Below are 57,094 nucleotides of genomic sequence, written 5' to 3'. Positions count from 1 at the left end.
CCATTTCCTGGGAATAAAGATTACGCAGTCTATCAAAGCGAAACGGCTAAAATCACTGACCGGCTGTATCCCGATGATTCTTTGGATGCCGGAAAGATTCTACGCCTCAAGCAGCAGTATTTTCTTTGCAGTGCATCGCTCCAAAACATTTTGAACAACCGCAATTTTGCTGTAGAGACACTTCCGGACAATGTCGCCATCCAAATCAATGATACCCATCCGGCACTGGCCATTCCGGAGTTGATGCGTCTTCTGGTTGACGAGCATGCCTTGAGTTGGGAAGAGGCCTGGGGTATTACGACACGCACTATTTCCTATACCAATCATACAATTCTGGAAGAAGCCATGGAGAAATGGGACAGCCGATTGATTCAATCTTTGCTGCCCCGAATTTACTCCATCATCGAAGAAATTGACCGGCGCTTCAAAGAAAGCTTAGAACAGCAGCCAATGGATGAAGAATCCCTCCATAAACTTTCCATCATCGAAAACGGAATCATTAAAATGGCAGTGATGGCGGTAGTGGGAAGCTATAAAGTGAATGGCGTGGCAAAATTGCATACGGAAATTTTGAAGAAGCGTGAAATGAAAGAGCTGAATGAGCAATTCCCCGACAAGTTCCATAACAAAACCAATGGCATTACACATCGCCGGTGGTTGCTCAAAGCGAACCGGGAATTGTCCGGATTGATTTCGGAGACGATTGGGACGCAATGGATCAAAGAGCCTGAGCGATTGAAAGAATTACATTATTTTGCTCAAAATCATTCTTTTCTTCAAGACTTCCAAGCAATCAAAAGCTTGAAAAAAGACCATTTGATCCATCATCTCCAACGCGATCAGAATGTCATTGTGGATCCGGATTCTATTTTTGATATTCACATCAAACGATTCCATGGCTATAAACGCCAATTGATGAATATTCTTCATATCCAGATGCTGTATGACCGGATCAAACGGGATTCAACTTATCGTCCCTATCCGCGCACCTTCTTTTTTGGAGGAAAAGCGGCGCCAAGTTATCATTTTGCAAAGCAAGTCATCAAGATGATCAATACAGTTGCTGCGAAAGTAAACAGTGATCCTTTGGTGAGGAAACACCTCCATATCGTTTTTGTTGAGAACTACAACGTCACGCAAGCGGAATACCTGATACCGGCAGCGGATGTCAGCGAACAAATATCGACAGCGTCTAAAGAAGCTTCGGGTACAGGGAATATGAAGCTCATGATGAACGGTGCCTTGACCATTGGTACCTTTGATGGCGCGAATGTCGAAATATTCGATCAGGTCGGCAAAGAAAATGCTTTTGTCTTCGGAATGCGTGCAGAACAGGTGATGGAATATGAAAAAGAACAATCCTACAATCCGAAAGACATCATAGAAGCCGATCCGGAAATAGCCCAATTGATGGAAGAGTTGGTTAAAGGGGAATGGACAGAAGGAAAAACGAATGTTGACTTTATTGTAGAGCAGCTGTTGGAAGACGGGGATCCGTATTTCGTATTAAAGGACATCCGCAGCTATTCCAAAGCGCATGAGCAATTATTGGAGGTTTATGCCCAACCGGAAAAATGGGCGGAAATGTGCGTCAAGAACATTGCGGCATCGGGTATTTTCTCGAGCGACCGCACCATCCAGCAGTATTCAGATGATGTTTGGCATTTAACGAAGATCCCTAGTGTGCATTAGAACATGAAAGGGTGGAACTATGGCTGATAAAGGGTTTGATAATACCGATTTAAAAGATTATAAAGCCAGTGGAGCGCTGGCTGGAAAAGTGGCGATTGTCACGGGGGCAAGCAGCGGCATCGGTCAGGCTGTGGCAATTGCTTATGCCAAAGAAGGCGCAAAAGTGGTCATCGGTTACCTTGGTGACGACGAAGGCGCTCAAAAAACAATCGAGTTGATTGAGGGCTATGGAGGAAAAGCCAAAGCGCTAAGTGGCGATTTAGGGAAGTCGGAGAATTGTGACCGGTTGGTCCAATTCACATTAGCGGAATTTGGCCAAGTGGATATTCTGGTCAATAATGCCGGGTATCAGTATCCTCAGACATCTCCGCTTGATATTACAGATGAACAAATGCTGAAGACTTTTGAAATCAAGGCGTTCGCGATGTTTTATCTGACACGGGCGGCTCTTCCTCATTTGAAGAAAGGTTCACGCATCATCAACACGGCTTCGATCAATGCTTATCGGGGACATTCGGATTTGATTGATTATGCAGGGGCCAATGGTGCGATGGTGGCGATGACACGCTCACTGGCTCGCCGGCTGGTACGCGAGGAAATTGCAGTGAATGGCATTGCCCCGGGACCGATTTGGACGCCATTGATCACCAAAACCTTTGGTGACTTAAACCCCGATGTCGGTGATGATTTTGGTGAGGACGTGCCGGCTGGACGGCCGGGACAGCCCTATGAGCTTGTGAAAGCCTATGTATTTCTGGCTGATCCCCAAAATTCCTATATGACAGGCCAATTTCTTCATATGAATGGCGGAGACTATATGTCCACATAAATCAAAAAAGCAGGCCAAGGGTGAATCCCTTGGCCTGCTTTCTCATTTCTGCTTGCATATGGTAAAATTCACTGGAGAAAGAGGAGTGAGTTTTTGAAAAAGATGATATGGTCTTTACTGGCAGTTGTTGTTTTGGTCTTGTTGGCAGCTTGCGTTGAGGTTTCTGAAAAACCAAAAGACGAACGCGACCCTGCAGAAGCGAATCAGGAAAGTGAACCGGCAAAAGTGGAAGAGTCTAAAGACATTGAAGATTCAGGTGAAAATAAGAAACCTGTGGGAGAAGAAACGGCTTTGGAGGGGTTGACCGTGCATTATATCGATGTTGGACAAGGGGATTCCACATTGTTGGAATTTGATGGGTTTTCAATGTTGATTGATGCAGGAAATTGGAATTCCAAAGAAGCTGTGGATTACTTGAAGCAACAGGAAATCAAAGACATTGATATCGTGGTCGGAACGCATCCCGATGCTGACCATATTGGCCAATTGGCTCAGGTGATTGGGGAGTTTGAGGTCGGGGAAGTATGGATGTCCGGCAACACAAGCAGTTCCAATACATTCCTTAACGTGCTGCAAGCCATTGAAGCTAGCGGATCGGATTATGTGGAACCGAGAAGCGGTGATGTATTTGATGTGGGTTCCATGCAAATTGAAGTGCTCTATCCAGATGAAATTACCGGCTCGGCGAATGAAGAATCGGTTTCCTTGAAAATGACTTACGGCGATGTCCGATTTGTTTTCACAGGAGATGCAGGAATCAAGCAAGAGCAGGAAATGATCGATAGCGGCATGGAACTTGATGCGGAAATCCTGCACCTGGGACATCACGGATCCAATACATCGACAAGTCCTGCCTTCTTGGAAGCGGTAACGCCTGAAGTGGCGATTTACAGTGCTGGTGAAGACAATTCCTACGGGCATCCGCACGCAGAGGTGATTGCGGCGGTGGAAAATGCTGGAGCTAAAGTTTATGGAACAGACGTCAATGGGACCATTCTTGTTAAAACAGATGGCAAGTCCTATAACGTGGAGATCCAACAGGAAGGCGTGCCGACTGAAGGCGAGAACCGCTGCATTGATTTGAATGTCGCATCTTCCGCAGAACTACAGGAAATTTCCGGAATCGGAAAAACTTATGCGCAGGCGATTATCGACCAGCGGCCTTTTGAGAGCGTCGAAGAACTGCTGGACATTAAAGGGATTGGCCAAGGAACGCTGAGTGCTATTCAAGAGCAGGGCTTGGCATGCGTAGGAGGGTGATGGAATGAAAGGGATTTTGGATCGAATTGAAGACGGCAGACATGCGGTCATTTTGGTTGAAGAAGAAGGGGTCGAACTGGTCTTGCCTGCCAATCGCCTTCCTGAAGGAAGCCAAGTCAATTCCTGGTTTACCATCGATGCGGAAAATGGACAATTAGCTGTCACGTTGGATGAAGAAGCATCCATCGCCAAGACTGGACAAGCTGAAGAACTGATGACAAGGCTCCGAACGAAGAAAAAAAGAAGCCGCTTCAAGCGGAATTAAAAAGAAGCCTGTAACCTGTATCAGGTTATGGGCTTCTTCTCATGTTTAGACCTGTTCAATCAATTCCAAATAGTAATCGGCTACTTGCCCAGGTTGGTAAAGGTCAGTGATGGATGTTGAATAATTGGAAATGGAAGCATCAAATTCCAATTCTTGTTCGGGGACACGAATCCGGAAATACATTTGATAGAGAAGTACGGCGACGTCATGGTATTCTTCGCTGGTCACTTTAAAGTCAAAGCTGATTTTTCTTTTTTGCTGCCTGGAATTGGCATCGTTGGCTGTCTCTTCTTTAAAATTGTATGCGTTGATCTTTCTATCATTGATCCAAACGGTAGTATCCATATTTTATTTCACCTCTGACTTTGATGGTTGCGTAAAACTTTTGATTGCTTGTGTGGCCAATTGGCCCTTGACCATATCCTCCATTGGCGGGTTGTAGAGCCCTGCACGGACGTTTAGGTAATGGCGGTGCATTGGATTGTCTTCTGAAAGAGCGCGGGACCCAACGATTTTCATGGCTTTGTCTACGATGGCCATCGCTGCCTGAGTAACGGCAATTTTTGTGACGTTCAAAGCTTCATCCATCTCACTTTTATTGCGGGCAAGACCATAACGTTCTGCCGTGCCGTATAAAAGATGGCGGGCAGTCGCTAGTTCCAGTTCCATTTCACCGATGGTTTGCTGAATGGCAGGTGTTTCTGCAATGGGTTTGCCGAGAGACGCAGGTATGTAATTGGCTGCGAATTCAACTGCGTAGGCTCTTGCTGCAGCGGCGATTCCAATATAGCAAGCTGGAATATGCAGCAGCCAACCCTTAGCAGGGGCAATGCCCGTGGGTTTCAAGATATAGGTTTTGGGAATCCGGACATCGTTGAGGACCAGTGTATGGCTTGCTGTGCCCCGCATCGCCAGCATGTCCCAGGTTTCATCAATCCATACTCCCTCGGAGTGGCGAGGAATGATGACAGTAATGACTTCGTCATTTTCTGCAGCAGCTGTCACGAAAATGTAATCGAGTGCAGGCGCCATGGAAGTATAGGTTTTTTCTCCGTTAATAATATAATGGTCTCCGTCGGAAACAGCGGAAGTGCGCGGCAAAGCGCCACGGGCGGGGCTCCCGGCATTCGCTTCTGTAGCGGCCGTGTTGATGAGCGCGCCGTTTGCGATTTCAGCCATCAGCCATTCTGCTGACTCTGTGTGCCAATGGCGATTTTCTGCATATTCCAGAACGATTCCGGCATGCCAGCCGATGGAAAGAGCGGTCGCTCCTGAACCTTCCGCTATGGCTTCCTGTGCCAGTACGTATTCGTATAATCCGAATCCCTGGCCGCCGAATTCCTTCGGCAAGGTCAATGTATGATAATTCATGTTCTTCAGGTCTTTGATGTTTTCAAAAGGGAAGGAGCCGCGTGCATCCAGTTCCGGCTCACGCGCCTGGAAAACGGGCTGAAGGGCACGGAGTTGATCGACTAATGCTTGCTGTTCAGGTGTTTTGATAAATTGGTTCATAAAAAAGACTCCTTCTTCTTTTGTTATCGGGTTGCGGCACTCAGCTACATGGGTGCCTCCGCATTTCTTTGTCCAGACTCCAGAAGCCAGATTCTCGGGATCATAAGTCCACCCAGCTGTGTGGCAAAGAACGCCTCCACATTTCCTTTATTTACCGTACCATAAAAAAGCCGCCAAAGCTGTATTGCATGCTTAGGCGGTTTGGGTGTTATGGGCGGTTCAATTTTTTATGTGGTTTTCGGATGTCAGCAACGATTAAGACTACAACGAGGACCAGTCCAAGATAACCGACAATCGGATAAAACAGTCTGACGAGCTCAGTGAACCCGACAAAGCTTAAGATGTAAGCGACAATCCCAACGACGATAACGAAAATACGGAATTTTGCTGTACCCATCACGACAAAGCGTGCTGAAAATGAAAAAAGCATACTGACAGCCGTATTGTAAATCATGCCGAAGAGAATAAATGACATGAAGACACCGAGAACCGGTGAAATGTTGTCTGCGATTTGCAGCAATGGCATTTCTGCGCTGCCAACTACATCCACTTTAGAGAAAATCGCCAGATGGCTCAGGATGATCAAAGCTCCCAAAACCAGTCCACCGATCAAACCGCCGCGTGCTGCGATTTTTTCGTCTTTTTCCGTTCCACCCATGACGATGGCCATTGAAGCGCCAACGGCAATATTAAATGAAACATAATTGATGGCGGATCGGAACCAGTTCGGCAATGCTGAAACTTGTTCTTTGGCAATATCATCCAGTGATGCAAAGCTGGCATCCATTGTCAGCAAACTGTATGCAGACAAACCGACAACAGCGATAATTAGAAATGGCGTGATGCTGCCGATAATGGCAATGACTTTTTTGACGTTCAGCATAATGGTCAAAACGACCAGAACGGCCATAACAGTGCTTCCTAATGGAGCCGGCAATCCAAATTGCTGGGAGAAAATAGAGCCTGCCCCTGCAATCATGACAACGCCTACACCAAACAAAGTCAGAATGATGATGTAATCGATGATCGTACCGATAATTCTTCCGCTGACGCCAAAAATGGCTTCTTTATGCGATGTGGTTTTCATTCGGCTGCCGAGTCTTGTTAAACTCATACCCAAATATGCAAATAATGCTGTTGAGAGGATGGCGGCAACAGTCCCCATATAGCCGAAGCTTGTAAAATACTGAAGAATTTCCTGTCCGGAAGCAAATCCGGCCCCCACAATGATGCCAACAAAGGCACTTCCCATTTTTAAACTTTTCATGCTGCTCCCCCTTGGTGCAAACTATCGCGCTAGTAAGTTTTTTAAAAATTAAAAATCCCTATCTAAATATAGCAAAAAAAGCGTTTACACTCAATGGAAAATAAGGTGCATATGTATAGTTCACTCTATATACCTAGAAATGGATTTGGGTAAAAATAACATAGTAGAATAATAAAAAAATAGAATTTTTTATTGGTTAAAAAATCTCAACAGAAAAGCATCACCTAATGAATCGGTGATGCTTAGGGAAATGCCTTATTCTACGCTTTTATTCGCGACAATAACCAATTTTCCTTTGTCAAGTTCTTCTTCGTATTGTTCTGCTTCCTGATCGGATAATCCGGCAGCTGCCAATTTAGCGCGAAGTTCATCGCCGCGTGAACTCGTCATGTTTTTCATGCTGTCCAGGAAGCCTTGTTCTTTCAAACCGACTTCTTCTGTATCCAATGCTTTAGTAATGTCTTTCGTGCGTTTCTTATCATGTGCGAAAATGTAGATGTCATCAAGTGTATAGCCTTGCGTTTCTAGTTTTTCGATTTCTTTTTTGGCTTGCAATGCGTTTTCTACTGTCATTTTTAAAGTCAATGTAATCCCTCCAAGTAATTTCTATCTTATTACTATGCATACCACGACGAGCAGCAGGTTAAACAAGAGGATCTGTTGGCAATCGGGTATACTGTAGAAAATCAGAAACAGGGAGTGATTTTTTTGAATATTATACCGATTGGCATTTGGGGTGGCTACCCCAATAAAAATGAGGCGACCTCTGCGTTTTTAATCGAACAAGATGGGTTCCGTTGTTTAGTGGATTGCGGAAGCGGAGTTTTGGCAGCTGTTCAAAACTATACAAAGTTAAGTGATTTGGATGCGGTGATCATCAGCCATTACCATCCGGACCATGTGGCGGATATTGGCGTACTGCAACATGCTGCGATGGTGGGGATGCAGTTGAAGGAATGGGAAACGCCTTTGCTGATTTATGCCCATGACAGAGACCCGGAGGAATTCGAGAAACTGTCATATAAAGGCGTCACAGAAGGGCGGGCCATACAAGAAACGGAAACCTTGGAGCTGGGTCCATGGCAAGTATCGTTCTGTGAAACGATCCATCCGGTGTATTGTTTAGCCCTGAAATTCACTTCCAATGGCAAGAGTGTCGTATTTACGGCAGATACCAGCTGGAAAGAAGAGTTGATCGGGTTTTCAGAAGGGGCAGATCTTTTGGTTGCCGAATCCAACCTTTATGAAAAATACTTGGGCATCATCCAAGGGCATCTCAGCGGCAGCCAAGCAGGAGAATTGGCTGAACGTGCCGGTGCCAAACGCTTGCTGTTGACCCACTTACCGCAATATGGAGAACTCAATGAAATTTTGGATGCGGCAAAGTCCAGTTATTCAGGCAAAGTGGAGTTTGCAGCAATAGGCGAACGCTATGAAATTTAAACGGCCAGACATCTCTGCATGATTCAGCTGAAAGCAGGCAGATAGTTTGTATACCAGATATTTTCCTTTTATCCTTAAAGCATACGAAGGATGAAAGGAAGTTAAAAAATGCCACAACCCATAGATTCATTTCCGATTTCCGTTCTGGATTTGGTTCCAGTCCGTGAAGGAGGAACGACGAAAGAAGCATTGGACGAAATGGTCGCAATCGCTCAGCACGCAGAGAAGTTAGGTTACAACCGTTTCTGGTTGTCTGAGCATCATAATACAGCTACACTTGCCAGCTCCGCTACGGCAATTTTGATTTCCAAAGTTCTTGAACATACGGATTCCATTCAAGTGGGATCGGGCGGCATTATGTTGCCAAACCATACACCACTAGTGGTCGCGGAACAGTTCGGCACCTTGGAAACCATGCATCCAGGCCGCTTGAACTTGGGCCTTGGACGCGCTCCGGGTACGGATATGCAGACAGCGCATGCGCTCCGCAGAACAACGCAGGAAACGGCATTTGCTTTTCCGCAGGACGTGGTTGAATTACAGAATTACTTGAAGCCGCTTGAAAGTCAGGGGCCGGTTCAGGCGCATCCTGGTGTGGGAACGGCAGTGCCGGTTTATATCCTCGGCTCAAGCACCTCAAGTGCCCAGTTGGCCGCAAGTCTTGGCCTGCCTTATGTGTTTGCTGCACATTTTGCGCCGCAGCAGCTTGAACAGGCCCTGCAGATTTACCGCAACGGCTTCAAACCTTCTGAATACTTGGCGGAACCATATGTAATGGTCTGTGTAAACGTCGTTGCTGCCGACTCCAATGCAGAAGCGGAGAAATTGGCGACGTCCAGTGATCAGTTCTATTTGAATGTTGTGAGAGGCAGCAAGAACTTGCTTCAGCCGCCTTTGGATACGATGGACGGCCAATGGAGTTACCGTGAAGAAATGATGGTGCGTGGCATGTCACAATACACCTTCAAAGGCGATGAACAGACAATCAGTGAACAGCTGGGGAAATTCGTAGCTCAATTGCAGGTTGACGAAGTGATTGCAGTTTCCTATATCTACGATCAGGAAAAAAGAAAACGTTCATTTGAAGTGCTAAAGCAAGCAGCGAATCGTTTCAATGTGACGACTGCCTAAAATTTACTTGAACTGTTCAACGGCAGTTGCTCTTCATGATTCACTGGTTTCAGACCAGAACGAACGAAGCTGTTCGTTTGTATGTAGATCATAGAGACTGGAGGAGAAGTAAATGAAAATAGGGATAATTGGGGCGACAGGAAAAGCGGGTAATTTAATTTTAAAAGAAGCGTTAAAAAGGGGACATGAAGTAACGGCCATCGTCCGAAATTCACAAAAGGTCGAGAATCCGGATGTTCCGGTATTTGAGAAGGATGTTTTCAGTTTAACCGCAGAAGATTTGGCGCCTTTTGATGTGATCGTCAATGCATTTGGCGTACCGCCTGAAAAAGCAGAACAGCATATCGAAGCCGGCAGAATTCTGATTGACGCACTCAAAGAAGCTCCTGATACTCGTCTGATTGTAGTCGGAGGTGCTGGCAGCTTGTTTGTTGATGAAGCACGGACCACTCGTTTGGCCGAAACTCCCGAGTTTCCTGAAGCGTTTAAATCGATTGCCAATAGCCAAGCGCAAAACTTGTCCGATTTAGAAGCCTCGGAAGGAATCCAATGGACATTCTTGAGTCCTGCGGCATTCTTTGATCCGGAAGGCCGCCGAACAGGGCGCTACCAAAAAGGTGACGATGGTTTTATTGTCAACAGCAAAGGGAAAAGCTATATCAGCTATGCAGATTACGCACTGGCGTTAGTCGATGAAATCGAAAGCGGCGAACATAAAAACAGACGATTCACTGTCGTTTCTGAAAATCCTTAATCGTTTTGGAGAAAAGCCGATTTCACTGGAAGTCGGCTTTTCTAGTAGATCTGCATCAGCGTAACTTGCCATGAAATGTTCACGTTCCTTGAGAAAACAGAACCCTCAATCATGTATAATGAAATGAAACTTGAGGTTTAAAGGTGGGAATCGACACAATGGATTTTTTATATTTTCCTGAAGACAAATCAGAATACATCCCTGGAATTATTTCAGTCGTGATCATATTCATTTTATCCGTGCTGATTGTGCGGTTATTGGTTAAAGCTTCGCGCAAGCAAGTGAAGCAATTAGAAGAACAAGGTTATCCGGTTGTCTACAAGGACGGTTTTGACGCGGAGAAACCAAACGAAGACCGTATCGATCCGCAAGAAAAAGTATACAAAGTGAATAAAGAAAAAGCAGCTCGCGAGAAACCGAAGTCCTGACAACTGTCAGGGCTTTTTTTGAGCTTTTCAATAGGTGTATACTGTAAGCAAACGAGGCACTGAAGAAGTGGGGACAACGATTATGAAAAATATTTTTGGCGGTCTGCAATGGGCGGTCTTCCTGATTGCATCTTCCATTGCAGCACCGATCGCAATTGCCAGCATCTTTGGCATGGATACGGCAGATACGGCGTTATTTGTGCAACGGACCATGTTCGTGCTTGGCATCGCCTGTTTGGTGCAGGCATCCATCGGCCACCGGATGCCGATCAATGAAGGACCTGCTGGCTTATGGTGGGGAATCTTCATTGTTTATGCCGGCTTGGTCGGCATCATGTACGCCACCGTGGAAGAATCCCTGCAGGCATTGCAAAGCGGATTATTGTATAGCGGCGTCTTGTTCATTGTGTTCGCTTATACCGGTTTGGTCGATAAATTGAAGATCCTGTTTACGCCAACCATCACATTTGTTTACTTGCTGCTGTTGGTTCTCCAAATCAGCGAATCGATTTTAACGGGTTTATTGGGCATCGTCTCAGAAGGCGATCCGGTGGATGGTGTAATCCTGGTGGGGGGAATTGCGGTTATTTTGCTGACATTCTTTTTCATGGGCCACAAACGGGCTTGGGTCAGCCGCTATTCCATTCTGTTCGCGATTGCTGCAGGCTGGCTGATTTTCTGGATTCTTGGCAAAGCGCCGGAAGCGGAAGGTGCGGCGAGTGCTTTGGTTTCATTGCCGGAAATGCTGGTCTTTGGACCTTTGCTCTGGGACAGCGGAATGTTCGTTACGGCTCTGTTTTTGACCCTTCTGCTGATCGCCAATATGATGGCGTCTGTCCGAGTAATGGAAAGCGTTTTGAAAAATTCCTTCTCGATTGAAGCACCAGACCGCATCAAACAGGCTTCGACAGCTTCTGGCATCAATCACATCATTGCGGGCCTGTTTTCCTCCATCGGTCCTGTGCCGATTTCGGGAGCGGCAGGATTTGTCAGCGCCACCCGGACACCAGGTCTGAAGCCGTTCGTCTTCGGTGGAATCATCGTTGTGCTGATCAGTTTTTTTCCTGCGCTCATGGCTATTTTAGCTTCTTTGCCGGCATCGGTTGCCTATGCAGTCATTTTTGCAGTATTCACCAAAATGGTGGAAATGGCGTTCACGGAATTGGAAAATGAAAAGAATCGCCAGCATTCTTATAAAGTGGCGGCATTTGGGTTAATGAGCGGCGTCGGCATTATGTTTGTTCCGCCTGAAAGCATGGCGAACCTGCCTTCGGTTTTGGCTGCCACTTTGTCGAACGGCTTGATTACCGGTACCATCATCGCTATCTTAGTGGAACAGCTATTGTTGTGGCGCAATAAGAAATCGTGAGATGTTTTGTACTCCAATGAAAAGCGACGCTTAACAGAAGTGTCCCAACAATTTTAAAGGCCGTACGCATTAGGCGCACGGCTTTTTAAATTTATTCTTTTTCGATTTCTTCAGTCAAACGCTCCAATTCGTCCACCAGTTCGCCGATATAGGCGATGGTGTGACGCAATGGCTGTTCGGTTGTGATATCGACTCCCGCCATTTGTGCGAGCTCTACGGGTGTTTTAGTGCCTCCGGCTTTCAGGACCTCAAGCCATTCTTCCACAGCTGGTTGGCCTTCATTCAAAATCCGTTTGGACACTTGAGTCGAAATGGTCAATCCGGCACTGTATGTGTATGGATACAAGCCCATGTAATAATGCGGCTGGCGCATCCACGTCAATTCAGCACCATCTGTGATATCGACGGCATCTCCCCAGAATTCTTCCAGCACGCTGCGCTTGATGTCATTCAAAATTCCGGCATTGACGCTTTGTCCGGCATCAATCCGCTCGTACACTTTACGTTGATACGCTGCTTCAAGCAGATGGGTAACGAAGTTGTGGTAATAAGTTCTGGCCACAATCGAAGAAATCACCCAGCGTTTGAATTTCGGATCTTCCGAGCTTTTCAGCAGGTGGTTGGCTACCAGCATTTCATTCATCGTCGAAGGAGCCTCGATAAAGTAAAGGGATGGCCGTGCATTAAGAACGTTCTGTTCACGGTTTGCATTATAGAAATGTCCAGCATGCCCAAGCTCATGAGCCAGTACAAAAACTTCGTTCATACGGCCGGTCCACGAAATCAAAATATACGGATGATTGCCATACGGGCTGGAACAGAAAGCGCCGGTCGATTTGCCTTTGTTTTGCGCAAAGTCAATCCATCTTTCCGAATACGACCGATCGACCATTTCAATATAATCAGTCCCCATAATGGAAAGAGCGTCGTCGATATACTGTTTGGACTCTTCCACTGTAATTTCCGGTTCGTAGCTTGGATCCAGGGAAATCTTCAGATCGGCGAATGTCATGCGATCCAGTCCATGAGCTTTCTGCAGGAGCTTGGCGTACTTTTGCATATGCGGCGCCAGTTCCTCGGTGATCAAGTCAATTTGCCGATTGTATAGGGAACGGTCCACTTCCTGGTTAAAGAGAAGGTAATCGAAAATGCTGTCATAACCGCGCAGGTCTGCGGTTGTTTTTTCCATCTGCAGTTGCATGTCATAGGTTTTGGCAGTCGTGTGCTGGTAATCCTTCAGTTTGTTCGAGAACGCTTCAAATGCGGCGCGGCGAAGCTCTGTATTAGGTTCCGCTTCCCAGTCTCCTTCAAAGGATACATAGCTGAGCGGATAGGCTTGGCCATTTACTTCAAAATCCTCAAAGCTCATGTCGACCATTTTAGTAGTGTTGTAAAGGCCATAAGGCGCACTGAAAGTAGAGGAATAAGCGGCAAGGCTTTTTTCCACTTCCGGATGCAGCTGATGGGGTTTTCGGCGCAGCAATTTCTTCAAAAATACGTGAAATTCTTCAGACTCCTGCATCGCCTGTTCCAACGTTTCTTTCGGCAGCTCGAGAAGCTCGCTGTTGATGAAAGACAGCTTGCTGCTAATTTTAGCAGCGGCTGCGCCGAATTTGCTGGACTGCAGCTGAACCTCATTATTGGTTTGGTCTGTGCTGATCGTTAAACTGGCGTAAGTGCTCAGTGGCACTAACTTTTCCAAGAAAGCCATGTAATCCGTCAAAACCTGAATGGCAGAAGGGGCATCTACAATAGTGCCTTGTGCTTTTTGACTGAGAGCTGCTGCATCTTGCTCTAAACTTTCCAAGGCTTGATCAAATTCTTCAGAACTTGAAAATAAACTCGATAAATCCCAAGTCTCTTCAACCGGGACAGCTGAACGTGCAGGTAAACTTTTAACCATGTGATCTCTCCTCTATGTATTACGGAATTCGAACTAATTATCAGTATAGAGGCTGGGTAAGAAAAAGTAAAAATATTCTTCAGAATTTAATAAAAATTTTAGAAAAACAGGTTTATATTTATGAAGAAGGTGGGTACTATAAAAGTACAAGGCGGAATCACCGTCGGAAGAATACGACTGGATTCGATCCAGAATCGCCTTCAGACGAGAAACTGCACAGCCTTGGCGGAAAATTTGCTTTACTGACGATATTCACTCTTGTCAGGGACCATCGTTATTTGGGTTTCTATCCGGAAAGTGTTTCAAACAGTAAGCCGTAAGTTTTTTGTGGAAGTGCAATTGAAAGCCTGACTGCAGAACCAAAAAATTCACTGAGATGTATATGTGAACCTTATTGCCCTATCGGCAAATGACAGTCAGCGTAACTAGACTGCAATGACGAGAGTTTCGTATTCGTCAGAGATGTACAGTTTGTAGGAAGAATTTAATAGAATTTTCCGCGTGCAAAAAATCCCTCAGGATTTTCGAGGGATGGAAAAAGGAAAAGCATGATCTGATGAAAAGGATCATGCTTTTTCCTTTGTCTAATGGAAAGCGTTATTGTCTCGGGATTACATACTTCAATGAAATGAGGAAAAAACATGGAAAAACAGTTAGTAAATGCGATACAGGATGAATATGCAGAAGAATTTGCCTGGTGTTACGGCTGCGGTCGCCTCAATAAAGAAGGGCACCAGTTCCGCACCGCATGGGACGGTGAAGAAACAGTCACTTTATACGAACCAAAGCAAGCGCATACAGCGATTCCCGGTTTCGTATACGGTGGATTGATCGCTTCGCTGGTGGATTGCCACGGGACAGGTTCGGCTTCGTTGGCGCTTCACCGGAAAAATGGGTATGAGCCAGGGAGCGGGGAAGAACCTCCGCGTTTTGTCACGGCCAGTTTGCATGTCGATTACTTGAAACCGACGCCTCATGGAGTTGTCTTGAAGGCAGTGGGCAATGTGGAAGAAATTCATCCCAAAAAGTTTAAAGTGGCAGTGAAAGTATATGCAGATGAAGCGCTATGTGCGACAGGAGAAGTCGCGGCAGTGGTAATGCCCGCATCCTTCGCTAAATGATGGCAGAGCCCTTTATCCACTAGGGGAGATAAAGTTTAGTTTACTGGTAAGAATATCTGGGATTATTGTATACTGATTTTATTCGAAAAGATTGAATTTTGTGAGCAACACTATAAGAGAAAAGCGTTTAAAGCGCTGCACACCCAGGAGGATACAGCATGTCGGAGAAAATTTACGTTATACATGAAAACGAAGAATGGACTGCCCATCTTTTTAAACGGCTCGATGAATTGGGGTTGCCGTATGAAGACTGGTTTATTAACGAAACCTTGGTTGATTTGAATGAAGCACCGCCGGAAGGCGTTTTTTACAGCCGCATGAGCGCTTCTTCACATACAAGAGGGCATCGTTTTGCGCCTGAAATGACTGAATCTGTGCTGGCTTGGCTGGAACATCATGGCCGTACGGTTTTTAACGGCAGCCGTGCCCTGCGACTTGAAGTCAGCAAGGTCAACCAATACATGGCATTGAACGCAGCGGAAATCCGGACGCCGAAAACGATTGCGGCAAACGGCAAAGAGCAGATTTTGAAAGCTGCTGAAAAAATGGCTGTTCCGTCGTTCATCACCAAACACAACCGGGCGGGCAAAGGCTTAGGTGTGCGTTTGTTCCATTCACCTGAAGCGTTGAAGGAATATGTCGATGGCCCTGAATTTGAACCGTCCATTGATGGAATTACATTGATCCAGGAGTATATTCAGGCACCGCAACCTTTTATCACGCGCTGTGAATTTGTTGGCGGAAAATTTGTCTACGCGGTTCAAGTAGATACTTCAGAAGGATTTGAATTATGCCCAGCGGATGCCTGCCGCATTGACGACTTGTTCTGTCCGGTAGGAGAAGAAGTCGAAGAAAAACCGAAGTTCCAAGTGATTGATGGGTTTGATGATCCGATCTTGAAAAAATACGAAGCGTTCCTGAGCAGCAACGGAATTGATGTGGCCGGTATTGAATTTATCCGCAACGCTGACGGAGAAATCTTTACGTATGATGTCAATACCAATACGAATTACAATGCCGATGCAGAAGCAGTGGCTGGAAAATTTGGCATGCTCGAGCTTGCTGAATTTCTTGGGCGAGCATTAAAAGACGTGAAACTGCCTGTCTAACAAAGAATGGCGGCTGTCGATTCATTAGAGAAAGCCGCCTCTTTTGTTTACAAAGGGCTGAGCAAGGGAAAAATTCAGTTAAGGAAAATCACAAAGGGGTGTTTGATGATGGTGGAAGAGAGAAAAGAAGAAGAATTGGCAGAACGTCCAGAGCCTGTAGAAGCCGAAGAAGCGGAAGACGCTGAACCGGTCGAAGATGATTCGAAGTTCGATAAAATCTACAGCAATGTAGCATCCAACCGGTATGAGAACTTGCGCACGAGCTATATTGAAAACAAAGCCAAAGAACTGCGGAAACGCAAAAAATAAAAGATCGAGTGCTTGCGCACTTCGATCTTTTATTTTTTAGGGAGCTTGTCAATTTCTTCAGAAACGACAAAAGCCAGATCATCATTTCCAAACATTTGCAGGACATCGAGCAACGTTTCGTGGTCGATTTCCAGTTCTTCTGTACCTGCTTGCTCGATGGCAGCAGACAGAACGGGGCTTTGCAATTGTCCAGGATAGGCACGCTGGTATAGTTCAGCGGCGTCCAATTGATGGTTCGTGCACCATTGAACAAAAAGCTGGACCATCACTTCTTCATCCTGCTGGTATTTTTTTATGATGTATTCGTCTCTATTTTCGTTGTTCATGTACAGGAACCTCCATCACTAATCGTTTTGTGATAGTAGCATACCAAACAATTCAAGTGCTTGCATGGACTTCTACCCATTTTTCCTCTAGAATGAAGCCATGGCAATGACAGTATCGGAGGGCAAATTATGAAATTACTTCAAGTAAGAAAAGGACAATTCGTCTATTACCAAAATGAATTGCACAAAGTGTATTCTGTAAAACCGTTGGCTAAAAAGTCGGTGCTGATGTTCCGCATCAAGGATATGGAGCAAGTCGCCAGCAAGGCAGAAGAAGTCACGTTCTACAAACCGAAACATATGGATTCTTTCCTATTTTTTGGTGCTAGGTACACGTTGCATGAAGACCGTCCGGCAGAAGAAGGCGGCTATATCCTGATCACTAAACCGGATCCTGATTATATGGATCATTACTCATTGAATGAATTCGAAAAAGTGGAATCTGTTGAAGGCAAGAATGTCATCACCACTCGCCAAAACACAGTGAAATCGAGAGAATTTCTCGTTATGGTGTCTGGAGAAGAACAGGGCAGCAACGATATCGTCTACTTGGATAAGTCAAAAGTTTCAGTTGAACAGCTGGAGCAGGACGCTCAGCTAGAGGAAGTATTGCGTGAAAAGAATGCGGTCCGTCCGTCTATCGGGGATGTTTATTTGAACCTCGATAACACTGGGACAGCAATGGTAGTAGCAATTGCCGGAGAAGAAGTGACACTTGGAACCGGGGAACGCATTACGTTCCATGAATTGTATAAAGCAGATAACTGGAGTTATCTATACAATATCAACGATGGCGAATTCAGATAAAAATCAACAAAAGGCGATCCTCCAAGGATCGCCTTTTGTTCAGACTGTAGACAAAGTCTTTCCAAAATGAATAGCGGTGCATACCCCCAACCGGTCCGGCCACTTCGCGTTCCGTGGGCTCAGCTTCAGCCTCCTCGTCACTGCGTTCCTGCGGGGTCTTCAGCTTTCGCTGTCCCACAGGAGTCTCCGTGGCCAGCCCGGTCGGAGGCGTGTAGCTTCAATCAAAGAAAAGGGCTTGCTAGTCAGAATCCCGAAGACTTCGTCCAAACAAACTTGGTAAATCCATCAAAGGATCCGTAGCGCAAGGCGGCGAAGGGCAAAGATATGCTCCTGCATCGCTGCGCTAGCTTCGTCGCAAACGAGTCAGGCACAGCCCGACTCGCTTCCTGCGGGACAGCGAAGTGTCGAAATCCACTCGGACCCGAGTCCGAGTTAGTTCGGCGCGAGCCCGCGGAAAGCGTCCGCCTGGAGCGCAGGATCTGGTGTAAATAAGATAAAATGAATAATTATTCTTTAAAGGATATAACTATTCTTTTGTTCAGCTTAATCTTTAAAAATAGAACCGATTTCCAGAATTTCTTCTGTGCTCAATTGGACGTCGAGTGCACTTAAGTTCGACAATACCTGATCGGCACGTTTAGCACCGGGAATCACGCCATCAATTTCGGGGCGTGCCAAATACCAGGCCAAGACGATGTGTGCTGTTTCTGTGCCTTTGGCTTCTGCAATGTTCTTTAGTTTTCGTACCTTCTCCAAGTTACGCTCAAATTCTTCTCCTTGAAGATGGGGCATGTTTGTCCGCAAATCATCGAAAGTTTTATTTTTATCGTATTTCCCCGCCAACAAGCCGGCAGCAAAAGGGAAGTAAGGGACATAGGAAATTCCATGTTCTTTTACATAAGGGAAATAATCTTCTTCAGCCTGACGCTTCAACAGATTGTACTCGCCTTGAAAAACATCTACGTAACCGTCTTTATTGGCATCTTTTAATTGGTCCATGGAGAAATTGGAAACGCCGATCGAACGGATTTTGCCGTCTTCCTTCAAACGCTGCAATGCGCCGACTGCCTCAGCTTTTGGTGTTTGCTCATCGGGAAAATGGATGTAGAACAAGTCAATATAATCAGTTTGAAGGCGTTTCAGGCTATCTTCCACCGACTGTTTCAAAAATGCCGGTGAGTTATCAGTGACATGTTCCTCACCTTGGCGACGCTGAGCTCCTTTAGTGGCCACTACTAGCTCATGGCGAGCCCCGGATTCCTGCAGCACTTCACCCAATAATTCTTCTGATCGGCCATAGCCATAAGCATAAGCTGTGTCGATGAAATTCAATCCGTTATCAATGCCGGCGTGAACCAGTTCTTTGCCGGTATCTTCGTTTAAATCTGGATAGAGATTATGTCCGCCCACCGCATTGATGCCAAGGCCGATCGGATTGATGTATAAACCCGTCTTTCCAAGTTGCGTCTTTTCCGTCATGAATAGTCCAGCTCCTTTGAATAAGTCTGTTTTTATCATAACATTCTAAAATTTGCGGGCGAAAGATAACGCTCAGAAAAGACGATCCAGTTAAAGAGGGCGGAGTGCCTGGGTGGAATCAATAAAGACGAAGGCGTCATAGCGCTGCGACATTTTTGAAGGGACGTAATTGCCGTAGGCTTCATGTTCCGGGTTATAGACGACGCCGATTGCACGGTGGCCGACCCAACGATCAAAAAGAGCGAAATTCTCCGAATGGAACAATAGGAATTTATTGAAAGCGCCGGTTCGGTGCAGAACATCTTCCCACGTATTGGGGGTGGCAGGCGGGATTGTCATTTCTTCGGCCGGGTCTCCCCAAGAAGGGGCGGCAATGACCGTTCCGGAGTGCGTCCCGAAGCCGACTGCATAAACATCCTCTAAGCGGTTTTGTTCACGCAGAATCTGCCCTACATTGGTCATTCCCTCCTTTCTCATATCCGTAGCACTGGCATCGCCGATGTGGGTATTGTGTTCCCAAATGATGATTTTTGCCTCTCTGCCATGATAATCCCGAACTTCGTTGATCGTCTCCACCATATGTTCATCGCGAATGTTCCAAGAAATTTCACCACTTTGCACCATTGCCCGGTAATAGTCTTCTGCATTTTTTAGCACCATGGCATTGATCTTTAAATTCAAATCGCCTTCATATTCATCCTTGTACAGGTCTTCGTTCGAGCGGATGGAGGCCAGCAATTTTGTAACTTCCTCCACGCAGGTCTTGGAAAAGCCCGCAGCAGCCACTGCGTAATCTTCCGGTTCGCGATTAAATGGTTCAAAGCAGGAAAATGCTTTCTTGGCCAATTCAACATCTCTGCCCGATGGATCGATGTCGGTTAGGTAGCGGATCACTTCTTCCATGGATTCCCAAAGACTGTACACGTCAATGCCATAAAAACCAACTTTTTGGGAAGTTGCTTGATTGTATTCTTTCAGCCAACTGACAAAGTCGGCAATTTCTTTGTTGGCCCACATCCAGGTCGGCCATCTGTTGAAAGCCGCAAGTATTTCATCCGGCTTTTTTTCATTCCCTTCAAAGCCTTTGATGTAGCGGTTTACCTGTTGGCAAGAAGGCCAATCACCTTCAACGGCAACCAGCGAAAAGCCTTTTTCCAAAATCAATCTTTTGGTCAATGCTGCCCGCCAGGTATAAAACTCGGAGGTCCCATGTGTTGCTTCTCCCAGAAGAACAAATTTCGCATCACCGATCGCTTCTACTAGAGGCGTCAATTCTTCGACTGAACGGAAGGGTTGTGCATGCATTTGTACGGCTTCCTCAAGCGATGTCTTCACCTGTCCCCACCCCTTTTTATTGTTCATGTTCCCCTTGTTAAAGCTCTCAAACAAAGGCAAAAGAAAAAGCATCCGCTTTTGCGGATGCTCTCTCATTTAGCCAATACGTCTTGGAATTCAGGTGTTTTTTCAATGACACTGTGTGCAAATGGACATTGAGGGTCGATTGTTTTGTTTTCGCTGCGTGCGAACTCAACGACCTGTGAAACTAATTTTTTGCCGATTCCTTGGCCCTCCAGTTTGGGGGATACCTCGGTATGGTCGACGGTCAATACGTCCCCATTTTCTACATAACTCAGGTAAGCCAGTTCTTCGGAATTCTCCACAGCCGAGAATTTATTGTTTTCATGTTTGAAATCCACTGATGTTGCCTCCTTTAGTTTGTATGATGCGTTCTTTTTTTGTATTCCCTCTATAATATAGAATATTCAATCCCAATGAAGAAATTATATTGCGGGAAAAATAAATATACAGATTTACTCCTTGTATAAACAGGGTATGGATTCTCATGAAGAGGTGATAAGGAATGAAAAAGTCACAGTTAGCAGAAACAGCCATTGACCGAATTGAAAAGGTATTTGGCAGACATCAAGGGTACCGAAGAGCCCATGCCAGAGGGAAAAGTTACCGAGCCCGTTTTACAGCGACAGGTTCCGCCAGTGAGTTGACAACAGCATCGCATCTGCAAAAAGGGGAAAGCAGAGCTTTTGTTCGTTTTTCGCATTTCTCTCCAGACCCGACATGGGCAGATGCAATGTCTCCAGTCAAAGGAATGGCCGTCCAATTCGAATTGGCGAACGGAGAGGCGACCAATATCGTGGGTGTCACGTCTCCCATTTTCTTTGCAAAAACACCCGAAATTTTCACAGAAATGCTGGGTGTCGCAAAATCGTTCAAGAAAGGCAAGCCCAGCATAACGGAACTGGCAGGCTTGCTGAAAGATTATCCGGAAAGTGGAGCGATGCTCAACAACATCCGCAAAATGCAGGCACCGGCCAGTTTTGCGACCGGCCAGTATAACTCGGTCCATGCTTTTTATTTTATTGATCTAAAAGGCCAGCGCCGACCTGTTAAATACTTGTGGGAACCAGAAGAAGCAGTGGAAACCCTGTCGCCGCTCGATGCCGTTAAATTGCCAGTCGGTTCTTTTGAAGCGGATATTGAGGACCGGATTGCAAAAGGCCCAGTGAATTTCCGTCTGGATGTCATTTTGGGGCAACCGGAAGATCCTACAGACGATCCGACAAAAGAATGGCCGGACTACCGGGAAAAGCTGACGATCGGTTATTTGGCGATCGTGGAAGAGGCGCCGGAAGCGGACGAGATTGTTTTTGATCCGACGCTTGTTACGGAAGGCATTGCATGTTCAGAAGACCGTATTCTAAACTTCCGCCACGACGCGTACAGAATTTCCCACCAACGAAGAATGTCCGAGCAGTAAAAAACGCACAGCCCAATTTTAAGGGCTGTGCGTTTTAAGTCATTTTCTACTTTTAGGTGCTTGCGCTTTTCTTATTGTCCAGACTCCAGCGCCCAGCTCTTCGGGTCATAAGTCAACCCAGCTGTGTGGCAAAAAGCGCCACTTCGCTGGTCTGCCTAAAACCTTATTGCTCCTGCAGCACTCTGTGCTTCGTCGCAAAGAGATGGCTCAAACTACCTTTGAGCCATCTCTTGCCTGTCAGAACTACACGGGCGCTTGCGCTTTTCTTTGTCCAGACTCCAGCAGCCAGCCTCTCGAGTCGCTTCAGCCTTACCAGCAATGGCAAAGACCGCCATTACCGATAAGGCTTCCAGCGCTTGTCGAGGCTAAACGGCTGCTTGCGCTTTTCTTAATAAAGCTTTCCTTGCCGGTAAATCACAGTGGATAGCCTCATAACAGCATGGATGAAACAATTTTGGCGGAGGTTAAATGGATCGCCATAGTATTGCGGCAGTATCATGTCCATTGTTTCCTGCATTTTTTCGATCAATAACCGGTAAACTTCTTTTTCTGTATAGAACTGCGTTTCACGGCCCTGCAACCATTCGAAATAGGAAACAATGACTCCGCCGGCATTTGCCAAGATGTCAGGGATGACGACAACGCCTTGTTCACTCAAGTATTCATCGGCTTCGGCTGTCGTTGGTGCGTTCGCGCCTTCAATGATGATCCGCGCCTGTACATCTTTCACATTGTCTTCACGAATTTGGTTTTCCAGTGCCGCCAATAGCAGGACATCGACAGGCAAGGTGACCAGGATATCCCGTTCTTTTATTTCTGCTTTGATATTGGCGCTTTGCAACTGTTCTTCCGTTGAGGGCAAATCTCCGCGATTTGTTTTAGTGAATTCGATCAAAGCGGGAATATCCAGTCCGTCTTCGTTATATAGAGTGACGTTGCGGTCACTGACAGCGACAATTTTGTGGTCGATCAACGGACATCTATAAGCTTCCAGGGCAGCCACTGCACCCACGTTCCCGAAGCCTTGGACGGCCATCTTCAATGGGCGGTCATACAGCTCTAAAGTTGTCTTGGCAAAGCGGTTGTCGCTGGTGGCCAACAGTTGTTCATTGGCTTTCACGTAATCATGGAGAAGGTAGCGGAACGTGAAGTAAACGCCTTTTCCGGTCGCTTCCCGTCTTCCGAGAGAACCACCATTTACAACACTTTTACCCGTGAAGCTTCCAAGGTAAGGCGTACCGTGATGGACTTTCTTATATTCGGCCATCATCCAGTCCATTTCCCTTTCGCCTGAACCCATGTCGGGCGCGGGAATGTCTTTGTCGGGGCCGATGACATCGGCAAAATAGCGTACATATTTTCTGGAAATAAGATTCAGCTCTTTTTCCGAGTATTCGCGTGGGTTGATGACAATGCCGCCTTTGCCTCCGCCAAATGGCACTTTATGAAGGGCATTTTTCAACGTCATCAAAAATGCGAGATTGATGACCTCTTCTTCATTAACGCTTTCATGGAAACGGATGCCTCCTTTATAAGGGCCCATCGCATCGTTATGCTGTGCACGGTAAGACGGAATTCGCACTACACTCCCATCATCCAAAGGAACCCTCAAGAACGCTTTATGTATTTTATCGGGTGTGGAAAGAATAGCGCTCAATGAAGCGAAAGCCTGTTTCCGGTCCGTCAACCCAGGCAAGAACGACTTATTCTCAAGCAAGGCATCCAATGATCCCTGGATGATTTTTTTGGTTTCTTTCTGCATATCCCGAACACCTCCAAGTGTAATGTCTACTTACCCTATACCCAGTCCTTCCCTATTTAATCAATAAGAAAAGCCGTCTTCGGAAATATCCCGAAGACGGCGGTTGTTTACTTTTTGTTTTTGATTAATTGCAATTCCAGATTCAGCGCTTTAAACAGTGCAAAGACCATTAGGATCATCACGAAAGAGAAAGGCAATGCAGCGATAATGATGGTGTTTTGCACAGCCGTCAAGCCTCCAACGGATAGCAGAATGGCCGCCACAAGTGACTGGGCAATTCCCCAGAGAATCTTAATTTGATTGCTTGGCACTAAAGATCCGTGTGTTGACTGCATCCCTAATACGAAAGTGGCGGAGTCAGCGGATGTAATGAAGAATGTTGTGACGAGCAGAATGGCAATGATCGACATGATAAAGCCGATTGGCATCTCATTAAACATCGCAAACAAAGTCTGTTCTGTAGGGAAAGCAGTTAAATCAATGCCGCTTTTTTGGAAATTGATTGCCGTGGTGCCAAAAGTGGCATACCAGATTCCCGCAAAGGCGCTTGGAGCAAGAACGACACCAACCAAAAATTCACGGATGGTACGTCCTTTGGAGATGCGGGCGATGAACATGCTGACGAATGGTGCCCATGAAATCCACCATGCCCAGTAGAAGATGGTCCAGCCATCCAGCCAGCTGCGATTTTCTGCGTCAAGTGGAGCAGATTGGAAACTCAAGCTGATTAAATTTTGAAGATACTCTCCGAAAGTTTCGGTAAACATATTCAAGATTAGTAGAGTTGGGCCTAAGATTAGGACCAATATCAGTAAAGTGATGGCTAAGATCATATTGACGTTAGACAGGTATTTGATACCCTTGTTCAATCCGGACCATGCCGAAATGATGAACAAGATGGTCACGGCGCCGATGATCAGCATCTGCACCCAGTAATCTTGAGGTGCTCCGAACAAATAGGAAATGCCTCCGTTAATTGAAGCAGCACCAAAGCCGAGTGAAGTGGCCACGCCAAAAACCGTAGCAAAAACAGCGAGTACGTCAACAAGTGTGCCCAAAGGACCATTCATCTTGTCGCCGAAAATCGGCTTCAGTGTTGATGAAATTAACGCGGGTTCGCCTTTTCTGAATTGGAAAAAGGCTAGAGACAGGGCGACCATTCCATACATCGTCCAGATGTGGATACCCCAATGGTAATAAGAGCGCTGCAAAGCTTCTTTGAACGCTGCGTCCGATCCGATTTCTGCTGTTGCAGGTTGAATAGCAAAATGGGATAGCGGCTCTGAAGCGCCATAGAAGACGAGGCCGATGCCCATCCCTGCAGAGAATAACATGGAAATCCAACTGAAAGTCGAAAACTCAGGGCGATCAGAATCTTTGCCAAGCCGGATTTTTCCATAGGGGCTGACGATAATGATGGCAACGAGGATTAGCAGAGTGGCCATAATCATTAAATAATACCAGCCAAATGCTGTATTGATATAGTTACGGATGTTTCCCGTGGCAGTTTCAAAGATTTCAGGCGCAATAACGCCGAAAGCGACAGTTAAGATAACTAACGCAAATGTGATGTAAAAGACTTTCGAAGCTTTCTTCATAGTTCCTCCTGAAGTAATTTTTTTAACATAGTTGTTAAGGTTACCTAAAAGCTTACTTATAGTCAACCTAATAAAAGAAAGGAAGGATATTAATTGTCCCATTCCTTCATTTGTTCTTCTTCTGCCACAACTCGCAGGTCATCACCGGAAATCGTCAAAACTTGATAATCAGTTGTTTCCGCATAACGCTCCGCTTCTTTCTTGATGAATTTGGGGGAACCATCAGTTTCTTCATCATAGACTATGAGGATGCCATCGGAATTGCGCAGGAAGAACTTGTTCTTTTCGATGAATTGCCAAGGTGCTTCATAAGGTTTACTGGTCAGGCTGCGGTGAAAATCAGCCTGTTCGATAATCATGCGATAATTTTCCTGCTTGGTTTCATTCCATCTTCCTTCCTGGTCGAGAAAAGGTGTAAGCACAGCGTATTTCAATTCCGGAAATTCTTCCTTCATCTCTAGCACAACTTCAGCGGCCCAGGTTTCAACACCCAGCTGTCCGCTCAAAATTATCCATTCCAATCCTTCATCTAGCAAAGCCCGAAAACGATTTTCCAATGCTTTTTTAATGAAAAAGACACCTGGATTTTTTTCGTCAAATATGCCCAGTTCATGTTGCTTATAGCCGGTGACCACCAATCGTTTCAACAATTTGTCCACTCCTCTTGAGGTTTTGCCATCTTACTCTATAGTATAGGCGGCAGAGCGTCCACTCGCATTAATTTCTCCGCATGACGGATGGATTTTTAAATCTGATTATTCAATTTAAAAAGAACGTTTATGATAAGATACAGGAAAAATAGAACGGATTTATTAGTGAACCAAAGGAGTGGATTAAATGGTAAGCCTTGCAGATGTGAAGAAAGCACAGAAAGAAATCCAAGAGACAATCCATCAAACACCGATCTTGACGTCTTCGCTTCTGGATGAACGCTGCGGAATGGAAGTCTTTTTAAAAGCGGAACATCTGCAGAAGACGGGCTCCTTTAAAATAAGGGGAGCCACGAATGCGGTAAAACAAGCAGCAGCAGCTGGAGCACGTTTCATCACAGCAGCGTCTTCCGGCAATCATGGCCAGGCTATTGCTTATATCGCCGGTCGAATGGGCATCCCTGCGATCATTATTGTGCCTGAAGATGCCAATCGCGCCAAAGTGGAAGCGATTAAAGCATACGGGGCCAAGGTTGAGTATTGCGGATTGACTTCCGCTGAACGAATACCGAGAGCCGAGCAATTGGCAGAAAGAAATAATGGGGTCTATATCCCACCTTATGATCATCCCGCGGTCATTGCCGGCCAGGGAACCGTTGCCTTGGAGATTCTTGAACAGGTGCCGGAAGCGGACACCATCGTTGTGCCGGTTGGAGGGGGCGGCTTGATCAGCGGAATTTTATCGGCAGTAAAAAATAGTAAGCCCAGCATCCGTATTATCGGAGTCGAACCTGAGACAGCCAATGATACGTTTCTCTCTCTTCAAAAAGGGGAAATCACAGCCATTTCCGGAACTTCAACCATCGCGGACGGATTGCGCACTTCACAGCCTGGTGATTTGACCTTTCCGGTTTTGAAAGAGCATCTCGACGACTTGGTCTTGGTTTCTGAAACTGAAATTAAAGAGGCATTCCGTTTCTTGTTGGAACGCACCAAACAACTAGTAGAACCTTCAGGCGCGACGGCTTTGGCTGCAGTCATGGCAGGTAAGAATGAAATGGAAATTAAAAAGGCCGTTGTCGTTTTATCAGGAGGGAACATCGACCTTCTTAAGATTTCTCATGTACTAGAAAACTGAGGTTTAGATGAACGTCACGCGGGAAAAGTGCCAACAACAGGATGAAAACCAATTGATGAAAGGAGTGGGAGTCATGAGCAAAGAAAAAGAGCCACATGAAAAATTGGCGGATAAAGAACTGGATTTGAAGGCCGCTCAGGAAGTGCATTACAATGACGATTTTAAGAAAGCAGACAATGCTGCCAAGGCGGAAAATCAACAAAACGAAAGCAAGTCCGAAAAATCTGATGACAAGTGATTGAAAAGCTGATTATTACTTAAAGTAATAATCGGCTTTTTTGTATTGAATCGTTTCTTGCAAAAAGAAGTTGAAAGCGGTAACATTAATTTAAGAATTCTGAACATACTAACTAGTTAGTATGTATGTTTTATCAATAGACAGGGGGATGGAAGATGAACGTAATGGATTTATTCAAATTGGAAGGCAAAACGGCAATTGTAACAGGAGGTGGCCGTGGCCTTGGTGCCATGATGGCTGAAGCGTTTGCAGAAGCGGGAGCGAATGTCGTCGTGTGTTCACGAAAAGTGGAGGCCTGCCAGGAAACGGCGGAAAAATTGGATAAAATGGGCGCCGGAACGCTTGCGCTGGCATGTGATGTCACGAATGAAGACGATGTGAAGAATGTTGTTCAGCAAACGCTTGAAAAGTTCGGCTCTATTGATATTCTGGTCAATAATTCCGGAGCTACGTGGGGAGCGCCGGTTGTCGATATGCCGCTGGATGCCTGGCAAAAAGTGATGGATGTCAATGTAACAGGAACATTCCTCATGAGCCGTGAAGCAGGAAAGGCGATGATTGAACAAAAGAGCGGAAAGATCATCAATATTTCATCAGTTGCCGGATTAGGGGGAATCAATCCGACGCTGATGGATACGATAGGCTATAACACCAGCAAAGGTGCGGTCATCACTTTTACGAAAGATTTGGCTGCCAAATGGGGGCAGCATAACATTAACGTCAATGCGATCGCTCCTGGTTTCTTTCCGACCAAAATGTCGAAAGTGGTGATGGAAAAAGGACAGGAGGGCTTGCTTGCCCAAACGCCATTGAATCGTTTCGGCACGGAAGAGGATTTGAAAGGAGCCGCTTTATTCCTGGCATCCAAAGCTTCTGATTATATAACTGGTGATGTCGTTATCGTCGATGGGGGCATGCACGCACTGTAAATTATGGGAAAACGAATGGCGGGGTATGATCATGAAAGCGGAAATCAAACAGAAAAGCATTCTCCTGTTTGAGGAAAAGGGTTTCAGTGAAACTTCCATACAGGATATCGTCGAGGCGTTAGGTGTCACGAAAGGGACTTTCTATTATTACTTCTCAAGCAAAGAACAACTGTTGATGGATATTCATTTAGGCTATATCGACGATCTGCTGAACCGCCAGGAGAAAATCCAGCAAAAGCAAATCAGCAATCGTGAAAAACTGACGCAGCTCATCGCTTTATTGATTACCGACATCGCGAAACATGGACCAAGCGGGAAAGTGTTTTTTAGGGAAATGCGCCATCTGGGCGAAGAGAATGCCTTCCAAGTGAAGGGCAAACGTGAAAAATTTCGTAAAAACCTGGAAAAAATCATAATGGACGGTATCGTTCAAAAAGAATTCCGGCAGGGACTTGATCCTGATATCATCGCATTTGCCATTTTAGGTGTCGCTAATTGGAGCTACCAATGGTTCAATCCCTCAGGTGGGATTACAGCGGATCGGTTGGCGGACATATACAGTGATCTGATTCTTAACGGCATCGTTTGAAGATAAAGGAGGAAATGCAATGGCACATGAAATTCCGGTAAAAGTGCGGTTTAGTGAAACTGACGCCTTAGGGCATATCAGCAATATCAGCTATTTTATCTACCTGGAAGAAGCGCGGACTGAATTTTTCGCTGAACTGGGTTTTGGGCGCGACATCAACAATTGGAAGATCATTCTTGCTTCAGCTTCCTGTGACTTTGTCAGTCAGGGCTATTACAACCAAAAGTTGGTCGTCCGGACAGAAGTCAGCAAAATCGGCAACTCAAGTTTTCAGGTGGTACACGAAATCAATGATGCAGAAAGTGGGGAACTGATTGCAAGAGGACAGGCAAGCGGTGTCCATTTCAATTTCGAAACACAAAAAAGCGAGCCTTTACCCGAAGCAAACCGCCAACAACTGGAAAAGCATTTAATCAAGGAGGCAAGCCATCATGGAAACTAAGACCACAGGATATAAAGGGGCATCCTTCCTTTATAAACCGTCGCAAGATTTTTTCACACCGGAAGATTTCACGGATGAGCATCAATTGATTGCCAAAACAGCAAGGCTTTTTCTTGAAAAGGAAGTACGGCCAAACAATGAAGCCATCGAAAACCAGGATTTCGATTTGGTTAAGGAGCTGTTTGCTAAAGCGGGAGAGCTTGGGCTGCTTGGCCATAGCATTCCGAAAGCATACGGTGGCCTTGGACTGGATAAAATCAGCAAAGGGCTGGTCGGCGAGTCGTTGGGCTCAGCTGGAGGATACGGCGTAGCGCATTCCAATCATACATGCATTGCGACGTTGCCAATCACTTATTTTGGCACGCGAGAGCAAAAAGAGAAATACCTGCCGAAGCTGGCTTCGGGTGAGTTTGTCGGCGCTTATTGCCTGACAGAACCGGGAGCAGGATCCGACGCGCTTTCTGCCAAAACTACGGCCAAACTTAATGAAGCCGGAACTCATTATCTATTGAACGGAACAAAGATGTTCATCACCAATGCCGCTTTTTCCGATACGTTCATTGTTTATGCAAAAGTTGACGGAACGGCCTTCACGGCATTCATTGTTGAAAAAGATCACCCAGGCCTGTCCCTTGGGCCTGAAGAACAGAAAATGGGCATTAAAGGCTCTTCCACCCGGGCGGTCATATTCGAAGATTGTGAAGTGCCGGTGGAAAATCTGCTTGGGGAAATCGGCAAAGGACATGTCATTGCTTTGAATGTCTTGAATCTGGGCCGCTACAATCTGGGATCTGCCTGCATGGGTGCAGCAAAATATGGATTGGAGCTATCATTAAAATATACCAGCGAACGCCGTCAATTCGGCAAAGCGATTGCGGAATTTACGGCTACTCAAGAAAAGTTGGCCGATATGGCTCTTCGCATCTATGCATCCGAATCCCTGCAATACCGGACTGCGGGGTATCTGGAAGATGCGCTGGGTGGGCTTTATGAATCGGACGATTACAGCTTGATTGCCAAACAGCTGATGGAGTATGCAGTTGAATGTGCGGTCTGCAAAGTGCATGGCTCGGAAACGCTCGACTTTGTAGCAGATGAAGCACTGCAACTGCATGGGGGATATGGGTTTATTAAGGAATATAAAGTGGAGCAAATGTACCGTGATTCACGGATAAACCGAATTTTTGAAGGCACAAATGAAGTCAATCGGTTGCTGATTCCAGGGAATTTGTTGAAGCAGGCGGCTAAAGGCAAGCTGCCATTGCCGCAATTGACAGCATCTGCTATTGAAGAAATGAAATCTCCACAAGCCGTAACAAACTCGCCTATTTCCCGGGAAATAGAAGCCGTCCAGGCAATCCGCCGCATCTTCCTGTTTTGTACTGGCATGGCCTATGAAACATATGGAAACAGTCTCGGTGAAGAGCAGGAAGTGCTGATGGCATTGGCGGATATCGCTATTGCTTTATACGCTCTCGAATCTGCGGTGGTGAGAACGGAGAAAGCCATGGCAACAGAAAGCGAACAGCAGCATGCGTTGAAAATGCTGATGATCCAGGCTTTGGCGAGCGATACACTTATGGAAGTGGAAATGGCGGCCCGCAAAATGATGCAGGCAGTTTCTGATGAAAATCAATTGGCACAAAATACAGCTGCAGTGATAAACGAACTGAACCGTCTGCAGCACGGGGGCATGGATAAAGTGAAGCGGCAGATTGCTAAGGATTTATTAGAAGCAGAACACTATATTTGCTAGGGGGAATTATTGATGAAGGTTATTAAATTTGAAGAATACGGTGGACCTGATGTCCTGCAGTTCGTGGAAGCTGAAAAGCCGGATCCATCTGCTATAGAAGTCATTATTGAAGTGAAAGCAATCGGCGTCAATTATGCAGACACAGCGAGGCGTGAAGGGAAATATGTCGTCCCGACGGAACTGCCGTATATTCCAGGGTCGGAAGTGGCTGGCGTAATTGTCGAAGTGGGGGAAAACGTGGAAAAGTTTAAAACGGGTGATCGTGTTGTTGCGCTCATCGGTTCTGCAGGCTACGCCGAATATGCAGCTGTCGACCAAAGTGTGCTGACAGAAGTGCCGGAAGGCGTCGACTTTGATCAGGCTGTGGCGCTGCCGCTGCAGGGATTAAGTGCTTATCATATTTTAAAAACCATGGGCCGTCTGGAACCAGGGGAGACGGTATTGATTCATGCTGCTGCAGGTGGTGTCGGCGCCATCGCCGTCCAATTGGCCAAGATTTTTGGGGCTGGAAAAATCATCGCGACAGCGAGTACGGAAGAAAAGCTGTTTCATGCACAGAAAATGGGCGCGACCCATTTGGTCAATTACACGGAAGAGGGCTGGGTAGAAAAAGTAAAAGCCATTACTGACGGGAAAGGCGTGGACTTGGCTCTGGAGATGGTCGGCGGCGAAGTTTTCAATAAAACCGTAAAATGCTTGGCTCCATTTGGAAGGCTCGTCATATTTGGTGCAGCCAGCGGAGAACAGGCGTCATTCAATCCAGGACAATTAATGCGCAAGAACCAGTCAGTCATCGGTTTTTTCCTGCCACAGATTATGCGTTATCCGGAATTATTCCAGCGGAGCTTTAGTGAATTATTGGCTTATATGAAGAGTGGAGAGCTGATTTTGACGATCGGCGGTACGTATCCACTGGAAGAAGCGGCAAAAGCGCATCATTCATTGCAGGGACGGAAAACCATCGGGAAGCTGGTATTGAAGCCGTGACGCAGCATGCATCAAATAATGGCACTGAAACTGAAGCGATGCTGAAAAAACTGGGAGTTGAAGCGAACCGGATTGATTTGCCTTTTCGTTTAAATCACGTCAACTGCTTCTTGGCCGAAACCGGGCAGGGGTGGACAGTCATTGATGCTGGATTGAACAATGACTATACAAGAGCTTTTTGGGAACGCAAGCTGCAAGGTAAACAGGTCACAGATATATTGGTGACCCATTATCATCCGGACCATTTCGGCTATGCAGGTGGATTGCAGGAAAAGACGGGAGCAAAAGTTCGAATGACACAGACGGATGCGGCAGCAGGAATGGCGTCGTGGGCAGCTCCTTTTTTGGAAACCATTCCTGAAAACTACAGAGCGTCGGGAATTCCTGAAAGCCAGGCAGTGCAGATGGCAAAGAATACGGAAGCATTCAAGCCTTTGGTATCGCCTTTGCCGAAAATCGAACAGTATTTAGCAGAAGGGGACCTTGTGCAGATCGGCCCTTATGAATACCGCGTGATTTTTACGCCAGGCCATTCCGACGGCATGATTTGCTTCTATAATGAAGAGCACCGGGCATTGTTTTCAGCAGACCATATTTTACCGAAAATCACGCCTAATATTTCCTATTGGTTCCATGGCGAAAAAGATCCTCTAACGTCATACTTGACGTCTTTGGAAAAAGTTAGAAAGCTGGATGCGGAATTCGTCATTCCATCCCATGGAACACCATTTTATAATGCCAATCAGCGAATTGATGAATTGTTGATGCATCATGATGAACGACTGGACGAAACGCTGGAGGCGATTGCAGCCCCTAAAACCATCTTTGAAACTTGTGAAACGTTATTTCAACGGCCTTTGAATGTTCATGAAATGCGTTTTGCTGTGGGAGAAACATTGGCACATCTTGAACACTTGAGGCACAAAAAGGAATGTAAACGTGAAATGGCAAATGGCATTTGGCTATATGAAAAAGTATAGAAGAGGGGTGGAGTCATGAAAATCCTGATTGTGGGTGCGGGCGCGATTGGTGGATATTTTGGTGGGCGTCTAGTCGAAAAAGGCGAAGACGTCACTTTTCTGGTGAGGGAAGGCAGAAAAGAGAAGCTGCAGCAAACTGGATTGAACATCCAAAGCAAACATGGAGATTTGCAGCTTTCTCCTAAACTGGTCACTAAAAAAGAGCAAAGCGCTCCATTTGATGTAGTATTGATATCCACCAAATCCTATCAGCTGGAAAACGCGATTGAAGATGTAAAGGCGTTTGTTGGCAATGAAACCATGATTTTGCCTTTATTGAACGGCATTGCTCATTTGATTCCATTAGTTGAGGCTTTTGGAGAAGAACGCGTCATCGGAGGCTTATGCTTTGTCGAAACGACATTAGCGGAAGATGGCACCATTGTCCAGACAAGTCCCACTCATCAATTGATCTACGGTGAACGGACAGGTAACGATACGGAACGTATCCGGAAATTGGAACAGGCTTTCAGCGGGACCAAAGCAGAATTTGTCAGGAGCGATAACATCGAACAGGAAATGTGGCATAAGTATTTGTTTATCACAGCTATGTCGGGCATCACTTCCATGATGGAATCGCCTATCGGCCCGATACGGGATCTTGAAACGGGACAGCGTACAATCCAGACATTGCTGGAAGAGCTTGCCGCTATTATGGAAAAGATAGGGGCTCCAATCCAAGCAGGGATTGCGGATATGCAATTAAAGCGGATCAACAGCATGTCGGCAGAGATGAAATCTTCCATGCAGCGGGATATCGAAAAAATGCAGGCTACGGAAGCTGAACATCTGCAGGGTCACTTGCTCGCGCGGGCTAAAGAATTAGAAATGCAGGTTCCTGTTCTTGAAATCATCTATACGAAATTAAAGTTGTATGAGCAAAAGTTGATTAAAGATGCTTAGGCTCCTTGTCTATTAAAGGCAAGAAGCGTTATATAAAATGACTTTGCCATTCAAGTTGGATTAAGCGAAATAATTATTGTCAGAACATTTACATTATTATCGCACTCCTCTATGATTGGTGTACAAGCAATTTGGAAAGCTTGCAAAAAAATAGGAAAAGGGGTTGGAAATGTGAATGCCATTGCGTTGGCTGCTATTGGAATTTTCATATTTATTCTGGGGTACCGCTTTTATTCTAAATTTGTAGCAGAAAAGATTTTCAGGCTTGATCCGAATTATGTAACACCGGCCCATCGCTTTAAAGATGGAGTCGATTTCGTGCCTACCAATAAATTTGTATTATGGGGACATCATTTTACTTCTGTTGCGGGAGCTGCTCCGATTTTAGGGCCAGCTATAGCTGTCTATTGGGGCTGGTTGCCAGCAGTATTATGGGTAGTTCTCGGAACGGTTTTTGCTGCCGGTGTCCATGATTTCGGCACACTGGTTTTGTCGGTCCGGAACAAAGGGCAATCAGTCGGGACGCTCGCGCATCGTTTGATCGGCCAGCGCGGAAAGGTTTTGTTTCTGTTCATCATTCTGATTCTGGTTTTGATGGTCAATGCTGTATTTGCCTGGGTAATCGCTAACTTGTTTATTTCTTACCCCGCCAGTGTTATACCGGTTTTCATCCAGATTCCATTAGCAATTTGGATCGGTCATGCTGTTTATAAAAAGAACAAGAAAATGCTAGTCCCATCGCTTATCGCTTTGGCAGTCATGTACATAACTGCTGTAGTTGCCAGCCAAGTGAGCTTTTTGCAAATCGACCTGGTGCAATATATGGGTGGAGAAGATGGAGCAGGATTATTTGGGTTAGGTTCAATTTCAACAGCCTTCTTTATCTGGATCATCATCTTGATGGTCTACGTCTACATCGCTTCCACTTTGCCCGTCTGGAAATTGCTGCAGCCGCGTGACTTTATCAACTCGCATCAATTGATTGTCGGACTAGGCATCCTGTATTTGGGGTTACTGTTCACCAACCCGGACATAACTGCACCAATTACCAATCCGGATGCTGATATTTCCTGGTTCCCATTGTTGTTCATTACGATTGCCTGTGGTGCGATATCCGGTTTCCATGGACTTGTGTCTTCCGGTACTTCATCTAAACAGCTCGATAAAGAAACCGATGCCCGTTTTGTCGGTTATTTAGGCGCTGTGGGTGAAGGGGTCTTAGCGCTGATTTCCATCATTGCCGTTATTACCTTGTTCCCGGACAAAGAGACGTTCTTTGCGACTTACAGCAGCTTCCAGGCTTCTAACGGAGCCGGGTTAGGTGCTTTTATCGAAGGGGCCACCAATTTAGCTCAAGGCCTGCTGATTCCTGCGGAAGTGGCGTCAACCATTGTTTCCATCATCGTGGTGTCATTTGCAGCTACAACGTTGGACACGTCAGTCCGCTTAATGCGCTACATCATTTCAGAGCTGGGTGTCGAATACAAAATTCCATCTCTTGAGAAAAAGCATGTCGCGACTACTATCGCAGTTGGAGCAAGTGCTGCACTGGTCCTGCTTCCGGAAGGCCCGAATGGTTTCGGTTCAGGCGGCTACTTGTTATGGCCGTTATTCGGTACCGCCAACCAGTTGCTTGCCGGCATCAGTTTGTTGCTGATTTCCATCTGGCTCCGAAAACTTGGTCGGAATTACATGGTGACGATCATTCCGATGATCTTCTTGATGTTTATGACGCTATGGGCCATGTTCCAGCAGGTATTTCTGCAATGGGCTTGGTATGCGGACCAGCCAAGTACGCTGCTGTTCGTATTTGGTGCGATCATCTTCGTCTTTACACTTTGGATTATCTTGACGGCAATTCAAGCATTGCTTAAGAAAACAGACCCTGACTTTTCAGGTGACGAATAAAGAGCAGTTTCAGTTAATGGAGAGTCTGCCTCGATGACTGGACAAAATAGGACGATGGCCAAGGGATCATGCAATTTGTGATCCCTTCCATTTATATTAAGGAAGAGGTGCTGTTATGTTGGTGTTCGATAAACTGAAGCAGTTGATTGCTTACTATGAGGCTGTCCTTGAATTGCCGCATCGTACTGAAATTGCACGTGAACTTCGGGATGAGGACGACCTGTTTCTGTTGATGCTCTACTCGGAGATGCTTGGAATTCCCAACCCTGTTTATTACTACACATTGGAGTTGTATCCTTACATGATTGAAGAGTTTCATGACTGGCATCTGCGGATGGGGATGGATAAATCACCGTTAACCGGTATTCGTTGCTGTTAGTTTCATTAGGAATGAGGGAATGGAATGGATGTACTGTCAAAAAGCATCATTTTTGTAGGAGGAAAAGGCGGCGTCGGAAAATCGACATCAGCTGCGGCCATAGCCTGGAAGTCAGCGGAAGATGGCAATAAAACCTTATTGATTTCGACCGACCCAGCACATAATGTGGGGGATATCTTCAACCAGAAAATCGGCGGCAAAACAAAAGCAATCGCTGATAACCTGTATGCTCTTGAAATCGATCCGGAAATTGAAACGGATAATTATATCAAAACAGTGAAAGCTAATATTAAGGGCACTGTCCATTCCAGTATGATGGAAGAAGTGAACCGCCAATTGGATACCGCCAAAGCGTCCCCGGGTGCAGACGAAGCAGCCCTGTTCGATAAGTTGATCCATATCATTTTGGAAGAACGCCGAAACTTCGATAAACTGGTATTTGACACAGCTCCGACTGGCCATACGATCCGGCTGTTGACGCTGCCTGAACTGATGGGGGTTTGGATTGAAGGGCTATTGGAAAAACGGCGGAAAACCAATGAAAATTACACACAGCTATTGAATGACGGCGAACCGCGGGAAGATCCCATCTACGATGTGCTGAGAGAACGGCAGGAACGGTTTTCAAAAGCACGGGATCTTCTGCTGGATAAACAAGTAACAGGGTTTATCTTTGTATTGAATCCGGAACGGCTGCCGATATTGGAAACTAAAAAAGCGCTGGACCTGCTGCATAACTACCACCTGCATGTCAAAACGCTGATCATCAATAAAATCTTGCCGGAAGAAGCGGATGGTGAATTTTTATTGGAACGGAAAAAGCACGAGAAGAAATACCTGCAGTTGATCGCAGAGACATTTCCGAAACAAAAGCTGGTCCGTGTCCCGTTATTTTCGCAGGACATTGTCAGCAAGACGCAGCTGGAGCTATTCAGCGAATATTTTAAGGAAGGGTGACTGGAGTGAGAGCATTCGTAATCGAATCCGGTGAACTGAAAGTGAAAGATATGGAAGAACCTAAAGCGAAACCCGGTGAAGTCGTGGTGTCCTTGAGAGCTGCCGGGATTAACCGAAGGGATTTGGGCTTGCCCAAGCGATACGGGGATAAGCCTGATGCCCTCATCATCGGCTCAGATGGAGCAGGCATTATCGAATCTGTAGGTGAAGGCGTAACCGACTTCGCCTACGGGGACGAGGTGATTATCAATCCCGCTTTGCGCTGGTATGCCAATAGCGATGCACCGCCTCCGGAATTCGATATTTTGGGCATGCCGGACCATGGAACGTTTGCCGAGAAAATTGCCCTATCTGTAGAGCAGGTGGAAAAGAAACCCCGTTATATGAGTTGGGAAGAAGCAAGCAGCCTGGCTTTGCCGGCCTTGACGGGCTACCGTGCCTTGTTCACAAAAGGACGATTGAAAAAAGGGGATACCTTGTTTATCCCGGGTGCCGGCAGTGGAGTCGCAACATTTTTGATTCAATTCGCCAAAAATGTGGGGGCGCGCGTGATTGTTACGTCACGTAGCGAAGAAAAACGCCAGCACGCCAAAGACATTGGCGCTGATTTGGCCATTGCGACAGACAGCGACTGGCCGGAAGAATTAGCGGGTGAAACTGTAGATCTCGTCATCGACAGTGTAGGGGCGGCCACTTTCAACCGTTCACTCGATGTTTTGAAGAAAGGTGGCCGAATCGTCATATTCGGGGCTACGACAGAAGACAATGTCGATTTCAATTTGCGGAAATTCTTCTATGGGCAATACCAGCTGTTCGGTTCAACAATGGGAAGCCGTGAAGAACTGCGGGCCATGCTGTCGCATATGGAGTCGAATCAGCTCCGGCCTGTCATCGACAAAGTATTCCCCTTGGAACAGGCACAGGAAGCGTTTGACCATTTGGCTTCCGGCAGCCAATTTGGAAAAGTCGTTTTACGTATTCGTGAATAAAAATTTGAAACTTTTCAGTCAGCCAGCCGTATAGTAAGTATAAGAAAGATTTGACTGGAGGTTTATGTGATGGAAAACACAGGTTTGAAAATACTCGTCCACGCCAGTGCGTTTTTTGCTCCGTTTCTTGTTCCGGTAATTGTGTTTCTGATTTCCGCTGACAAAGAAGTGAAGAAGCTGTCTATTCAGGCATTGCTTTTCCAATTGGTCTTGGGTGTACTGATTTTTATTTCTAGCTTGTTGATCGTTTTCCTTATCGGCATCCCGATGTTGATTGTCTTCGGGCTGATGGGCATCATCATCCCGATAATGGGGATCATCAGAGCTCTGAACAACGAGCAGTTCGACTATCCGATTGTCGGAAGCTGGTACCAATAAAAAAAGCCCTTTGGGGCTTTTTTTATTGGTCTATTCAGCTTTAACGATCAATGAAGGATGAAGAATCCCCGCTGATCGAAGTTTCTTCTTACATGCAAGAAAACAGCCACTCTTTCCTTGGGTTTTTAAGGTGAGAGTGGCTGTTTTTATGCTGCTTTAACGGTCAGTGGGGGATTAAGTCCCTACTGATTGAAGTTTCTTTTTATTCGAAGATATAGGCTAGAGCTTTAATCGCCTGGTCGCAAGTTTCGACTGTGGCGTTTGCTTTTCGTGACAACTCTTTTAATGGGTGATGCAGTTTCTCTGGACGGATAATGATGACCGGCTTGCCTGAAGCAAGTGCTGTGCTGGCATCCATCGCCGTATTCCATTGCTTGTACTGCTCGCCGAAAAGAGCGATGACCAAATCTGCTTTGTGCATCAGCACGCCGGTGCGCAAATTGTTGAAGCTTGAAGCGGCATGGTCTTTAGCGACGGCATCATGCTGTGGACCGAGAATGTCTTCCCCAATGTCATCTGAGCGGTCATGATTTTCCATAGGCCCGACAAAGTCGATCGGCAAATCTAAAGCGGCTGATTTTTTCTTGATTTCTTCACGCCAGGTGCTGTGGATTTCTCCGGCAAGATAAACAGTTAATCTCATCATTTCACCCTCCAAAAGCCATTTCCTCCAGTGTATCATAGTAAGATAGAAGGGTTAAATGATCTGGCGCTCTTTATGCGTAACGGGTATCAGTGAAAGCACATTATCCATTTTAAACGTGCGTTTCTTGTGGCGAAGAAAGCAATAGGCCTGGAATGAGTCTCCACTGACTTTTAAAATTTTGATGCGGCGTTTGCTGATGCTGCCATCATTGGCCATATACATCATATCGACAAGCTGCTGGTATTTAAATGCTTTTAGGATTTGTGCTTTCATGAGTAACCCTCCCTATAATAAGAACGTTTGTTCTTATTATAGAACATACATTCGATAAAAACAAGCAGACAGTATCGTGTATAATGGAACGAACATATATTCTTTTAACGTGAAGAAAGGAGCATTACGATGAAATTTTTTCATACCGCCGACTGGCATTTAGGCAAGCTCGTGCAGGGAATCTATATGACAGAAGAACAGCGATTTGTGCTGGCGCAATTCATAGATGCAATCAAAGAGGAACAGCCCGACGCGGTCATTATTGCAGGAGACTTGTATGACCGGGCAGTACCGCCGACCGATGCGGTCAATTTATTGGACGAGATACTGGCGGAAATTGTCTTGCAGTTGAAGACGCCGGTATTGGCAGTAGCCGGAAACCACGACAGCCCAGGGAGGTTGAATTTCGGCAGCCGAGTGATGAAGATGAATGGAATCCATATCGCGGGGCATGTCCATAAAGAGCATCAAGCTGTTATTTTGAACGACGAGTTCGGGGAAGTCCATTTTCATTTGGTGCCTTATACGGACCCTTCAATGGTTCGCTATGCATTTGAAGATGATGCGATCCGCAGCCACAATGATGCGATGAAAGCCATTACTGAGAACATAAAATCCTCATACGATCCGCAGGCCCGCCATGTTTTTGTCGGCCATGCTTTTGTGACGCCGCATGGAGAGCAGGAAGAGAACACCAGTGACTCCGAACGTCCGCTGTCGATTGGAGGGGCGGAACACATTGATGCCCATCACTTTGAAGGATTTCATTACACAGCGCTTGGCCATTTGCATAAAGCCCATTATGTGTTGAATGAGACCATCCGGTACTCGGGATCTCCTTTAAAATATTCGATTTCAGAAGAACACCATCAAAAGGGTTTTCATATTATTGAATTGGATGGGGCAGGAGAAGTGTCTGTAAGTAGGCGGCTGTTTTCGCCAAGACGCAATATGCGTACCGTCGAAGGAACGATAGAGGAAATTCTGCGCCATGAAATCAGTGATGATTTTGTTTTCGTGACTTTATTGGATGAAGCCCCTGTGCTGTTTCCAATGGAAAAAGTCCGCTCTGTTTACCCGAATGCCATGCATGTGGAGCGGAAAAAGTTTTCAGGAGGCATGCTGCAAAGTGAAGCTGTTTCGCGCAGGAAAATGGATTCATTGTCTTTATTCCATGCTTTTTATGAAGAAGTGAAAGGCGAAAAAGCGGATGTTGAAACCACGGACATTTTTAAGGATGTACTTCAGGAATTCCTGCATGAAGAACCGGCCGGCAAAGAAGAGGTGAAGTCATGAAACCCTTAAAATTGAAAATGACCGCATTCGGTCCTTATAAAAATACTGAAGAAATTGATTTTGCCGATTTGCAGGGAAACCAGCTGTTCGTCATTTCAGGCAGCACCGGTTCAGGAAAGACGACCATCTTTGATGGTATCTGCTTTGCCCTGTACGGTTCGGCAAGCGGATCCGACCGCAGTGAGTCGCGCATACTGAGAAGCGATTTTGCGGATGATGCCAGCCATACCTGTGTTGAAATGGAATTCGAAATACACGGCAAAGTCTACCGCATTTTGCGCCAGATGGGCCATGTGAAAAAAGGGAATAAAAGCGCAACCGGGGAACGCTATGAGTTTTTTGAGCGCACGGAAGACGGTGAAAAACCTTGTGTCGAACGGCAGATCGTTTCGGAAATCAACCGCCGCGTTGAAGAGATTATTGGCTTGACACAAAATCAATTCAGCCAAATCGTTATGCTTCCACAAGGTGAATTCCGCAAATTGCTGACGTCGGAGACTGATAATAAAGAAGAAATTCTGCGCAAAATCTTTAAAACGGAACCGTATAAGCTGATCAGCGAACGCCTCAAGCAAAAGAAAGATGCAGCAGCAAAAACGTTTGAACGTGAACAGCAGGAGTTGAATATTTACATCCAGCGCATCGCTACGTCATTGCCGCATCGCGATTCGGAGCTTTTCGAAGTGCTGGGACGTGAGCATATGAACATCAATCAAGTGCTTGCCGGTTTGGAAAAAGAGGCTGCTTATTACAGACAGAAGATCAGCCTGGACGAACAGAAGTATCAGGCCGTCTATCAACTGCATGCCGACAAAATGAGCGCTTATCATGAGTCGAAAAAGTGGAACGACCGTTTTGGTGAGCTGAAAGTGAAAAAAGTTCAGTTTGACCGTCTTGAACAGCGGCAAGCGCATTATACAGAAAAAGAAAAAGACCTTCAATTGGCGGAACGCGCCAGTTATATTACGGGCATTGAGAATCTGTTCCATGATTTGCGCGCGAATGAACACGAGAAAAAGGAATTGCTGAACAATGCATTCCGGAAACAAGTGCAGGCAGAACAGGCAAAGCTCTCCGCTGAACGGGCATTTGATGAACAACAGGAACTTCAGGGCGAGCGGGACGACCTACGCGAACAGATCCTTTATTTCGAAAAACTGTTGCCAGCTATTGAAGAGCTAAACCATAAAAAAGACAATCTGGCTCGTGTAGCGAAAGAAGCACAGCAATCGGAAATTCGCCTTAAACAGGCAGAAGAAGAATTCAACGTACTAAAAGAAGAAAAGCAGAAATTGGATGGACAAATTGCTGAACTGGAAATTTTTTTGGAAGCAGCTGATGAAACGCAGCAGGAGCTGGCCAGCGTCGCAGAAAAGCACAGAGTGGCTGCAGAATACGTTTTATTGAAACAGCAACGCCAAAAACAGGAAGCTGTCCAGGAAGCGAAAAAGAGAGATTTTGAACAGGCAAATACGGCTTATCGTGAACTGGAAGCTCAGTGGCTTGCCAATCAAGCCCATATTCTTGCAGACCAATTGCGTGAGGGGGAGGCCTGTCCAGTCTGTGGAAGTCTGGACCATCCGGGAACCGAATTAGAGGCAGGACAGGTGGTCTCAAAAGAACAAGTCGAATCGGCAAAATTTACTTTTGATCAAGTGGATAGGGATTATCGGAATGCGACCGCCAAGCTTTTTGCTTTGGATGAACAGCTGAAAAACAAGAGCAAGCAATTAGCGGGCTTAGAAGTGGATGCGGAACAGGCAGAAGTGCATCTGCGCCACCTTGAACAGGAAAAAGAGCAGTTAACAGAGCTGATCACAGAACAGCAGGCAAGAAAACAGGAGTTGCGGAAATGCAAAGAACAGGTGGCTGTCTGCAACCGGAAAATAGAGCAATTGGAGCAGCACAGACGTGGACTGGGAGAAGAAGTGCAGAAGCAGTCATCTTCCTTCCACGCAGCAAAAGCAGTGTTTGAAAACGAATTGGCAGCAGTCCCTGAACATCTGCGGGAGTTGCTTGTTTTGAAACAGCAGCTGGAAAAAGCCATTACAAAAAAACAGCAGCTGGAGCAGAACTGGATCCATGTCCAGGAGCAATTCCAAACGTCGAAGGAGCAATTGGCAAGCGCCCTGGTTTCCGTGAAGCATGCCAAAGCAACGGCAGAAGAAATAGTAGAAAAAAGAGAGAAAGCCCAACAGCAGTTTACGGATGCTTTGGTGAAATCTGCCTTTGACTCTGAAGAAGCTTACCAGCAGGCGAAGTTGACAGATGAAGCATTTGCCGCTTTGAAAAAAGAGATTGTGGAATTTAACCAGGCTCGCCATACACTAATGCAGCAGGTCAGTGAACTGGAAGAATTGTTAACAGGCCAAAGCCTGAAAGACTTGAGCCAAGCTGAAGCAGAGCTGTCGGAATTGAAAGGGGCTTATGAACAGGCGCTTGTAGAACGCAACCGTTCACAGGATTTCGAAAGAGCCGGATTGGGGCTGATTGCCAACATCCACGGGGTAATTGAAAAAGCCGTAGAAGCCGAGCAGGCTTTAAACCGGATTGCGGATCTTCATGACATGATCCGGGGCCAGAATGGTTTGAAGATTTCATTTGAACGCTACTTGCAGATTGAGTATTTGGAGCAGATCATCCTGTCAGCCAATGAGCGGCTTAGAAATCTCTCCAATGGTCAGTTCCATTTGATCCGCAGCGACCGGCAGGAAGCGCGCGGCAAACAAAGCGGGTTAGGGTTGGATGTCTATGACGCCTATACGGGACAGACGCGTGACGTAAAAACCATGTCGGGTGGGGAAAAATTCAATGCTTCGCTATGTCTGGCCCTCGGGATGGCAGACGTCATTCAAAGCTTCCAAGGCAACGTCTCGATTGATACGATGTTCATTGATGAAGGATTCGGATCACTGGATGAAGAATCACTGAATAAATCAATCGAAACCTTAATTGATCTGCAGAAATCAGGACGGATGATTGGCGTCATTTCACATGTGCAGGAATTGAAAGCGGCGATTCCGGCCATATTGGAAGTCGAAAAATCAAAAGAAGGGTATAGCCGGACGAAGTTTCTACTTAAATAAATCCAAGTTCCGGACTCTGACGTTTAGAGCCTCAACGAAAAGTGAATGATAAGAGTAATCGGCAAATTACGGATGGTGATACTGTGGACACGGTACTTTATTTCTTTTTCACTGCCGCTTATATCCTTTTGGTGATATGGGGATTCAACCAGCAGCGGACTTGGAACTTTACAGCATTTTTAACCTTAGTGCTGTTCGGTTTGATTTATGACAATGGCATTATTGCAATCGGCAAGTTCATCGGAGAAGGAACGCTTCTGGAAAACTTGAGCCTGCTGCGTTTTTGGAGCCATGCTTTCCTTACGCCATTATTGGTTTTGTTCTGTTGGGGGGCCATGAATCAGGCCGGTATCCAATGGGCAAAGAAAAAAATTATCTTTTATGGATTTCTGCTGTATACAGCGGTGTTGATCGTCATTGAACTAGCTCTGGAAACCTGGGGCCTCGAAATTATTCCGGAGCAGCAGTATGGCGTATTGCGCTATGTATCCGCAGAGACTGCATCCGGACCGCCGATAATGGTTCTCCTGGTGACAGTTGTCCTGGTTCTTGCAGGAATTGTGCTTTGGAAAGAAATCGGCTGGAACTGGATGTTGATAGGTGCAGTAACTATGGGGATCGGCAGTGCTGTGCCGATTGAAGTTGAAAGTTCAGCAGCCACCAACGCTTTTGAGCTGTTCTTATTATTTACGCTAGTTTGGACAAAAAACCGTGTAGAAAAAACCAATGAAAACCAAAGGGGTTCAGAAAATGAAGCATTTCAGTTTTAAAGCACGGCTTATTTACTTTGGTGCAATCGCTCTGATCAGTTTGGCTTTTTTTACTTTGCAACTGATAGCGGTAATGGAAGGCGGCGATGGCATAGGGTCCATTATTTTAATGGTCCTGTGGGCGCTTATGGCTTTATTTGGCTTGGCAGGCATCGTTTTTGCCGTGAAAAATCGGAACCGTCAGAAAAGCTGACGGTTTTTCTTTGCCTAAAAAAGACGGAATTGCACAGAAATTCAGCAAATATTATGGACTCTGTGATATATGGTAAAGTTGTAGAATAACGAAGCAATACGGGAGGTAACAGAATGACGAAGAAGTTGAGTCCACAGCAAGTCATCGAGTTGATTGATTCGAAAGCAGACCTGATCGTTCCGATCGCCAATGGGGAACCGATTCGGTTATTGGATATATTGGAAGAAAATGCAGTGCAATTGGATGGGGTGAAAATTCACCAGATGCTGGCTTTGCGGTCACGTTCATACATTCAAGGTGAAATAGAGCAATTGCGGCATGTGTCTTATTTCTTGAGCGGTGCTACACGGAAAGTCTATCAGCAGGCGAAGATGGAACTGGTGCCAAACAATTTCCATGAAGTGCCGCGTATGCTTCAAAAAGTTACCAAGATGTCGATGGTGCTGACAGTGGCTTCGCCGATGGATAAACATGGGTATTTCACGCTGGGAACGCAGGCTGATTACATCGCCGAATTTATTGGAAAAGTGCCGTTCATTTTAGAAGTGAACAATCACATGCCCCGGACATATGGCCGCAACCAAATTCATATCAGCCAGATCGCCGGATATGTCGAGCATCATGCACCTCTGTCAGAAGAGAAAGTTCCGGAAGTCAGCGATAAGGACCTGCTGATTGCTTCGACGATCATTCAGGACATTCAAGACGGGGATACTTTGCAGATTGGCATCGGCGCGGTTCCAAACGCTGTCATCAGCATGCTGAAAGACCATCGCCATTTAGGCATTCATACGGAAATGCTGCCGGATGGCGTAGCGAAGCTCGTAGCTGCAGGCGCTGTGGATGGTTCACGGAAATACACCAACCCCGGTAAGATTGTCGCCACTTTCGCTTTTGGTTCCAAAAATCTGTATGATTTTATCGATGACAATCCGGCTGTTGAATTCCTGCCGGTCAGCGTGGTCAATGATCCGCGGGAGATTGCTAAAGAAAAGAACATTGTCTCCATCAATGCGACAACCGAAGTGGATTTGTTCGGCCAATGTGCATCCGAGACAGTCGGCGGCAAGTACTATTCCTCCAGCGGCGGCCAAATTGACTTTGCCCGCGGTGTGCGCTTTGCTGAAAATGGCAAAGGTTATATCTGTATGGCATCAACGGCAAAAAATGATGCCATATCACGGATTAATCTGCAGCTGACGCCGGGTTCTGTAGTGACTACCGGGAAAAACGACGTGGACAATATCGTTACCGAATACGGAGTAGCCCGTCTGCATGGAGTTTCCATTTCAGAACGCGTCAAGCGTTTAGCAGCCATCGCACATCCGAAATTCCGTGAAGAATTATTGTTCGATGCAAAGAAACACGGCATTTTGATTTGACTGCACTGAGAACCATTTCCTCTACAACAGGAAATGGTTTTTATTTTGGAAACCTAAATACTTTTCTTTACAGAAAAAGAAAAGGAGTATAAACTTACCTAGGTAACTAAATGCGAGGGTGAGATTATTGAATAAATTATTATTCCACGAAATTCATCAAAAATCACGGCTATCGATCAAAGAAGTGAATGACGCTCTAAAGGAGTTCGATCTTTACAGCTCACAATGGTCGATTCTGTTCTGTCTGAAGCAATTCGGTTCAATGACTCAAAAAGAAATTTGGCAATATTTGAATGTGGAAGCTCCTACTGTGACAAGAACGATTGTCCGTCTGGAAGAAAGCGGCTGGATAAATCGGAGAGAAGGAACTGATAAACGCGAGAAGATTGTTCAACTTTCTTCTTCTGCTGAAAAAAAGGTACCGGAAATAGAAAAACGGATTCGGCGTGTGGAAGAAAATTTATTGTCAAAGCTTTCCGATGAAGAGCAGAACCAGTTGATTCATCTATTGAAAAAAATAGGGTTAGAGAGTACTGAAGAAAAGGATGTAAAGAATGGCTGAAAAAAGACCAATTTGGACAAAAAGTTTTATCAATATATCAGTTAGTACCTTTTTTATTTTTGTGGTATTTTATGCATTGCTGACATTTACCCCTTTATATGTGCTGAATGATTTGGGAGGTACAGCTACAGAAGGGGGATTAGCTGTTTCCGTCTTCTTGCTGTCTGCCATTATCATGCGGTTTTTTGCCGGCATGATTCTGGAGAAATTTGGAAAGAAGAACATTCTGATTTTTTCTCTTTTCTTCTTTACCGTCAGTACGATATTGTATGTATTTATCGGAAGTTTTACGGTGCTGTTGCTGCTGCGCTTTTTCCAGGGCATCTGGTTCAGTTTGCTGACAACGGTAGCCGGTGCGATTGCTGCTGATATTATTCCCCCGGAGCGGCGCGGCGAAGGTTTGGGCTATTATGGAATCGCCATGAATCTAGCGGTCGTAGCTGGCCCATTCCTCGCATTATCTTTACAGCCGTATGTATCGTCACAGGCCATTTTTGTCATTCTTTCAGTTATTATGATTATCGGCTTCTTTTGTGCTTTAGCTGTCCGAGTGGACGAAGGATCTTTTGTCAAAGAACAAAAACACAAATTGACAATCAACGATTTTCTGGAGAAAAAATCGATGCCGATTGCGACCGTCGGCTTTTTCATCTCGTTCGCGTATGCCAGTATCCTGACGTTCATTTCGGTTTATGCGGAATCGCTTGGACTGATCAAGGCAGCCAGTTTTTTCTTTGTCGTTTATGCCATTGCCATGCTGCTTGTCCGGCCTTTCAGCGGAAGAATATTTGACACCATGGGCCCAGGCGTTGTTATTATCCCATCCATCATCATCTTTGGAATAGGGCTTATCTCGCTGAGCTTTACTGCGTCTTCGTGGATGCTGTTGTTGTCAGGTGCGTTAGTGGGCCTTGGCTACGGAACCTTGCTGCCAAGCTTTCAAACTCTGGCCATACAGGCTGCAGATAAACATCGCAGCGGTTACGCTACCGGAACTTTTTTCGCTTTTTATGACAGCGGAATTGCCATTGGATCGGTTTCACTTGGCTTGCTTGCAGGATTTGCCGGCTATTCCAATCTGTACTTGATGCTGGGGGTTTTTGTGATCCTCGTTGTTTTTTATTACAGTTGGATCATGTCGAAAGACCGCAGCTCAGCCCAGCAATAAAAAACAATCTAAAAAGGATCCGCAAAAATTTTGCGGACCCTTTTTTTATCGTCATTTAACAGTTAAAGTGACTGAGCCGAGCTCGCCGTAGCTGGCTTCGTAAAGCCCTCTCTCCAGCGTCTTCGGCAAAATGAAAGTGCCTGATGAAATAGCCATTCCTTTTTTTACTGTCAACCCGTGGTCATCCAATTCCTTGACCAGCCATTGCAGTGCATTGATGGGATGATCCAGGACTTCAGCAGAAGTGTCTCCCGCAATTTCCTTGCCATTTAAGCTTAGTTTGCCAGGCAGCCGCTCAAGCTGGCTGTAGCTGATATTATCCAGTGGCTGGCCGACGATGATTTTCCCGGCAACCGCACTGTCTGCGACCACTTGCCCAAGGCTGATTTTTGGGAACCAGTCATCGTATCGGGAATCAGGGACTTCGATGCCAGGTGCCACTTGGGTTTTCTCCAGAAGCGTCTGAACATTGTCCGTTGCCGATAAATCTTCCTTCGCAATAAAAATCAATTCGATCTCAATTAAAGGAGAAGACATCGAATCCAATTCAATGATGCCATCCGATAAAGAGGAAGTAGTCAGCGCGCCATACAAAGGAGTTTCCGAATGGAATAGGTCCTGTGTTTCTTTGCTGGTCAGGCTGATTTTATAGCCTCTTAATTCCTCTTGCCCATTCCGGGTTTTAGTATCCGTAACCGCATGCTGGATTGCATAAGCCTGGTTCTTTTCCAAAGAGGCTGGAATTTGCTCTTTCGGAATTGTTTGCCCGTTGATGTAGGCTTCATATAAAACGGTTGCCATGTCAGTTTGCTGTGAATCCAGATTTTTCATAAGAAAGCCCCTCTCAGATGGTATACCTCTTATCATATCATTCTGACAGTTTATTTTGAATGTTTTGTATAGCTGATTTTTATTGGGCTTCTGCTCTTGGGCCGATTCCGCTTTTCTCTTTTGTCCAGACTCCAGCGCCCAGCTCTTCGGGATGTAAGCCACTCTGGCTTTGCGGCTGTAAACACGCCGCTTTGCCAGACCGTCTTACCCCTGTCAGAGCTACACAGGCGCTTCCGCTTTTCTCTATTGTCCAGACTCCAGCGCCCAGTCCCTCGAGTCGCTTCAGCTTTACCAAGACTGGCAAAGAACGCCATTCCCGGTAAAGCTTCCAGCGCTTGTCACGACTACACGGCCGCTTCCGCTTTTCTCTTTACAACACGTAAAAATAAACAGCCAAGAAGTGGCAAAGGCTTCCCAAAAGAATGAAGAGGTGGAAGATCTCATGAAATCCGAGGTGCTTGGAAGACAGGAAATTAGGTTTTATTCCATAAATGATACCGCCTACTGTGTAGGAAATACCGCCAGCGACAAGCAGCAGCAGACCTGTCAGCGACAAGCTGTCAGCCAATGGCACTACGGCGAAAATGATGATCCAGCCCATGGCGATATAGATTGCGGTCGACAGCCATCTTGGCGAATGGAACCAGACCATTTTAAAGAGAATGCCGCTTATTCCCAAGAGGGAAACAAGAGAAAACAAGGTCCAGCCGAGCGTTCCGCCTAAAGCGATCAGACAAAACGGGGCATAAGAGCCTGCAATCAACGCGAAGATCATGGAATGATCAAGTTTTCGCAAAAAAGCGATGATGTGCGGATCTGAAATGGCTGAATGATAAATGGTGGAAGCCGTATACAATAAAATCAAACTGATGCCGAAAATAGCGACAGCTGTTACATGCAAAGCGGGTGCATTGGCATAAGCGGTTTTGATGACCATCGCTAAAAGTGCAGCAAGGGATAAAACAGCTCCAGCTAAATGGGACAAAGCATTAAAAGGTTCTCGGATATAAGCAGTCATGTAAAGCAGCTCCTCGTTATATGTAGTTATTGAAACTACGTATAACGATACTCGTATTTATAAATAGAGTCAAGTTTGGAGGAAATTTGAAAATGGGGTAAAATAACTAGTATGAAACACCGCAAGGGAGCGTGGAAGTACATGGGAAAAGCTGATGAAATCATCAAATCGATGGCTTACCATAATCAGGTTCTGCCGGAAGACATTCCGAAGATCGATCTGTATATCGATCAGGTCATTCAATTATTCGAAACCAGTTTTGCCGAGTCGAAACGGTATCCAGATGAAAAAATCCTGACGAAGACGATGATCAATAATTACGCCAAAGGGAAATTGTTCTATCCGGTCCAAAACAAAAAATACAGCCGCAACCACATCATGCTGATCAGCTTGATCTATCAGATGAAAAGTGCATTGTCGATCAATGACGTCAAACAGGTACTGCATGGCATCAATGAAAAGGCGGCACAAAAAGAATTGGACTTGGAGCAGTTTTACCGCAGTTACTTAGATCTTCAGCAAGGCAATGCAGAGATTTTCGAAGAAGGCTTAAAGCGCCAATCGGAAGAAGCTGCTGAACAGGTGGCAGGTGCTCATGAATCGGAGGAACTGGAGCGCGTCCTGCTCATCGCATCATTGGTTCATACCAGCAACCTTTACAGGAGAGCAGCGGAGAAACTGGTGGATGAGATGGCGAAAGGAGCGGACACGAATGGTTAAAGTTCTCATTGATGCAGATGGCTGTCCGGTGGTCACCCAAACCATCGATTTGGCTAGAGGCTACCGGCTTCCAGTCATCTTGATTTGCGACACTTCCCATGAAATGTACAGAGAAGGGGCAGAAACCATCACGGTATCAAAAGGCGCGGATGCAGTCGACTTTGTACTGGTCAACCGGGTCAAAAAAGGCGATATTGTCGTCACCCAGGATTACGGCCTTGCCGCTATGGTGCTTGCAAAAAGAGGCATTCCGATCGATCAGAATGGCCGCGTCTATTCAGATGAAAACATCGAGCAACTGCTCCATGGCCGCCATGTCGCCAAAAAAATCCGGCAAGGAGGCGGCCGGATGAAAGGGCCGAAAAAACGGCGCCCCGAAGACAATGAAAAATTCGCAGCGGCTTTAATGGTCCTGTTGAAACAAAGCAAGGAAAATGAAAAAGGACCCGGCAGTTGAATGCCGGGTCTTTCTCTGTCTATTTTGGGTTAAATGGTCCAGCGGTCATTAATGATCGCCACCAATACCCAGTCACCGTTGCTGTTCTTCTCGAATACCATGTTCAAGCTCTGCCAGTCCATTTGGTCATATTGATCAGTTCCAGGGAAGTAGTACTCGACAATGGTTGCTTCAGGGTACACTCGGTGAATAAATTCATGTGTAGTTGGCTGGATGGTGCGTCCATAGCGTTCTTTAGTGGTATATTCCGCATCCATCAAGTATTCGTCGTAATACTCAGCAGGCGTCAAATTAATCTCAAAACCGCTGCCGTCCTGATAACCCCATAAATAATCATTGGCATCATTCATGAAGTTAGGAAGTTGGGCCTTGGTGAAAGTCACTCCGCCATTGTCGATGCAACCACCACTGTAAGGGCAGAACGTCAATCCCTCTGTAGAGCTGACATAAGCTGCGACATCACCGAAATCCTCCGATTGCAGTTCAGCCAGAATATCATTGGCTGTCATTAATAATTCCTGTTTTTCAGGAATGAAAGAAGGTTCGATGGCACGGGCGAGAAATGCAGAAAATTGAGCACGTGTTACCGGAGTGTCAGGGCGGAAAGTATTGTCCGGGTAGCCGCGTGCGACTCCTTGATAAGCAAGCCTTGATACGGCATCAAAAGCAAAATGGTTTTCCCTCATGTCCCGGAAAGTATTGTCCGGCGCTTCAGGGAAATAAAAAGCTCTGTCCAGCATAGTCACAGTCTGGGCTCGGGTGACAGTCCAATTTGGACGGAAATAGTTATTCGGAAAACCGACAATGATTTCCTCTTCAACAGCGGAAGCGATGTAGCCGGAAAACGGATGGTTTGCGGGAACATCTCTAAACCCCGTTGAACGGGAGGTGTCGTCCAGATTCAAGGCACGTCCGATCATGGCGACAGCATGGGCACGGGTAACAGGATCATTCGGTCTGAAGGTTCCATCCGGATAGCCATTGATGATTCCTTCTTCGTACAAATAAGCGATTTCAAAAGCGAACGGGTGAGTGGCAAAGACATCATCAAACAAAACAATCGCTTTGGCGGGAGACAAAAACGAACTGAACATCAGGATGGCAGCTGCAATTAAAGACAATAAAGTCTTCATATTTATCCCTCCCTATTTGATCTTATTTTACCACGAATAAAAGCATAAAGTAACAATAAAATGTTATAAAAAATAAAATAATGAGTACAAAAGAGCTCTAAGAGTATTTTTCTACCAGAAGGGGAATAAAAGATAAAATACTTTAAACTAATGTGGGAAGGAGACGAATATGAAAAAAATCCTCATTGTTGTAACGAATGAAGCCAATGTTGGGATCAAGGGGAAAAAAACGGGGCTGTGGCTTCGGGAAATGACTGATTTTTACCATGAAATAAAAGATTATTTTGACGTGGATATCATTAGCACCGCTTCCAACCGCGTGCCGATTGACCCGCTCAGTTTGATGGAAGCGGTCGTCCATAAGCAGACGCGCCATTATTATTTGGACGATGAGCTGATGGGCAAACTGAAGAAATCGCTGATGCCAGAGCAGGTAAAGGCACATGATTATGCGGCTATTTATTTTACCGGCGGCCATGGTACGATGATCGATTTTCCGAATAACCCAAGCTTGCAGAAACTGACTGCCTCGATCTACGAAGCAGGTGGGGTAGTGGCTGCTGTATGCCATGGACCGAGTGCTTTGTTGAACATTCCTTTATCTGATGGCCGTAATTTACTGGCGGGGCATGTCGTGACCGGCTTTTCGGATTTTGAAGAAAAAATCATGGGAATGTATCGCGATATTCCTTTTTCCCTGGAGCAAAACTTGAAAGAACAAGGAACTTTATTTCAAATCTCTCAAGTGCCGTTCACATCCTGTGTGATTGAATCAGGGCGGTTGGTGACGGGGCAAAATCCGGCTTCCGCAAGCCAGGTGGGCGAAAAAGTAAAAGAACTCCTGACAGAAGTGAACCCGGCTTAAAACACAGCCGGGTTCATTTATTTGATTTTTTTTCCGCATAGTCCATGAACTGCAGCGGATAATTGGTCTGAATCAGGCTAAAGCCGCGGTCGATGAACCATCCCCAGCCTTTATCGGGGTCTAATAGCGAAAGAGCATCCGAGCGCCGGGCGTTTTCAGCAAAATCAAGGGCGTTGCCCCATAAATTCGTTTGGTTTTTAAGTTTGCTGACGACAGCTTCGGAAATCACCTCATCCTCCTCTGTATAAAAAATCAATTCGATTGCGATTGGCGAAATCTCATTGAGCAACAGGTCGAGTTGATGAAGATTTTGGTCATTCAGTTTATGCATGTAGCACATGTTTCGTGGTTTCGATTCAAAAAAGTCCTTCAATTGCTCAACCGGTTTGTCGCTTTTCAGCATGAAGTGATCTAAGAGGTCGTGCTTCTCTACCAGTTCATAAAGTTCGTGCCGTAAATCCCAAGCTTTGTCGGCGTTGATCATGGCTTTTCCTTTAATCATTGGCAGAACTTCGAGAAGAGTAGGCACTTTTTCAGTTGAAATTTTCGCATTGGGGCCGCCGTTCAATTCTTTTAACGACAATTCTTTTATTTCTTTTAATGTCAGCTGATCTATTTCTCCGGTACCGTACGTCGTCCGGTCTACAGTAGCGTCGTGCATGAGAATAATGTGTCCGTCCTTGGTCAATCGCATGTCCAATTCAATCAAATAGATTTTGCGGTCGATGCAATGTTGAATGGAAGGGAGCGAATTCTCTGGCGCGGGATTCCACAGACCACGATGGGCGACGGGAGTCAAGGGGTGCAGTTTTTCCTGTAAAGCTTGATAAAAACTCTTATAGTTGCTTAATCGCCATCCAAGTAGCTGCTGATTAACTGCCATAAGCGTCCTCCTTATCTATTCCTCTTCAGTATACAAGGTTCCGTTCCATAAGTTTATTGCAAAGCTTAATAAGGTAATTTTGGAATACTTAAGGCTGCCGATTGAAATTATGAAGAAATAAAAAAATTATAAGTACCTAGTTAAAAAATCATATATAGGGTATACAAGAAGAAGTGAGAAAAAAACCACGTATTTTTGGAGGGATTTTGATGAAAAAGTCGACAATGAATACACTGATTGGCAGCGCGCTTGCAGCGGCCTCTGGAATTTTTGTTTATAAAGCATACCAGGAGAAAAATTCAGTGCAGGTAAGAGAAGATATAGATATGCGCAACAGCAATGAAGTGGATCAACGTGAAAGTGTTGAAGCTCTGGAAGATTCTGCTGAACAGGGCTTGTCCCAGTTAGACTCTGCCTACCGTGATGAATGGCAGGCCAATGCATTTCCGCAAACCCATAAAGAAATGCGGGAACTTGAAGAAGATAAATAAGGGCGTCACATCAAGCGAAGGCAAAGTTTCTTTTTGCTTTCGCTTTTTTGTGTGCAGAAAATACGATAACCATTGGAAAAGGAGAAGCAAGTATGTGGATTAGAAAACCATTTTTTGAATACACGACAGCGATTTTATTGGTTTCAGTGACCTTGTTTTTTCTTGGCAAGATTGATTATATTTTTGAGCCGCTTCAGATCGTCATCGCTACCATTTTTGCGCCGGTCCTGATCGGGGGACTGCTTTATTATTTACTGCGGCCTTTTGTAAAATGGTTGATGCGCTATGTACCTAAAATTGCTGGAATCGGAATCGTTTTTACCGTCATTATTTTAACTTTATCTATTCTGATTTACTTCTTGGGTCCATTGGTTACCAACCAAGTCGAGAGTCTCGCAGACCTGGCGCCGGGAACCGTTGAAGAAGTGACGGAGGAATCAAACAACATCCTGTCCGGTTTTCAGCTGGGTGGAGTTTCAGGTCCGGAGATAAAAGCATGGGCTTTGAATTACTTGGAGAACCTTTCAGAAGGACTGCTGAATAATGTGATGAACATTTTGACGATGTTGATGAATATTGCAATTGTCCTCATTGTTGTCCCGTTTGTGCTGTTCTTTCTATTGAAGGATGATGAAAAATTCATTCCTCATTTAATAAAGTATTTACCGGAAGAACACAAGCTTGAAGGTGAAAAAGTATTGAAGGATGTCGATCAGACATTGTCTGCGTTTATAGTGGGCCAGGCGATTGTCGCTGCTGTAGTGGGAACCTTGATGTACATCGGTTATTTGATTATCGGATTGGATTACGCTTTGAGTCTGTCGATCTTCGCAATGTTCTTGATTATTGTGCCTTTCCTCGGACCGCTCATCGGCATCATTCCTGCTTTATTTGTCGCTTTGATGAGTGGAGATGCGTGGATGGCAATAAAAGTCATCCTTGTGCTGCTCGTTGTCCAGCAGCTTGAAGGCAATCTTGTGACACCGAATATCATGGGCAATCGCCTGAACATCCATCCACTGACGATTATTTTACTGCTGATGATTGCCGGTGCATTGTATGGATTTATTGGTATTCTGATTGCGATTCCCACTTATGCTGTTTTAAAAACCTTGGTTCATAATATCCGTTTGTTTAACAGGCTGCGCAAAAAGAGAGCAGTCCAACAGACAAACGGTTAATTAGTACTGCACAACTTTATTGAATAGTGGTTATTTTCTCTCAAAGGTACTAGAATTGAGAAAATTATGATATATTATTCTTTAGAATGACCGATATGCAAAAACAAGGGGGAACTAAGATGAAGAAATGGAGTCTTTTAGCACTACTATTAGCAATGCTGCTCGTACTTGCTGCCTGCGGATCCGATGAAAGTGAAGAAGGTTCAACAGGCGGGGAAGGCGGCACTGAAGGGGAAACTTATACAGTGGGAATCGATACAACTTATCCGCCTTTCGAATTTGAAGTGGATGGCGAATATACAGGAATCGATATTGATTTGATCAAAGCGATTGCTGAAAATCAAGAATTCGAAATTGAATTCAGTCCGATGGATTTCGGTGGCATTATTCCTGCCTTGCAAGCCGGCCAATTGGATGTAGCAATTGCCGGTATGAGTATTACCGATGAACGCAAAGAAGTGGTCGATTTTTCTGACCCGTACTTTGATGCCGGTTTATCGCTGGTAGTAGCTGAAAGCAACACGGATATCACAGCCTTGGAAGATTTGGAAGGCAAGACAGTAGCGGTTAAGAGCGGAACAACCGGTGCCCAATTTGCCCGTGACAATGAAGGTGAGTTTGGTTACACAATTGCTCAATTTGAAGACAGTCCATCCATGTTCCAGGAAGTGTCAAACGGCAATGCTGATGTGTTGCTTGAAGATTATCCCGTTATCGCTTATGCCATTGCTGAAAGCGGACTTGATCTGAAAACAGTAGGTGAGCGCTTAACTGGTGACCAGTACGGAATCGCTGTATTAAAAGGGGAAAATGCAGAGCTTCTTGAGAAGATCAATGCAGGTCTCCAGGAATTGCGCGACAGCGGAGAATACGATGAAATTCTAGCGAAGTATATCGCAGCAGAATAAAAATGGATGCAGCGCGCAGAAGCGCGCTGCATTTTTTGATGCAAAGGGGATGTGGATATGGATACAATTATCAACGCTTTTCCGTACTTAATGGAAGGGCTGCAAGTTACGCTCTATATTTTTGCTATCGCAATTGTGATCGGATTCCTGATTGGTTTAATCGTTGCGCTATTCAGATTGGCGCCGCTGAAAATCCTGAATTGGATCGCGAAAATCTTTGTTGATGCCATTCGGGGCACGCCGTTTATCGTCCAGTTGTTCTTCATCTATTTCGGGCTGAATTCCTTGGACTTTATCTCGTTGGACAATACGACAGCAGGGATTGTAACAGTAGCCATCAACGCAGGCGCTTACTTCTCTGAAATTATCCGTGCGGGTATTCAGTCGATCGATAAAGGACAAACAGAAGCGGCGCGTTCACTGGGACTGAATTCAACACAGAACATGCGCTATATCATTTTACCTCAGGCTTTCAGACGAATGCTGCCGACCATCACCAACCAGGCGATTATTTCATTGAAGGATACGTCGCTGTTATCGGTTATTGGAGTGGCGGATTTGACGCAAGAAGGCCGTATCCAGGCCAGTGCTACATTTGATGCTTTTAATGTGTACTTGATCTTAGGGATTATTTACTTTGTGGTCATATATCTGCTCTCCATGCTGGCGAGCTTTGTAGAAAGGAAGTTTGTTTTGCGATGACAATGATCAGAGTGGAAAATTTGAAAAAATCATTCGGCAACCTGGAAGTTATAAAAGACATGAGCACTGTGGTAGAAGAAAAAGAAGTCATCTGTGTAATCGGCCCATCCGGTTCAGGGAAAAGTAC

61 protein-coding genes (2 of these 61 running past the window's edge) are annotated in these 57,094 nt (G+C 45.6%); 43 read left to right on the top strand and 18 right to left on the bottom strand.

The genetic code is table 11. From position 1 onward, the window contains the following. The 4 genes from IRE19_RS12110 to IRE19_RS12095 form a co-directional block, all read left to right on the top strand. A protein-coding gene (locus tag IRE19_RS12110) for a glycogen/starch/alpha-glucan phosphorylase (RefSeq protein WP_203340573.1) crosses the window boundary here: on the top strand, positions 1 to 1,692 show its 3' portion. The gene continues 696 nt to the left of window position 1, outside the view; the window shows 1,692 of its 2,388 coding nt (coding positions 697-2,388); its start codon lies beyond the left edge, outside the window; the stop codon is at positions 1,690 to 1,692. A gap of 19 nt (positions 1,693 to 1,711) precedes the next feature. After that, entirely contained in the window at positions 1,712 to 2,521 is an 810-nt protein-coding gene (locus IRE19_RS12105) for an SDR family oxidoreductase (protein ID WP_191715372.1), read from the top strand. A 102-nt stretch (positions 2,522 to 2,623) separates the two neighbouring features. Beyond that, entirely contained in the window at positions 2,624 to 3,781 is a 1,158-nt protein-coding gene (locus IRE19_RS12100; protein ID WP_238943217.1) for an MBL fold metallo-hydrolase, read from the top strand. A gap of 4 nt (positions 3,782 to 3,785) precedes the next feature. Then, positions 3,786 to 4,046, top strand: coding sequence for a DUF3006 domain-containing protein (locus IRE19_RS12095; protein ID WP_203340571.1), 261 nt, complete (start codon positions 3,786 to 3,788; stop codon positions 4,044 to 4,046). A gap of 45 nt (positions 4,047 to 4,091) precedes the next feature. Here the strand turns inward: IRE19_RS12095 and IRE19_RS12090 are convergent, their stop codons facing one another. The 4 genes from IRE19_RS12090 to IRE19_RS12075 form a co-directional block, all read right to left on the bottom strand. Continuing rightward, positions 4,092 to 4,391, bottom strand: a complete 300-nt coding sequence (locus tag IRE19_RS12090; RefSeq protein ID WP_203340570.1) for a DUF3219 family protein — start codon at positions 4,389 to 4,391, stop codon at positions 4,092 to 4,094. A 3-nt stretch (positions 4,392 to 4,394) separates the two neighbouring features. After that, positions 4,395 to 5,558, bottom strand: a complete 1,164-nt coding sequence (locus tag IRE19_RS12085; protein WP_203340569.1) for an acyl-CoA dehydrogenase family protein — start codon at positions 5,556 to 5,558, stop codon at positions 4,395 to 4,397. Between the two features lie 208 nt (positions 5,559 to 5,766). After that, a complete protein-coding gene (locus tag IRE19_RS12080; RefSeq protein WP_203340568.1) occupies positions 5,767 to 6,825 on the bottom strand; it encodes a YkvI family membrane protein in 1,059 nt (352 codons plus the stop codon). A gap of 255 nt (positions 6,826 to 7,080) precedes the next feature. Beyond that, on the bottom strand, positions 7,081 to 7,410 hold the full coding sequence (locus IRE19_RS12075; RefSeq protein ID WP_203340567.1) for a YflT domain-containing protein: 330 nt from the start codon (positions 7,408 to 7,410) through the stop codon (positions 7,081 to 7,083). 123 nt (positions 7,411 to 7,533) lie between these two features. On the opposite strand from IRE19_RS12075, the gene IRE19_RS12070 reads away from it, so the two are divergent. The 5 genes from IRE19_RS12070 (at position 7,534) to IRE19_RS12050 (ending at position 11,950) form a co-directional block, all read left to right on the top strand. Beyond that, entirely contained in the window at positions 7,534 to 8,268 is a 735-nt protein-coding gene (locus IRE19_RS12070; protein WP_203340566.1) for an MBL fold metallo-hydrolase, read from the top strand. Between the two features lie 108 nt (positions 8,269 to 8,376). Then, entirely contained in the window at positions 8,377 to 9,399 is a 1,023-nt protein-coding gene (locus tag IRE19_RS12065; protein ID WP_203340565.1) for an LLM class flavin-dependent oxidoreductase, read from the top strand. A 112-nt stretch (positions 9,400 to 9,511) separates the two neighbouring features. After that, complete coding sequence (locus tag IRE19_RS12060) at positions 9,512 to 10,153, top strand: NAD(P)-dependent oxidoreductase (protein ID WP_203340564.1); 642 nt, start codon at positions 9,512 to 9,514, stop codon at positions 10,151 to 10,153. Positions 10,154 to 10,311: 158 nt separating this feature from the next. Beyond that, positions 10,312 to 10,581 (top strand): hypothetical protein, encoded by a 270-nt coding sequence (locus tag IRE19_RS12055; RefSeq protein ID WP_203340563.1) that lies wholly within the window; start codon positions 10,312 to 10,314, stop codon positions 10,579 to 10,581. 82 nt (positions 10,582 to 10,663) lie between these two features. Beyond that, positions 10,664 to 11,950, top strand: a complete 1,287-nt coding sequence (locus tag IRE19_RS12050; protein ID WP_203340562.1) for a purine/pyrimidine permease — start codon at positions 10,664 to 10,666, stop codon at positions 11,948 to 11,950. 91 nt (positions 11,951 to 12,041) lie between these two features. Here IRE19_RS12050 and pepF read toward each other — a convergent pair whose 3' ends face one another. Further along, on the bottom strand, positions 12,042 to 13,853 hold the full coding sequence (gene pepF, locus IRE19_RS12045) for an oligoendopeptidase F (RefSeq protein ID WP_203340561.1): 1,812 nt from the start codon (positions 13,851 to 13,853) through the stop codon (positions 12,042 to 12,044). A gap of 641 nt (positions 13,854 to 14,494) precedes the next feature. On the opposite strand from pepF, the gene IRE19_RS12040 reads away from it, so the two are divergent. From IRE19_RS12040 to IRE19_RS12030, 3 genes are all read left to right on the top strand, one after another. Then, a complete protein-coding gene (locus IRE19_RS12040) occupies positions 14,495 to 14,974 on the top strand; it encodes a PaaI family thioesterase (RefSeq protein WP_203340560.1) in 480 nt (159 codons plus the stop codon). Positions 14,975 to 15,132: 158 nt separating this feature from the next. Continuing rightward, positions 15,133 to 16,083: an ATP-grasp domain-containing protein gene (locus IRE19_RS12035; RefSeq protein ID WP_203340559.1), complete on the top strand. Its 951-nt coding sequence runs from the start codon at positions 15,133 to 15,135 to the stop codon at positions 16,081 to 16,083. A gap of 105 nt (positions 16,084 to 16,188) precedes the next feature. Continuing rightward, a complete protein-coding gene (locus IRE19_RS12030) occupies positions 16,189 to 16,392 on the top strand; it encodes a hypothetical protein (protein WP_238943199.1) in 204 nt (67 codons plus the stop codon). Positions 16,393 to 16,421: 29 nt separating this feature from the next. On the opposite strand, the gene IRE19_RS12025 is transcribed toward IRE19_RS12030, so the two are convergent. Continuing rightward, a complete protein-coding gene (locus tag IRE19_RS12025; protein WP_203340558.1) occupies positions 16,422 to 16,718 on the bottom strand; it encodes a protein YxiS in 297 nt (98 codons plus the stop codon). Positions 16,719 to 16,847: 129 nt separating this feature from the next. Here IRE19_RS12025 and IRE19_RS12020 point away from each other — a divergent pair, with 129 nt between their 5' ends. Next, positions 16,848 to 17,525, top strand: a complete 678-nt coding sequence (locus tag IRE19_RS12020; RefSeq protein ID WP_203340557.1) for a hypothetical protein — start codon at positions 16,848 to 16,850, stop codon at positions 17,523 to 17,525. Positions 17,526 to 18,068: 543 nt separating this feature from the next. Here IRE19_RS12020 and IRE19_RS12015 read toward each other — a convergent pair. The 3 genes from IRE19_RS12015 to IRE19_RS12005 form a co-directional block, all read right to left on the bottom strand. Then, entirely contained in the window at positions 18,069 to 19,004 is a 936-nt protein-coding gene (locus tag IRE19_RS12015; protein WP_203340556.1) for an aldo/keto reductase, read from the bottom strand. Positions 19,005 to 19,094: 90 nt separating this feature from the next. Then, positions 19,095 to 20,339: an erythromycin esterase family protein gene (locus tag IRE19_RS12010; RefSeq protein ID WP_349291274.1), complete on the bottom strand. Its 1,245-nt coding sequence runs from the start codon at positions 20,337 to 20,339 to the stop codon at positions 19,095 to 19,097. Positions 20,340 to 20,431: 92 nt separating this feature from the next. Then, the gene (locus IRE19_RS12005; protein ID WP_203340554.1) at positions 20,432 to 20,701 is read right to left on the bottom strand and encodes a GNAT family N-acetyltransferase; all 270 of its coding nucleotides are present in this window, start codon (positions 20,699 to 20,701) and stop codon (positions 20,432 to 20,434) included. A 164-nt stretch (positions 20,702 to 20,865) separates the two neighbouring features. On the opposite strand from IRE19_RS12005, the gene IRE19_RS12000 reads away from it, so the two are divergent. Further along, the gene (locus IRE19_RS12000; RefSeq protein WP_203340553.1) at positions 20,866 to 21,780 is read left to right on the top strand and encodes a catalase family peroxidase; all 915 of its coding nucleotides are present in this window, start codon (positions 20,866 to 20,868) and stop codon (positions 21,778 to 21,780) included. Between the two features lie 388 nt (positions 21,781 to 22,168). Here the strand turns inward: IRE19_RS12000 and IRE19_RS11995 are convergent, their stop codons facing one another. The 3 genes from IRE19_RS11995 to IRE19_RS11985 form a co-directional block, all read right to left on the bottom strand. Continuing rightward, the gene (locus tag IRE19_RS11995) at positions 22,169 to 23,542 is read right to left on the bottom strand and encodes a Glu/Leu/Phe/Val family dehydrogenase (protein WP_203340552.1); all 1,374 of its coding nucleotides are present in this window, start codon (positions 23,540 to 23,542) and stop codon (positions 22,169 to 22,171) included. 107 nt (positions 23,543 to 23,649) lie between these two features. Further along, positions 23,650 to 25,140 (bottom strand): glycine betaine uptake BCCT transporter, encoded by a 1,491-nt coding sequence (locus IRE19_RS11990; protein WP_203340551.1) that lies wholly within the window; start codon positions 25,138 to 25,140, stop codon positions 23,650 to 23,652. An 89-nt stretch (positions 25,141 to 25,229) separates the two neighbouring features. Beyond that, positions 25,230 to 25,790 (bottom strand): SLOG family protein, encoded by a 561-nt coding sequence (locus IRE19_RS11985; RefSeq protein WP_191715394.1) that lies wholly within the window; start codon positions 25,788 to 25,790, stop codon positions 25,230 to 25,232. Positions 25,791 to 25,977: 187 nt separating this feature from the next. Here IRE19_RS11985 and IRE19_RS11980 point away from each other — a divergent pair, with 187 nt between their 5' ends. The 14 genes from IRE19_RS11980 (at position 25,978) to IRE19_RS11915 (ending at position 38,402) form a co-directional block, all read left to right on the top strand. Next, entirely contained in the window at positions 25,978 to 26,928 is a 951-nt protein-coding gene (locus IRE19_RS11980; protein WP_203340550.1) for a threonine ammonia-lyase, read from the top strand. A 73-nt stretch (positions 26,929 to 27,001) separates the two neighbouring features. Continuing rightward, complete coding sequence (locus tag IRE19_RS11975) at positions 27,002 to 27,166, top strand: YfhE family protein (RefSeq protein ID WP_191715396.1); 165 nt, start codon at positions 27,002 to 27,004, stop codon at positions 27,164 to 27,166. Positions 27,167 to 27,321: 155 nt separating this feature from the next. Next, positions 27,322 to 28,095: an SDR family oxidoreductase gene (locus IRE19_RS11970; protein ID WP_191715397.1), complete on the top strand. Its 774-nt coding sequence runs from the start codon at positions 27,322 to 27,324 to the stop codon at positions 28,093 to 28,095. A 31-nt stretch (positions 28,096 to 28,126) separates the two neighbouring features. Next, on the top strand, positions 28,127 to 28,684 hold the full coding sequence (locus tag IRE19_RS11965; RefSeq protein WP_191715398.1) for a TetR/AcrR family transcriptional regulator: 558 nt from the start codon (positions 28,127 to 28,129) through the stop codon (positions 28,682 to 28,684). Positions 28,685 to 28,703: 19 nt separating this feature from the next. After that, positions 28,704 to 29,126, top strand: coding sequence for an acyl-CoA thioesterase (locus tag IRE19_RS11960; RefSeq protein WP_203340549.1), 423 nt, complete (start codon positions 28,704 to 28,706; stop codon positions 29,124 to 29,126). Beyond that, a complete protein-coding gene (locus IRE19_RS11955; protein WP_203340548.1) occupies positions 29,116 to 30,882 on the top strand; it encodes an acyl-CoA dehydrogenase FadE in 1,767 nt (588 codons plus the stop codon). Before IRE19_RS11960 ends, IRE19_RS11955 begins: the two co-directional genes overlap by 11 nt. A gap of 12 nt (positions 30,883 to 30,894) precedes the next feature. Continuing rightward, positions 30,895 to 31,869, top strand: a complete 975-nt coding sequence (locus IRE19_RS11950; protein WP_203340547.1) for a quinone oxidoreductase family protein — start codon at positions 30,895 to 30,897, stop codon at positions 31,867 to 31,869. Continuing rightward, positions 31,866 to 32,849, top strand: coding sequence for an MBL fold metallo-hydrolase (locus tag IRE19_RS11945; RefSeq protein ID WP_349291273.1), 984 nt, complete (start codon positions 31,866 to 31,868; stop codon positions 32,847 to 32,849). The genes IRE19_RS11950 and IRE19_RS11945 overlap by 4 nt, the downstream gene beginning before the upstream one ends. A gap of 15 nt (positions 32,850 to 32,864) precedes the next feature. Next, on the top strand, positions 32,865 to 33,791 hold the full coding sequence (locus IRE19_RS11940; protein ID WP_203340546.1) for a ketopantoate reductase family protein: 927 nt from the start codon (positions 32,865 to 32,867) through the stop codon (positions 33,789 to 33,791). A gap of 171 nt (positions 33,792 to 33,962) precedes the next feature. Next, positions 33,963 to 35,699: a carbon starvation CstA family protein gene (locus IRE19_RS11935; RefSeq protein WP_203340545.1), complete on the top strand. Its 1,737-nt coding sequence runs from the start codon at positions 33,963 to 33,965 to the stop codon at positions 35,697 to 35,699. Between the two features lie 115 nt (positions 35,700 to 35,814). Beyond that, positions 35,815 to 36,078 carry a cory-CC-star protein gene (locus IRE19_RS11930; protein WP_191715404.1) on the top strand — a complete coding sequence of 88 codons (264 nt, stop codon included), beginning with the start codon at positions 35,815 to 35,817 and terminating at the stop codon, positions 36,076 to 36,078. Positions 36,079 to 36,102: 24 nt separating this feature from the next. Then, complete coding sequence (locus tag IRE19_RS11925; RefSeq protein ID WP_203340544.1) at positions 36,103 to 37,035, top strand: ArsA family ATPase; 933 nt, start codon at positions 36,103 to 36,105, stop codon at positions 37,033 to 37,035. A gap of 5 nt (positions 37,036 to 37,040) precedes the next feature. Next, entirely contained in the window at positions 37,041 to 38,024 is a 984-nt protein-coding gene (locus tag IRE19_RS11920) for a zinc-binding dehydrogenase (RefSeq protein WP_203340543.1), read from the top strand. A 69-nt stretch (positions 38,025 to 38,093) separates the two neighbouring features. Continuing rightward, positions 38,094 to 38,402, top strand: a complete 309-nt coding sequence (locus IRE19_RS11915; protein ID WP_203340542.1) for a magnetosome magnetite crystal formation protein family — start codon at positions 38,094 to 38,096, stop codon at positions 38,400 to 38,402. A gap of 202 nt (positions 38,403 to 38,604) precedes the next feature. On the opposite strand, the gene IRE19_RS11910 is transcribed toward IRE19_RS11915, so the two are convergent. Together IRE19_RS11910 and IRE19_RS11905 are read right to left on the bottom strand one after the other, a co-directional pair. Further along, a complete protein-coding gene (locus IRE19_RS11910) occupies positions 38,605 to 39,045 on the bottom strand; it encodes a YtoQ family protein (protein WP_203340749.1) in 441 nt (146 codons plus the stop codon). Positions 39,046 to 39,099: 54 nt separating this feature from the next. Further along, positions 39,100 to 39,321 carry a transcriptional regulator gene (locus IRE19_RS11905; protein WP_203340541.1) on the bottom strand — a complete coding sequence of 74 codons (222 nt, stop codon included), beginning with the start codon at positions 39,319 to 39,321 and terminating at the stop codon, positions 39,100 to 39,102. A 129-nt stretch (positions 39,322 to 39,450) separates the two neighbouring features. On the opposite strand from IRE19_RS11905, the gene IRE19_RS11900 reads away from it, so the two are divergent. The 7 genes from IRE19_RS11900 to IRE19_RS11870 all read left to right on the top strand — a co-directional run bounded on the left by IRE19_RS11900 (position 39,451) and on the right by IRE19_RS11870 (position 47,778). Beyond that, complete coding sequence (locus tag IRE19_RS11900) at positions 39,451 to 40,617, top strand: exonuclease SbcCD subunit D (RefSeq protein ID WP_203340540.1); 1,167 nt, start codon at positions 39,451 to 39,453, stop codon at positions 40,615 to 40,617. Further along, positions 40,614 to 43,703, top strand: a complete 3,090-nt coding sequence (locus IRE19_RS11895) for an AAA family ATPase (protein WP_203340539.1) — start codon at positions 40,614 to 40,616, stop codon at positions 43,701 to 43,703. Before IRE19_RS11900 ends, IRE19_RS11895 begins: the two co-directional genes overlap by 4 nt. A gap of 83 nt (positions 43,704 to 43,786) precedes the next feature. Then, positions 43,787 to 44,473 carry a hypothetical protein gene (locus IRE19_RS11890; protein ID WP_203340538.1) on the top strand — a complete coding sequence of 229 codons (687 nt, stop codon included), beginning with the start codon at positions 43,787 to 43,789 and terminating at the stop codon, positions 44,471 to 44,473. Next, positions 44,454 to 44,666, top strand: coding sequence for a hypothetical protein (locus tag IRE19_RS11885; protein WP_191715412.1), 213 nt, complete (start codon positions 44,454 to 44,456; stop codon positions 44,664 to 44,666). Before IRE19_RS11890 ends, IRE19_RS11885 begins: the two co-directional genes overlap by 20 nt. 113 nt (positions 44,667 to 44,779) lie before the next feature. Further along, on the top strand, positions 44,780 to 46,048 hold the full coding sequence (locus tag IRE19_RS11880) for an acetyl-CoA hydrolase/transferase family protein (protein WP_203340537.1): 1,269 nt from the start codon (positions 44,780 to 44,782) through the stop codon (positions 46,046 to 46,048). A gap of 118 nt (positions 46,049 to 46,166) precedes the next feature. After that, positions 46,167 to 46,610: a MarR family winged helix-turn-helix transcriptional regulator gene (locus tag IRE19_RS11875; protein ID WP_349291272.1), complete on the top strand. Its 444-nt coding sequence runs from the start codon at positions 46,167 to 46,169 to the stop codon at positions 46,608 to 46,610. Beyond that, positions 46,603 to 47,778, top strand: a complete 1,176-nt coding sequence (locus tag IRE19_RS11870; RefSeq protein ID WP_203340535.1) for an MFS transporter — start codon at positions 46,603 to 46,605, stop codon at positions 47,776 to 47,778. The genes IRE19_RS11875 and IRE19_RS11870 overlap by 8 nt, the downstream gene beginning before the upstream one ends. Before the next feature lie 51 nt (positions 47,779 to 47,829). Here the strand turns inward: IRE19_RS11870 and IRE19_RS11865 are convergent, their stop codons facing one another. Then, entirely contained in the window at positions 47,830 to 48,609 is a 780-nt protein-coding gene (locus IRE19_RS11865; protein ID WP_203340534.1) for a 2-keto-4-pentenoate hydratase, read from the bottom strand. Positions 48,610 to 48,979: 370 nt separating this feature from the next. Continuing rightward, the gene (gene trhA / locus IRE19_RS11860; protein ID WP_203340533.1) at positions 48,980 to 49,627 is read right to left on the bottom strand and encodes a PAQR family membrane homeostasis protein TrhA; all 648 of its coding nucleotides are present in this window, start codon (positions 49,625 to 49,627) and stop codon (positions 48,980 to 48,982) included. A gap of 141 nt (positions 49,628 to 49,768) precedes the next feature. Between trhA and IRE19_RS11855 the strand changes: the two genes are divergently transcribed. Next, positions 49,769 to 50,347, top strand: a complete 579-nt coding sequence (locus IRE19_RS11855) for a DUF1836 domain-containing protein (RefSeq protein ID WP_203340532.1) — start codon at positions 49,769 to 49,771, stop codon at positions 50,345 to 50,347. Further along, positions 50,340 to 50,804: a YaiI/YqxD family protein gene (locus IRE19_RS11850; RefSeq protein WP_203340531.1), complete on the top strand. Its 465-nt coding sequence runs from the start codon at positions 50,340 to 50,342 to the stop codon at positions 50,802 to 50,804. Before IRE19_RS11855 ends, IRE19_RS11850 begins: the two co-directional genes overlap by 8 nt. 29 nt (positions 50,805 to 50,833) lie before the next feature. Here IRE19_RS11850 and IRE19_RS11845 read toward each other — a convergent pair whose 3' ends face one another. Further along, a complete protein-coding gene (locus IRE19_RS11845) occupies positions 50,834 to 51,937 on the bottom strand; it encodes an S-layer homology domain-containing protein (protein ID WP_203340530.1) in 1,104 nt (367 codons plus the stop codon). 169 nt (positions 51,938 to 52,106) lie between these two features. Between IRE19_RS11845 and IRE19_RS11840 the strand changes: the two genes are divergently transcribed. Continuing rightward, entirely contained in the window at positions 52,107 to 52,802 is a 696-nt protein-coding gene (locus IRE19_RS11840; RefSeq protein ID WP_203340529.1) for a type 1 glutamine amidotransferase domain-containing protein, read from the top strand. Positions 52,803 to 52,815: 13 nt separating this feature from the next. Here IRE19_RS11840 and IRE19_RS11835 read toward each other — a convergent pair whose 3' ends face one another. Further along, positions 52,816 to 53,685 (bottom strand): glycerophosphodiester phosphodiesterase family protein, encoded by an 870-nt coding sequence (locus IRE19_RS11835; protein ID WP_203340528.1) that lies wholly within the window; start codon positions 53,683 to 53,685, stop codon positions 52,816 to 52,818. 209 nt (positions 53,686 to 53,894) lie between these two features. Between IRE19_RS11835 and IRE19_RS11830 the strand changes: the two genes are divergently transcribed. The 5 genes from IRE19_RS11830 to IRE19_RS11810 form a co-directional block, all read left to right on the top strand. Then, a complete protein-coding gene (locus tag IRE19_RS11830; protein ID WP_203340527.1) occupies positions 53,895 to 54,176 on the top strand; it encodes a hypothetical protein in 282 nt (93 codons plus the stop codon). A 92-nt stretch (positions 54,177 to 54,268) separates the two neighbouring features. Beyond that, positions 54,269 to 55,357, top strand: coding sequence for an AI-2E family transporter (locus IRE19_RS11825; RefSeq protein ID WP_203340526.1), 1,089 nt, complete (start codon positions 54,269 to 54,271; stop codon positions 55,355 to 55,357). 119 nt (positions 55,358 to 55,476) lie between these two features. Next, positions 55,477 to 56,265, top strand: a complete 789-nt coding sequence (locus IRE19_RS11820; protein ID WP_203340525.1) for a transporter substrate-binding domain-containing protein — start codon at positions 55,477 to 55,479, stop codon at positions 56,263 to 56,265. 57 nt (positions 56,266 to 56,322) lie between these two features. Next, a complete protein-coding gene (locus tag IRE19_RS11815) occupies positions 56,323 to 56,967 on the top strand; it encodes an amino acid ABC transporter permease (RefSeq protein ID WP_203340524.1) in 645 nt (214 codons plus the stop codon). Continuing rightward, a protein-coding gene (locus IRE19_RS11810) for an amino acid ABC transporter ATP-binding protein (RefSeq protein ID WP_284700317.1) crosses the window boundary here: on the top strand, positions 56,964 to 57,094 show its 5' end (the start). Its footprint extends 598 nt past the window's final position; only the first 131 of its 729 coding nucleotides appear in the window; its start codon is at positions 56,964 to 56,966; its stop codon lies off the right edge, out of view. The genes IRE19_RS11815 and IRE19_RS11810 overlap by 4 nt, the downstream gene beginning before the upstream one ends.

This window comes from Planococcus beijingensis (assembly GCF_016820615.1).
Taxonomy (GTDB): Bacteria; Bacillota; Bacilli; order Bacillales_A; family Planococcaceae; genus Planococcus; species Planococcus notacanthi.
This window is presented reverse-complemented; position numbering and strand designations above follow the sequence as displayed.

Coding starts and splice junctions, on each gene's coding strand:
- IRE19_RS12105 (WP_191715372.1), top strand. CDS start 1,712: ATGGCTGATAAAGGGTTTGATAATACCGATTTAAAAGATTATAAAGCC.
- IRE19_RS12100 (WP_238943217.1), top strand. CDS start 2,624: ATGATATGGTCTTTACTGGCAGTTGTTGTTTTGGTCTTGTTGGCAGCT.
- IRE19_RS12095 (WP_203340571.1), top strand. CDS start 3,786: ATGAAAGGGATTTTGGATCGAATTGAAGACGGCAGACATGCGGTCATT.
- IRE19_RS12090 (WP_203340570.1), bottom strand. CDS start 4,391: ATGGATACTACCGTTTGGATCAATGATAGAAAGATCAACGCATACAAT.
- IRE19_RS12085 (WP_203340569.1), bottom strand. CDS start 5,558: ATGAACCAATTTATCAAAACACCTGAACAGCAAGCATTAGTCGATCAA.
- IRE19_RS12080 (WP_203340568.1), bottom strand. CDS start 6,825: ATGAAAAGTTTAAAAATGGGAAGTGCCTTTGTTGGCATCATTGTGGGG.
- IRE19_RS12065 (WP_203340565.1), top strand. CDS start 8,377: ATGCCACAACCCATAGATTCATTTCCGATTTCCGTTCTGGATTTGGTT.
- IRE19_RS12060 (WP_203340564.1), top strand. CDS start 9,512: ATGAAAATAGGGATAATTGGGGCGACAGGAAAAGCGGGTAATTTAATT.
- IRE19_RS12055 (WP_203340563.1), top strand. CDS start 10,312: ATGGATTTTTTATATTTTCCTGAAGACAAATCAGAATACATCCCTGGA.
- IRE19_RS12050 (WP_203340562.1), top strand. CDS start 10,664: ATGAAAAATATTTTTGGCGGTCTGCAATGGGCGGTCTTCCTGATTGCA.
- pepF (WP_203340561.1), bottom strand. CDS start 13,853: ATGGTTAAAAGTTTACCTGCACGTTCAGCTGTCCCGGTTGAAGAGACT.
- IRE19_RS12040 (WP_203340560.1), top strand. CDS start 14,495: ATGGAAAAACAGTTAGTAAATGCGATACAGGATGAATATGCAGAAGAA.
- IRE19_RS12035 (WP_203340559.1), top strand. CDS start 15,133: ATGTCGGAGAAAATTTACGTTATACATGAAAACGAAGAATGGACTGCC.
- IRE19_RS12030 (WP_238943199.1), top strand. CDS start 16,189: ATGATGGTGGAAGAGAGAAAAGAAGAAGAATTGGCAGAACGTCCAGAG.
- IRE19_RS12025 (WP_203340558.1), bottom strand. CDS start 16,718: ATGAACAACGAAAATAGAGACGAATACATCATAAAAAAATACCAGCAG.
- IRE19_RS12020 (WP_203340557.1), top strand. CDS start 16,848: ATGAAATTACTTCAAGTAAGAAAAGGACAATTCGTCTATTACCAAAAT.
- IRE19_RS12015 (WP_203340556.1), bottom strand. CDS start 19,004: ATGACGGAAAAGACGCAACTTGGAAAGACGGGTTTATACATCAATCCG.
- IRE19_RS12000 (WP_203340553.1), top strand. CDS start 20,866: ATGAAAAAGTCACAGTTAGCAGAAACAGCCATTGACCGAATTGAAAAG.
- IRE19_RS11995 (WP_203340552.1), bottom strand. CDS start 23,542: ATGCAGAAAGAAACCAAAAAAATCATCCAGGGATCATTGGATGCCTTG.
- IRE19_RS11990 (WP_203340551.1), bottom strand. CDS start 25,140: ATGAAGAAAGCTTCGAAAGTCTTTTACATCACATTTGCGTTAGTTATC.
- IRE19_RS11980 (WP_203340550.1), top strand. CDS start 25,978: ATGGTAAGCCTTGCAGATGTGAAGAAAGCACAGAAAGAAATCCAAGAG.
- IRE19_RS11975 (WP_191715396.1), top strand. CDS start 27,002: ATGAGCAAAGAAAAAGAGCCACATGAAAAATTGGCGGATAAAGAACTG.
- IRE19_RS11970 (WP_191715397.1), top strand. CDS start 27,322: ATGAACGTAATGGATTTATTCAAATTGGAAGGCAAAACGGCAATTGTA.
- IRE19_RS11965 (WP_191715398.1), top strand. CDS start 28,127: ATGAAAGCGGAAATCAAACAGAAAAGCATTCTCCTGTTTGAGGAAAAG.
- IRE19_RS11960 (WP_203340549.1), top strand. CDS start 28,704: ATGGCACATGAAATTCCGGTAAAAGTGCGGTTTAGTGAAACTGACGCC.
- IRE19_RS11955 (WP_203340548.1), top strand. CDS start 29,116: ATGGAAACTAAGACCACAGGATATAAAGGGGCATCCTTCCTTTATAAA.
- IRE19_RS11950 (WP_203340547.1), top strand. CDS start 30,895: ATGAAGGTTATTAAATTTGAAGAATACGGTGGACCTGATGTCCTGCAG.
- IRE19_RS11940 (WP_203340546.1), top strand. CDS start 32,865: ATGAAAATCCTGATTGTGGGTGCGGGCGCGATTGGTGGATATTTTGGT.
- IRE19_RS11930 (WP_191715404.1), top strand. CDS start 35,815: ATGTTGGTGTTCGATAAACTGAAGCAGTTGATTGCTTACTATGAGGCT.
- IRE19_RS11925 (WP_203340544.1), top strand. CDS start 36,103: ATGGATGTACTGTCAAAAAGCATCATTTTTGTAGGAGGAAAAGGCGGC.
- IRE19_RS11915 (WP_203340542.1), top strand. CDS start 38,094: ATGGAAAACACAGGTTTGAAAATACTCGTCCACGCCAGTGCGTTTTTT.
- IRE19_RS11910 (WP_203340749.1), bottom strand. CDS start 39,045: ATGAGATTAACTGTTTATCTTGCCGGAGAAATCCACAGCACCTGGCGT.
- IRE19_RS11905 (WP_203340541.1), bottom strand. CDS start 39,321: ATGAAAGCACAAATCCTAAAAGCATTTAAATACCAGCAGCTTGTCGAT.
- IRE19_RS11900 (WP_203340540.1), top strand. CDS start 39,451: ATGAAATTTTTTCATACCGCCGACTGGCATTTAGGCAAGCTCGTGCAG.
- IRE19_RS11895 (WP_203340539.1), top strand. CDS start 40,614: ATGAAACCCTTAAAATTGAAAATGACCGCATTCGGTCCTTATAAAAAT.
- IRE19_RS11885 (WP_191715412.1), top strand. CDS start 44,454: ATGAAGCATTTCAGTTTTAAAGCACGGCTTATTTACTTTGGTGCAATC.
- IRE19_RS11880 (WP_203340537.1), top strand. CDS start 44,780: ATGACGAAGAAGTTGAGTCCACAGCAAGTCATCGAGTTGATTGATTCG.
- IRE19_RS11870 (WP_203340535.1), top strand. CDS start 46,603: ATGGCTGAAAAAAGACCAATTTGGACAAAAAGTTTTATCAATATATCA.
- IRE19_RS11865 (WP_203340534.1), bottom strand. CDS start 48,609: ATGAAAAATCTGGATTCACAGCAAACTGACATGGCAACCGTTTTATAT.
- trhA (WP_203340533.1), bottom strand. CDS start 49,627: ATGACTGCTTATATCCGAGAACCTTTTAATGCTTTGTCCCATTTAGCT.
- IRE19_RS11855 (WP_203340532.1), top strand. CDS start 49,769: ATGGGAAAAGCTGATGAAATCATCAAATCGATGGCTTACCATAATCAG.
- IRE19_RS11850 (WP_203340531.1), top strand. CDS start 50,340: ATGGTTAAAGTTCTCATTGATGCAGATGGCTGTCCGGTGGTCACCCAA.
- IRE19_RS11845 (WP_203340530.1), bottom strand. CDS start 51,937: ATGAAGACTTTATTGTCTTTAATTGCAGCTGCCATCCTGATGTTCAGT.
- IRE19_RS11840 (WP_203340529.1), top strand. CDS start 52,107: ATGAAAAAAATCCTCATTGTTGTAACGAATGAAGCCAATGTTGGGATC.
- IRE19_RS11835 (WP_203340528.1), bottom strand. CDS start 53,685: ATGGCAGTTAATCAGCAGCTACTTGGATGGCGATTAAGCAACTATAAG.
- IRE19_RS11830 (WP_203340527.1), top strand. CDS start 53,895: ATGAAAAAGTCGACAATGAATACACTGATTGGCAGCGCGCTTGCAGCG.
- IRE19_RS11825 (WP_203340526.1), top strand. CDS start 54,269: ATGTGGATTAGAAAACCATTTTTTGAATACACGACAGCGATTTTATTG.
- IRE19_RS11820 (WP_203340525.1), top strand. CDS start 55,477: ATGAAGAAATGGAGTCTTTTAGCACTACTATTAGCAATGCTGCTCGTA.
- IRE19_RS11815 (WP_203340524.1), top strand. CDS start 56,323: ATGGATACAATTATCAACGCTTTTCCGTACTTAATGGAAGGGCTGCAA.